Source organism: Hydrogenophaga sp. L310 (genome assembly GCF_055703065.1).
In genome coordinates this window covers 229324-285990 of sequence record NZ_JBVPZA010000005.1, presented here as the reverse complement: position 1 = coordinate 285990, position 56667 = coordinate 229324, and the positions used below count along the sequence as shown (strand labels likewise).

Sequence of the window (56667 nt, the reverse complement as noted above, 5' to 3'; positions counted from 1 at the left end):
ATCCGAGAAACTGCAGAATGGGCCCGGTCTGGTTCATGTCGCCTCCCTGTTGGCTGTTCTTGTGGCTGGTTGCGCGGCCATTGTGGCGCGGTGCGGCGTGGGTCGTAAACCTGAAGTTTGCAGGCGTTGGCGAACCAAAAGGCCCGAACCGTGATCCAGACCATGCCGCCATTTGCGGCTTCGGCGGCTTCGTTGTCCCACTTCAACCCAGGAGATACCTATGTTCAATACCGATCTGATCACCGACAGCCAGGCCTTGCTCGATGCCCGTGATGCGAACAGCCAGCCCTCGCGCCGGACGGCCCTCAAGGCCGCCCTGGGCGTGGGCTACGCCGCTGCCGCGCTGCCCATCATGGCGCAGACGGCGATCAAGACGCCGGCCGATGGCCTGACGGCGGGTGAGGTGATGATCGATGTGAATGGCTTCAAGATGCCGGCCTACCGCGCCGCACCCGCGGGCAAGACGGGCTTGCCGGTGGTGCTGGTGCTGTCGGAGATTTTTGGTGTGCACGAGTACATCGCCGACACCGCACGGCGCTTCGCGAAGGCCGGGTACCTGGCGATTGCACCCGAGCTGTTCGTGCGCCAGGGCGATGCGCAGAGTTATGGCGAGATGGCCAAGCTGATCGCCGAGGTGGTGTCCAAGGTACCCGATGCCCAGGTCATGGGCGATCTGGATGCGGCGGTGAAATGGGCCGCGGCCAACGGCGGCGACACCAGCAAGCTGGGCGTGACGGGTTTTTGCTGGGGCGGGCGCCATACCTGGCTCTATGCGGCACACAACCCTCAGGTGAAGGCGGCGGTGGCCTGGTACGGCCGCCTGGTCGGACAGGCCAGTGAGCTGAATCCGAAGCACCCGGTGGACGTGGCGGCCGGGCTGCACGGGCCGGTGCTGGGCCTCTACGGTGGTGCCGACACGGGCATCCCCCTTGACACGATTGATAAGATGAAGAGCGTTCTGGCCACGGGCAATGCGGCGGCCAAGGCTTCGACTTTTGTGGTGTACCCGGATGCGCCCCATGCGTTCCACGCCGACTACCGGCCGAGTTTCCGCAAGGAGCCGGCCGAAGACGGCTGGAAGCGGGCGACGGACTGGTTCAAGCAGCACGGCGTGGCCTGAAGCCGGGCCGGCTTTTCCGAACGAGGGGGCCGCTGTTGCGGCCCTTTTTTTGTGACTTCTGATTCAAGATGACCCTGATTGCAATCCTGTTGGGAACCGTGGCTGCCGGTGTGGGCAGCGTCTGGCTGGCGGCCGCGCTGAGCTTCGCCATGCTGGCGCGCTACACCCAGCACATGCTGAGCCTGGCGGCCGGCGCACTGATGGCCACGGCCTTCATGCACCTGCTGCCCGAAGCGTTCGAGAGCGAGGCGGGTGCGCAGGAGCTGTTTGCGGTGCTGCTGGCGGGTCTGGTGTTTTTCTTCCTGCTGGACAAGGCGGAGCTCTGGCACCACGGCCACGAGCACCACCACGACGCGGGGCACGAGGGTCACGACCATGCGCACCACGGGCACGCCCACGGCCACGATCACCACGGCCCGCGCTCCGGCGGCTGGGCGGTGCTGGCCGGGGACAGCGTGCACGCCTTTGGCGACGGCATTCTGATCGCGTCGGCCTTCATGGCCGACATGCGTCTGGGCGTGGTCACGGCGGTGGCGGTGCTGGCGCACGAGGTGCCGCACCACATGGGCGACCTGGTGGTGCTGCGCCACACATCGGGCACGCAACGCGCGGCGCTGGTCAAGGTGTCGCTGGCGGGCACGGTGACCGCGCTGGGCGGCGTGGTGGGGTATTTCCTGCTGGCGCAGCTGGAAGATTACCTGCCGTATTTCCTGGTGGCGGCGTCGAGCAGCTTTGTCTATGTGGCGCTGGCCGATCTGATTCCCCAGCTGCAAAAACGCCTGGGCCTGCGCGAGACGGCGGCGCAGGTGGCCTGGCTGCTGGCGGGCATTGCGCTGGTGACGCTGGTCAGCGGGCTGGCCCACGCCCGCTGAACGAAGCGCGCCCAGTCGGTCCGGAGGTCGGCGGTGCCTTGCGGCCCGGATCGGGTCAAGACATGGCGTGAGGGGGTGGTGCAGCAGGCGGAGGTGGCGCAGGCGGCGGTGCCGGTGGCGCGGACAGGGTAAACACGAACAGGGCCCCTTGACCTTCGACCGACTCGCCGCGGATGCTGCCGCCGTGGCGTTCGACGATGCGCCGCACGGTGGCCAGGCCGATGCCCGTGCCATCGAACTGGCTGGGCGTGTGCAGGCGCTGAAAGGGTTTGAAGAGTTTGTCGGCGTAGTGCATGTTGAAGCCCACGCCGTTGTCCCGAACGAAAAAGGCGCCGGGCGGGTGGCCGTCGCTGCCCAGCCGGCCGAACTCGATCAGCGGAGCCATCTGGTCGCGGGTGTATTTCACGGCGTTGCCGAGCAGGTTCTCCAGCACGATGCGGGCGAGGGGCGCGTCGCACTGGCAGACCAGGTCGGGTGTGATGTGCCAGCGCAGATGCCGCTCGGGGTGCCGTCCGTGTTCGGCCCGCATCACCCGTTCGGCCAGGGCGCTCAGGTCGGTCTCGTCCCGGGACAGCTTGCCCTGGCTGACCCGGGCCAGCGCCAGCAGGTCGGCGATCAGCAGGCTCATGCGGCGGGTGGCGGCGAGCACGCGGTCGAACAGTTGTTGCTCGTCGGCCTGCAGGCGCCCTTGCAACTGCTCGGTCAGCAGTTGGGTGAAGCCGTCGATGGCGCGCAAGGGCGATTTGAGGTCGTGTGACACCGAGTAGGCGAACGAGTCGAGCTCGGCGTTGAGCTTTTCCAGCTCGGCCGTGCGCTCACGCACGCGCTGTTCCAGCGAGGCATTCAGGCGCAGGATTTCGCGGTCGCGCCGCAACCGGATGAGCTCGGCCGTGGCACGGCTGGCAAAAATGGCGATCAGCGCACGGGTGTCGGGCTGCAGCTGGATCGGCCGGCGCCAGAGTGCGTTGAGCAGGCCGATGGCCGTGCCGTCTTCGTCGCGCAGCGACTGGCCCACATAGGCCTGGAAGCCTTGATCGGTCAGCGCCTGATCGTGCGGGTACCGCTCGGCCACGCCTTCCAGGTGCACGCACAGGTCGGTCTGTTGCATCGCTTCGCCGCAGGGGGCACCGTCAAGCGGGAAGGTGAAGTTGGGGCTGGTGGCGCCGTCTTTCCACACCGACAGGGTGCGCACACGCCGATCCTGGTGCTGTTCGCCGACGGTGACCATGTCGGCGCCGATGGCCTGGGCCATGTGCATCGTGAGCGCCTGGAACAGGGCGTCACCGCTGGGCACCGAGAGGCCTCGCGTGAGCGACAGCAGCTGCGTCTGGCGACGGCGTTCTTCACTGATGTCGATGACGGTGCTGATCACCAGCCGGTCTTCGGGGTCTTCACCCATTTCACTCGAGATCAGGGCGTCAAAGGTGCTGCCATCCGCGCGCAGTCCGACCACGGACTCCTGCAGGGAGCGGCGGTTGACGAACAGGCGTTCCAGGTAGTCGGTCCGCTGTTCGGGATCGAGCCATAGGAAGTTGTCGACCCGCCCCAGGACCTGGGCGCGGGAGTGGCCGTAGCAGCGTTCAAAGGCGGGATTGACGTCGAGGATCAAGCCCGAGTGTGCTGACTGGGCGAGCATGGCGCTGGGGCTGGTGTGGAAGATGCGCGCGAACCGCTCCATGCTGCGGTCGCGCTCCTGTTCGGTGCGCTTGCGCCGTTCGAGCTCTTCCATCTGCCTCGTCAGCGCCTGTTGGGCCCGGATGCGGCTGTAGTACACCATGATCGCGACGACGAGCAGGGTGGCGGCGTGGGTGAGCCACACGGTGATGCCTACGCCGAAGTCCGGCGTGTGCAGCCAGCCGCGTTGTTCGGCGATGTTCAGGCCGCCGAGCGCGGCCAGGCAGAACACCACGGTGGCGATCAGAGCGGTGCGTCCGAGGAAAATGCCGGCCCAGGCAACGGCCGCAACAAACAGGAAACCGGCCGCGGTGCGCACCGAGCCGTACGCCAGCACGGCCAGAATGGCCGACAGCACCACGGCAAACACCAGCGTGTGGGGCACGAAGCGGACGTAGCCCCTGCGCAGCAGGATCAGCGAGCCCCAGCTGGTGAGCGCGATCAGCGCCGGTGCCAGCACCTCCGGCGGGTTGCTCGTGGTGAGGTACACCAGCAGTGTGAGCGCTGTGGCCACCACACCGACCAGCAGCGAGATCGTCTGCAATGTGACCAGTCGGATCTTCCCATCCGCGCTCAAGTCGGGCGCTGGTGGAGGTTGGGGTGTGTTGAGAGGGGCCACGGGCGCGGGCTGGTTGGGCGTGATTCGGGTGGGGTGCCGGTCGATCGGCCTCAGCCCCGGGTTGTGTCGGCCGCTGGCGGAGCGACTTGACTCTGCGCGCAAGGCAAACCCGGCGTGTTGCACCACTCGCTCCAGCTGCCCGCATAGAGCGCACTGCGGCCCAGCCCGGCGACCTCCATGCCCAGCAGGTTGGGAATCGCGCTCACGCCGCTGCCACAGTGGTGGATGACGGTGGACGGGGCGCGCCCGGCCAGCAGTTGCTCGAACTCGGCGCGCAGCTGAGCAGCGGGTTTGAAGCAACCGTCGGCACCGATGTTGTCGACAAAGGGCCGATTGAGCGCGCCGGGAATGTGCCCGGCCACCGGGTCCAGGGGCTCCACCTCGCCGCGGAACCGGGCGGCGGAGCGGGCATCGACCAGGGTGAGCGCCGGGTCGCCCAGCCGGCTGGCGATGGTCGGGGTGTCGACCAGCCGGGCGAGCGGATCGCGCAGGACGAAACCGCCTGGGGTCGCCTTTTTAGGGGGCGCAGCGGGCCCGGTTTCAGCGGCGCCGCCTGAGACGAGCCAGGCTTGCAGGCCGCCGTCGAGCACGGCGACGGCTTCGTGTCCGCACCACTTCAGCATCCACCAGAGGCGGCCGCTGTAGTTGGCGCCCTGGCGGTCGTAGACGACGGCTTGCGTGTCGGCCGTCAGGCCGATCCGGTCCAGCCAGGTAGCCAAGGTTTCGCGCGAGGGCAGGGGATGGCGCCCGCCGCTGGCGCGGTCGTCTGCGGAATGGCTGCTCAGGTGGTGGTCCAGGTGGGCGTGGAGGGCGCCCGGGATGTGTGCCTCGTTGAACTGGGCCTCGCCGGCGTCCGGGTTGGCGAGTTCGAAGCTGCAGTCAAACAGCTGGAGCGGCGCCGCCTGGTTCTGGAGCGCACGCAGCTCGGTGGGGGTGATGAGGGTGGTGTACATGCAACCCATTGTGCGGGATTGCGCCGGCCGACGGCTTCTGCGCTTGAACGCGAACCCGTATCAGTGGTCTTCGGCGGGTGCGTTGGGAATCGCGCGTGCGCGCAGCGCTGTGGCCGTGATGCCGCTGACCACGATCAGGCCCATGCCCAGCCAGCCGATCAGTGGCAACTGGTCGCCAAAGATGGTGATGCTGTAGATGCCGGCAAAGACGATGCCCGAATACTGCAGGTTGGCCACCACCAGGGTGGCGCCGCTGGCATAGGCGCGTGTCATGCACAGCTGACCAAACACCGCCAGCAGCCCGATGGGCAGCAGCCACAGCGCGCTCGGCCAGTGCCAAGGGCTCGCGCCCGCGAACAGCATGCCCGCCAGCCCGGCCACCACCGCGCCCACGGAGAAATAGAACACGGTGCGGCTCTCCGGCTCGCCAGCCCGGCTGAGCGCGGCCACCTGCAGGTAGGCCAAGGCGGCAAAGATGCCAGAAAACAGGCCAACCACCGCACCGAGAACCTGCTCGGGCTGCAGCGTCGGGCGCAGCATCATGGCCACGCCGGCAAACCCCGCCAGCACTGCCATGAAAAGGGGCGCCTGGTTTTTCATGGGGGCATTGCGCCCCTGCGTCAGCAAAGCGCCGCCGAGCAAAAAGGCTGCGATCCAGACACTGCTCATGTAGTTGAGTGTCATGGCGGTGGCCAGCGGCAGCACGGCGATGGCAAAGAACCATGTCGTCAGCGAGATGGTGCCGACGACGGTGCGCCAGAAGTGCATCATGGGCAGCTGGGTGCGCAGGGAAACCCCCCGCACCCGCGTCATGCCGATGATGAACACCACGCCCACCATGCCCCGGTAGGCCACGATTTCAAACGGGTTGAAGTGATCCGACGCGAACTTGATGCAGACGCCCATGGTGGCGAACAGCAGCGCGGCAAGCAGCATCCATAACATGTCAGCCCTCCTGCGCCGCCTGCGGCGTCACCCCCCCAGGGGGGCGGCACTGGCGGCCCGGCAAAGCCGGTTCCGCGGTGCCCTGGCATGAATGCACGCGGATGCTCACTCCGTTCGCATCCTGCTTCTGTACCACTCGTGGAAATGCTGCATGCCGTCTTCCATCGGGCTCTGGTAGGGGCCGACCTCGTTGTCGCCGCGCGCCAGCAGGGCCTTGCGCCCGGCGTCCATGCGCTCGCCGATCTCGTCGTCCTCGATGCAGGTTTCCATGTAGGCCGCACGCTGTGCTTCGACGAAGCCGCGTTCGAAGGCGGCGATTTCTTCGGGGTAGTAGAACTCCACCATGTTCAGCGTCTTGTCCACGCCGAGCGGGTACAGGGTCGAGACGGTGAGCACGTGCGGATACCACTCGACCATGATGTGCGGGTAGTAGGTCAGCCAGATCGCACCGTGCGAGGGCGCTTCGCCCTGGCGGTACTGCATCAGCTGCTCGTGCCAGCGCTGGTAGACCGGGCTGCCGGCTTTGCCCAGCAGGTTCTGCGCACCCACGGTCTGCACCGAGAACTCGGGCTTGAACTCCCAGCGCAGGTCGTCGCAGGTGACGAAGCCACCCAGGCCGGGGTGGAAGGGCACGACGTGGTAGTCCTCCAGATAGACCTCGATGAAGGTCTTCCAGTTGTAGTTGCAGGTGTGCAGCTCCACATGGTCGAGCACCATGCCGTCGAAATTCAGCGCGGCGCGCGGCCCCATGCCCGCCAGATCGGCTTCGATGTCACGGCCGTTGTCTTCAAACAGCAGGCCGTTCCACTCGCGCAGCGGATACCGCTTGAGATCCAGGCAGGGGTCCTGGGCAAAGTGCGGTGCACCCAGCAGCGAGCCGAGCGGGCTGTTCTGGCCACCGCTGTAGGTCCAGCGGTGCAGCGGGCACACGATGTGGCCACCGGCGTGGCCGCTGCGGTTCTCGCCCAGGTTGCCGCGGCCCTTGAGCATGACGGCCTGGCGGTGGCGGCAGATGTTGGACACCAGTTCCACGCCGGTGGGCGTGCGCACCAGGGCGCGGCCTTCGCCCTCCTGAGGCAGGGCGTAGTAGTCGCCGACGTTCGGCACCGCGTTGGCATGCCCCACGTAGCGAGGACCCCGCTGGAAGAGGGTTTCCAGTTCGCGCTGGTACAGCGCCTGGTCGAAATAGCTGGAAACCGGGAGTTGGCTTCTGGCCTGCTGGAGTTGAAGACTTAAATCAGACATGTGTCTTGACCTAGAGACTCCCCCTATGAAGGGGCAGGGTAAGCGCTGTGCTCGTCAGACGAATTCGCGCGGGATGGGTGGAGTGGTGCGTCCCTCCGGGCGGATGAGGCCCGTCAGTGGAGAAAAGGAGGGCGGATTGTACCCCGGGCATGCCATCCGGGACGGCATCGCCGGTGAGCCGGGGCGGGCCGTCAGGAGGGGCTTTGCCTCACTTGGTGTCCCGGTCTGCCGGGGGGATAAAATCCCCGCTTGCTGCGGAGCACCCGTCGGTCGGCGGTTGTCCTGCTTGCCCACTGTCAGGGATGCCCGATCCGGGCCATTCGAGCTCTGGCCGCAGCCGATCCTTTTTTCGCTCGCATGACCACATCCACCACCACCAAGTCACCCCGCTCCGCTGGCCGTGCAGCCGCGTCTGCCGACGTGGCCGCCAGCTACGAAGCTGCCCTGGAAGAGCTGGAGCAACTGGTGTCCCAGCTGGACGCGGGCCAGTTGCCGCTGGACCAGTTGCTCACGCGTTACCAGCGCGGTGCCGAGTTGCTGGCGTACTGCCGCAGCCGGCTGGAAGCGGTGGAAAACCAGATCCAGCTGCTCGAAGGCGGCGAACTCAAACCCTGGAGCGCCACTTGAGTACCGCGATGTCCGATGGGGTGGGGTTCGTGGCCTGGCGCGCGGCGCAGCAGGCGCTGATTGAGCGGGCGCTGAGCGACTGGGTGTCGCCCGACGCGCCGGCGGGCCTAGGGCTGGCCATGCGCTACGCGGTGCTTGATGGCGGCAAGCGCCTGCGCCCGCTGCTGGTGCTCGCCGCCTGCGAAGCGGTGCAGGGGCATGCCGGCACCGCCCTGCGGGCCGCCTGCGCGGTTGAACTGATCCACGCTTATTCGCTGGTGCACGACGACATGCCCTGCATGGACAACGACGTGTTGCGCCGGGGCAAGCCCACGGTGCACGTGCAGTTTGGCGAGGCCCAGGCCTTGCTGGCGGGCGACGCCTTGCAGGCCCTGGCCTTTGAGCTGCTGGTGCCCGACGACGGGTCCACCGATCCCGCGCTCTCGGCCACGCTGTGCCGGCAGCTCGCTCAGGCTGCGGGTGCCGCCGGCATGGCCGGTGGGCAGGCGATCGATCTGGCCAGCGTGGGCTCGGCGCTGGACCGGCCGGCGCTGGAGGCCATGCACCGCTGCAAGACTGGTGCGCTGCTGCAGGCCAGCGTGATGATGGGGGCCGCCACCGGGCGCCCGAGCGGACACGCGCTCGCCTGCCTGCGTCGCTACGGCGACCGCCTGGGTCTGGCTTTTCAGGTGGTGGACGACATCCTTGATGTCACCACCGACTCGGTCACGCTGGGCAAGACTGCGGGCAAGGACGCCGCCAGCGACAAGCCGACCTTTGTCTCTCTGATGGGTCTGGAGCCGGCCCAGGCCTGCGCTGATCGTCTGCTCGACGAATCCCACGAGGCACTGCGTGACAGCGGCCTCGCCCACACCGACACTTTGCATGCACTGGCCGACTGGGTTGGCCGGCGCGTCAGCTGAGCCCCGCAACAACAAGCGCCACACGCCACGATGGTCATGAGCTCACTTCTGTCTTCCATAGAATCGCCGGCCGACCTGCGCCGGCTGTCCCGCGCCCAACTGCATCCGCTGGCCGATGAACTGCGGGCCTTCGTGATTGACAGCGTGTCCAAGACCGGCGGCCACCTCAGCTCCAACCTCGGCACGGTGGAACTCACCGTCGCGCTGCACTACGTTTTCAACACCCCCGAAGACCGCCTGGTCTGGGACGTGGGCCACCAGACCTACCCGCACAAGATCCTCACCGGCCGGCGCGACCGCATGGGCACGCTGAGGCAGCTCGGTGGTATCAGCGGTTTCCCGCGCCGCGACGAAAGCGAATACGACACCTTCGGCACCGCGCACTCGTCCACCAGCATTTCCGCTGCGCTGGGCATGGCGATGGCCGCCAAGATGAAGGGCGAGAGTCGCCATTCCGTGGCCATCATCGGCGACGGTGCCATGACCGCGGGCATGGCGTTTGAAGCGCTGAACAACGCGGGCGTGGCCGACGGCCGCCTGCTCGTGGTGCTCAACGACAACGACATGTCGATCTCGCCGCCGGTGGGTGCGCTCAACCGTTACCTGGCCCAGCTCCTGAGCGGGCAGTTCTACGCCGCGGCGAAAAACGTGGGCAAGCAGGTGCTCAAGGGCGCGCCGCCGCTGTTCGAACTGGCCAAGCGTCTCGAAGAACACGCCAAGAGCATGGTGGTGCCGGCCACGCTGTTCGAGAAGTTCGGCTTCAACTACATCGGACCCATCGATGGTCACGACCTCGACTCGCTGATCCCCACGCTGGAGAACATCCGCCACCTGCTCGACAAGGACAGTGGCCCGCAGTTCCTGCATGTGGTCACGAAGAAGGGCCAGGGCTACAAGCTCGCCGAGGCCGACCCGGTGGCCTACCACGGCCCCGGCAAGTTCGACCCGGCCGTGGGCCTGACCGCGCCGGCCACACCGCCCAAATCCACCTTCACACAGGTGTTCGGCCAGTGGCTGTGCGACATGGCCGAAGCCGATCCCAAGCTGGTGGGCATCACGCCCGCGATGCGCGAAGGTTCGGGCATGGTCGAGTTCGAGCGCCGCTTCCCGGGTCGCTATTTCGACGTTGGCATTGCCGAACAACACGCCGTGACCTTCGCCGCCGGCCTGGCCTGCGAGGGGCTGAAGCCGGTGGTGGCAATCTATTCGACCTTCCTGCAGCGCGCCTACGACCAGCTCATCCACGACGTGGCGTTGCAGAACCTGCCCATGGTCTTCGCGCTCGACCGCGCCGGCCTGGTGGGCGCCGATGGCGCCACGCACGCAGGGGCTTACGACATCGCCTTTCTGCGCTGCATCCCCAACATGGGAATAGCCTGCCCGGCCGACGAAGCCGAATGCCGGCAACTGCTCAGCACCGCGCACGCCCAGAACCACCCGGTGGCGGTGCGTTATCCGCGCGGCGCGGGAGTGGGTACGAAGGTGCTGGCCGGCCTCGAAGGCCTGCCCTACGGCAAGGGCGAGATGCGCCGCACGGGCCGCAACGTGGCCATCCTGGCGTTCGGCACGCTGCTTTACCCGGCGCTGGAAGCGGCTGAACAGCTGGGTGCCAGCGTGGCCAACATGCGCTGGGCCAAACCGCTGGATCTGGAGCTGCTGCGTGAACTCGCCACCCACCACCACGCCTTGGTCACGGTCGAAGAAGGCTGCACCATGGGTGGCGCGGGCAGTACGGTGCTGGAGGCGCTGCAGGCCGAGGGTTTTGCCATGCCGGTGCTGCAGCTGGGCCTGTCCGATGTGTTCACCGAACACGGTGATCCGGCGAAATTGCTGGCCGCAGAGGGGCTTGACGCCGTGGGGATCGAGCGCTCGGTGCGGGCACGTTTTGCCAGCCTCCTGGACGCCGTGCCGGGTCTGAAAGTGGCGGCCTGATGTCCGTTGCCCTGACCGGCGTGCGCGCCACCATGCCCGATGTGCAAGGCCGGCACGATGTGCGAGCCATGCCGATTGCCCGCGTGGGCGTGAAGAACCTGCGCTACCCCCTGGTTCTGCAGATCGCTGGACGCGCGCAGCACAGCGTCGGGCTCTGGGACCTGCACGTGGGGCTGAAGGCCGAGCAGAAGGGCGCCCACATGTCGCGCTTGCTGGCCTGGCTCGACGCGTTCACGCTCGATGGCGAGGCGGTCGACTTCGATCGGCTGCAGCGAGCCCTGCCCGAGCTGATGGCCTTGCTGGAGACCGACAGCGCTGGCCTGGCGGTGAGTTTCCCTTTTTTCATCCGCAAGACAGCCCCGGTCTCGGGTCAGCAAAGCCTGCTGGAGTACGAGGGCGGCTGGCTGGCGCGCTGCGAGGGCGGAAGCACCGAGGTACGCATGGTGGCCACGGTGCCGGTGAAGTCGCTCTGCCCGTGTTCCAAAGAGGTCAGCGAAGACGGAGCGCACAACCAGCGTTCGCACATCCGGCTGGAGGTCCTGCTGGACGAGGCCGTGCCCTGGACCGAGCTGGTGCGTTTTGCCGAAGACCATGCGTCGTGCGAACTCTGGGGACTGCTCAAGCGCAGCGACGAGAAGTGGGTCACCGAGCAGGCTTATGCTCATCCCAAATTCGTCGAAGACCTGGTGCGCGACGTGGCGCTGGCGCTGAGCGACGATCCACGCGTGCGGGCTTACACCGTGGATGTCACCAACTTCGAGTCGATCCACGCGCACGACGTGCATGCCCGGATCGCTCACGACAAAAAAACCACCATCCAGGACAACTGAAGCATTCTTTTTCGTGAGCATTTTTCACGCGAGGTTTGAAGTGTTTTTCATTCCCCCCTCAAGCGTGTGAAAAGCAGCTCACGAAGCGGGTTTTGTGCTTTTCCCCGAGGGAAAACCCGTGAAGACCGCGTCCGTGCGGTTCATACAATTCACAGGCCAAAGCGCCTTGGCCAAACACCACAACCGTGTGTGCTGGTCGAGTAAAAATCACCTAAATGGAGTTGTAACTATGGATCGTCGTTCCATCATCAAGCATGCCGGCATTGCCGGGGTGCTGGCCGCAGGCGCCGCGCCTGCGGTGCATGCCCAGGCCACCATCCGCTGGCGACTCGCTTCCAGCTTTCCGAAAGCCCTGGACACCATCTACGGCGCAGCCGATGTGTTCGCCAAGAAGGTGGGCGAGATGTCGGGTGGCAAGTTCAGCGTTTCGGTGCACCCCGGTGGCGAACTGATGCCGGCGTTCGGCGTGGTGGACGGTGTGCAGCAAGGCACCGTGGAAGCGGCCCACACCGCTCCCTACTACTTCTTCGGCAAGGACGACACCTTCGCCATGGGCACGGCGATCCCCTTCGGCCTGAACAGCCGCCAGCTGACCGCCTGGTACTACGACGGCAACGGCCTGAAGCTGTTCCGCGAGTTCTACGACAAATACAACATCGTGAACTTCCCCGGCGGCAACACCGGTGCCCAGATGGGCGGCTGGTACCGCAAGGAAATCAAGAGCGGTGCCGACATCAAGGGCTTGAAGATGCGCATCGGCGGTTTCGCCGGCAAGGTGCTGACCCGCATGGGCGGCGTGCCGCAGAACATCCCTGGTGGCGAGATCTACCAGGCGCTGGAAAAAGGCACCATCGACGCCACCGAGTGGGTGGGACCGTACGATGACGAAAAACTGGGTTTCCAGAAGGTTGCCAAGAACTACTACTACCCAGGCTGGTGGGAAGGCGGCGCACAGCTCGACTTCTACATCAACAAGGCAGCCTTCAACGGCCTGTCTGCCGAGTACAAGGTCATCGTCGAGTGTGCGGCCTCCCATGCGCACACCACCATGCAGGCCATGTACGACGCACGCAACCCTGGCGCACTGAAGCGCCTGGTCGCTGGTGGCGCCAAGGTGCAGGCGTTCCCGAAGGCGGTGATGGACCTGGCGTACAAGGAATCCATGTCCCTCTATGCCGAGTTGAACGACACCAACCCGGCCTGGAAGAAGATCTACGCCGACTATTCGGCCTTCCGCAAGGACCAGAACCTCTGGTTCCGCTTCACCGAAGCCCAGTTCGACCGCTACATGCAGTCGGCCAAGCTGTAACGGCTGACTACGCCTGGCAAAAAACCCCGCCCCTGCGGGGTTTTTTGTGCAGGTTGGCCATGTTTGACCGTGACCCGGCCCTGCATCGCCTCTCCTCCCTGTCTCTCTTTTATCAGAGGCCCCGCTTTCGCTAAACTGGCGGGCTTGCCACGAGCAACCCAACCCATCGGGGATTCCCATGTCGTTCCTACTCCAGATATCCCGGCTCATCGATGCCATCAGTGAGCTCATTGGCAAGATGGCCATGTGGCTCATCCTGGCTGCCACGCTCATCAGCACGGGCAATGCCCTCATCCGCAAAATCTTCGGCACCAGCTCGAACGCCTGGCTGGAAATCCAGTGGTACCTGTTCGCCGCGGTGTTCATGCTCGGCGGCGGTTACGCCTTCCTGCGCAATGCGCACGTGCGCATCGACTTCATTTCCAGCAGGTTCAGCGACCGCACCCGCAACTGGATCGATATCGGCGGCATCCTGATTTTCCTGTTCCCGCTGTGCTACATGATGGCCACGATGGGCTGGCCCTTGTTCGTCAACGCCTACGTATCGGGCGAAATGTCGTCCAACTCCGGTGGACTGATCCGCTGGCCCGTGTACGCCCTGATCCCGCTGGGCTTTGCGCTGCTGTTCCTTCAGGGCCTCTCCGAACTGATCAAACGTTTCGCTTTCCTCACTGGCCGGGGGCCGGATGTCCTGAGCCATTCCGGCCCCAGTGAGGCCGAAATGCTCGCGCAAGAGATCGCCGAACAGGAAAAAGCCCGCCAGGCGGGAGCATCAGCATGATCGAATTTCTGACCGCCAATTTCGTTCCGGTGATGTTCACCGGCCTGCTGGTGTTCCTGTTGATCGGATTCCCGGTTTCGTTCTCCCTGGCCGCGACCGGCCTGTTCTTCGGCCTCATCGGCATGGAACTGGAGCTGTTTCCCTCCAACCTGTTTCAGGCCTTGCCGCTGCGGGTGTTCGGCATCATGCAGAACGACACGCTGCTGGCCATCCCGTTCTTCACGCTCATGGGCATCATCCTGGAGCGCAGCCGCATGGCTGAAGACCTGCTGGAAACGGTGGGCCAGGTGTTCGGCCCGCTGCGCGGCGGCGTCGGTATTGCCGTGGTGCTGGTGGGCGCACTGCTCGCGGCCACCACTGGCGTGGTCGCGGCTTCGGTGATCTCGATGGGCCTGATCGCCATGCCCATCATGCTGCGCTACGGCTACAACCGCACCATCGCCACCGGCACCATCACCGCTTCGGGCACGCTGGCGCAGGCGCTGCCACCTTCGCTGGTGCTGATCGTGCTGGCCGACCAGCTGGGTCGTTCGGTGGGTGACATGTATGCCGGGGCCTTGATTCCCGGCCTGGCGCTGGTCGGTCTGTATCTGGCTTTCATCATCGTGGTGGCGCTGGTCAAGCCCGCGTGGGTGCCGGCCCTGCCGGCCGAGGCACGCATCTACAACGAGCCCGATGGTTCCAGTGGCCACCGCTCGCTGGTGGCCTTGCTGGTGCTGTGTGCTGCGGCTGGCTACGCCTGGTCCCAGGTGCACGAGTCGATCATGAATCCCTGGCTGGAGCGCGAAATGCCCGCGCCCGGTGATGAAATCTTCATCCTGTCGATGACCATCAGCGCCTTCCTGGCGCTGGCGCTGGCGCTGGTCAACAAGCTGTTCGGCATCGGCCTGCTCTCGCGACTGACCGAGCGCGTCACCTTTGTGCTGATACCGCCGCTGGTGCTGATCTTCCTGGTGCTGGGTACGATTTTCCTGGGCGTGGCCACACCCACCGAAGGCGGTGCCATGGGCGCCATCGGCGCGCTGATCATGGCGGGCGCTCGCCGCACGCTGTCGTTCGGTCTGCTCCAGCAGGCGCTGGAAAACACCACCAAGCTCGCCATCTTCGTGCTGTTCATCCTGATCGGTTCGACCGTCTTCAGCTTCACCTTCAACGCGGCCGACGGACACATCTGGGTGGAGCACCTGTTCGACAAGCTGCCTGGTGGACAGATGGGATTCCTGCTGTTCGTTAACGCGCTGGTGTTCGTGCTGGGCATGTTCATCGACTTCTTCGAGATTGCCTTCATCGTCGTGCCCCTGCTGGCGCCGGTTGCCGAGAAACTGGACATCAACCTGATCTGGTTCGGCATCATCCTGGCGATGAACCTGCAGACCTCGTTCCTCACGCCGCCGTTCGGCTTTGCGCTGTTCTACCTGCGCAGCGTGGCTGCCCGCAACGACTACGACGATGTGGTGACCGGAAAACGCATTCCGGCGGTGACCACGGCCCAGATTTACAAGGGGTCCATCGCCTTCATCATCCTGCAGCTGATCATGGTGGCGGTGATCGTGTTCAACCCGGGCATCGTGACCGGCAACCTGGACAAAGCCGTGAAGGTCGACGACGCGGAGGTTCTGGACATGCTCAACAACATGCAGGACCTGCAGTCTGCCGATCCTTACGGTTCCGATGAGGCGCCCACCGTCGAGGAGCCGGCCGCCGATGGGCCGGCGCCCGAAGCCGAAGAAGGAGCGCCAGAAGCAGAGGAGGATCCCACCAAAGCGCTCGAAGACGCATTGAAGAAAGCCGAGTGATGCAGATCGACGTCAAGGTGCTCGATCCGCGCATGGTCAGCCAGCTGCCGGCTTACGCGACCTCCGGGAGTGCGGGGCTGGACCTGCGGGCCTGCCTCGATGCCCCGCTCACCCTCGCGCCCAACGCCTGGCAGTTGGTGCCCACGGGGCTGGCCATCCACCTGGCCGACCCTGGCTATGCGGCCATGATCCTGCCGCGCTCGGGTCTGGGTCACAAGCACGGCATCGTGCTGGGCAATCTGGTGGGCCTGATCGACAGCGACTACCAGGGCCAGCTCATGGTGAGCGCCTGGAACCGCAGCGACGTGGCTTTCACGATCGAGCCCATGGAGCGCATCGCGCAAATGGTGATCGTGCCTGTGGTGCAGGCGCATTTCAATCTGGTGGACGACTTCGACGTGGCCAGCGAACGCGGGTCGGGCGGTTACGGTTCAACGGGTCGAGGCTGACCTGTCAGCGCTGACGCGCTGAAAAAAACAAGAGGGCTGCGCTGGCAGCCCTCTTGCGTTTTGGGCGTCTGCCCATCAATGCAGTGTGGGCTTGCCCGAGGGCGCATCGGGGTCCGACGGGGTATCGCCGCTCTCGACCTGCATGCGGAAGAAGCCCGCGCCCAGCGTGCCACGACCGACTTCACTGATTTGCGCTTCGCGCACAGCGTGCACCTTGAGGTGGATGCGCAAGGCAATGCCCGCCAGGGGATGGTTGCCATCCAGCACCACATGGTCGGGGTAAATGTCGCTCACGAAGTACAGGCGGTCGTGCGGTGCAGAGGAGGTGCAGCCCGCGGGCAGGCCCTCGAAACCCATGCCTTCCTCGATGTTGTCCGGAAACAGGTGTCGGGGCTCCAGAAAGAGCAGGCGATCGTCGTAATCGCCAAACGCGTGCTGGGGTTCGAGCTGCAGTTCCACCGTATCGCCCGCCACATGGCCCTGCAGCGCCTCCTCGAGCCCGGCCAGCAGGTCGTTGCCACCCACCAGGAACTCGATCGGTTCGTCCAGCACGTCCAGCTCTTCGCCCAGGGTGTCCTTGAGTGTCCACGTCAGCGCGACGACGCACTGAGGGGTGATTTTCATCGTCGTTTTCATCGGACAATTGTCCCATGACCCAAGCCAACCCCTCCAGCCCCAAAACCTTTGGCCCCGACATGCCCCGCGAAATGCTCGGCGGTCTTTCGCCCGCGCAATTCATGCGCCGTTATTGGCAGAAAAAGCCTTTGCTGATTCGCAATGCCTTTCCGGACTTCAAACCGTTTGTGAATCGCCAGGCGCTGTTTGCCATGGCCGCCGATGAAGCGGTCGAGTCGCGTTTGATCGTGCACAAATCCGCGGGCTGGCAGCTCAGACACGGACCTTTTGCCCGCACGGCTTTTCCACCGCTGAAGCAGAAGCGCTGGAGCTTGCTGGTGCAGGGTGTGGATCTGCACCTGGACGTGGCTCACGAGTTGCTGCAGCGCTTCCGCTTCGTGCCCGATGCGCGCCTGGACGACCTGATGATTTCCTGGGCCAGCGATGGCGGTGGCGTGGGCCCGCACTTTGACAGCTACGACGTGTTCCTGCTGCAGGCCAGCGGTCAACGTCACTGGCGCATCGGACGCCAGAAAGACCTTTCGCTGGAGCCGAACGTGCCGCTCAAGATCCTGAGCAACTTCGAGCCTGAAGAGGAGCACCTGCTCAACCCCGGCGACATGCTGTACCTGCCACCGCGCTGGGCGCACGACGGTGTGGCCGTGGGTGACGACTGCATGACCTACTCGGTGGGCTTCCGCGTGCCGCAGCGCGGAGGACTGGCTGGTGAATTGCTGCAGCGCATGGCCGATGAGTTCGACGACGCCACGCTGTACCGCGACCCGGCGCAGCCCGCCACCGCCACGCCAGCGGCCATGCCGCCCGCGCTTGAGGCCTTTGCGGCCGATGGCCTGCAGCGTCTGCTGGCCGAGCGCGAGTCGCTCGCCTGTGCGCTGGGCGAGGTGATGACCGAGCCCAAGCCCCGCGTCTGGTTCGAAGAACCCGAGTCAGACTGGACGCCTGGCCCCTTGGCGCTGGATCGCCGCACGCGCATGATGTACGACGACCGCCACGTGTTCATCAATGGCGAGAGTTTCCGCGCCGGCGGTGCGGATGCACGCCTGATGCGCACGCTGGCCGACCAGCGCTGCCTGGATGCCCGCCAGGCGGGACGCGCCAGCACCGATGCGCAGGCGTTGCTGCAGGACTGGTTTGAAGCCGGCTGGCTGCACCGTGTGGTGGCCAGCTGATCCGTTCTGTCGTTCCGAATACGGAGGTGAGGTCATGAGTCAAGAATCCGAATCAGAGTCCGAATCAGGCATGGGAACACCCGCGCAGGCGCTGCCGCTGGGGCGAATGGAGGGCCGCCAGGTCTTTGCCGATCTGGTTCGACAGGCCATGGTCTGCGCTGCCAGGGAGGGCTGGTCGCACATTGTCTTGAGCGATTCGGACTTCGCGGACTGGCCATTGGGCGAACGGGTGGTGGTCGATGCCCTGCAGGCCTGGGCCGGTCGCGGGCGCCACATCCAGTTCATGGCGCGGGACTTCGGGCCGCTGCGCCAGCTGCACCCCCGCCTGGTGCAGTGGCGCGTCACGTGGTCGCATCTGGTGCAGGCCCACGCTTGCACCAGTTTGGTGGGGACCGAGTTGCCCAGTGCGATCTGGTCACCCGGCTGGACCCTGGAGCGGCTCGATTCCCTGCGCTGCACGTTGGTGGCCAGCGTGGATGCCCGACGGCGTTTGGCCCTGAAAGAGCGGCTGGACACCTGTTGGGCCATGGGCAGCCCATCGTTTGCGGCTACCACGCTGGGTTTGTGAGCTTTCGTAGTGGAGTTTTCTGCTTTCGCAACACTTTCTTGTGAGAAAAAGAAAAAGATGCCGAGGGTAAATGCGGATTCATTTTTCCAGCTATGATTTCAATCCAGTCTGGAAGCCGGGTCTCAATAGGTTGTCTGACTGGGTCAACCGAGCTCGAATCCTTGATTCGGGTTTTTTTTTTTGGTTGATTCAAAATCATTATTTGAAGTTTGTTCATCCTCATCCATAGGAACACTGTCATGAAAAAATCTATCCTCCTCGCCAGCCTGCTCGCCGCCGTGGCCCTGACCGCTTGCGGCAAAAAGGAAGAAGCCGCCATCACGATCCCCGAGCCTGCAGCCGCGGTTGATGCCGCCAAGGACGCAGCTGCTGCCACCACCGACGCTGCTGCCGCTGCGGGCGCCGCCACTGTTGACGCCGCTGCCGCTGCTGGCGCTGCCACTGTTGATGCCGCCAAGGATGCAGCTGCTGCCACCACCGACGCCGCCGCTGCCGCTGCAGACGCTACCAAGGACGCCGCCGCTGCCGCCGCTGATGCAGCCACCGCCGCTGCCGAAGCGGCCAAGGCTGCTGCAAAGCCCGCTCAGTGATCTGATGGGTCTGTCGGGCTTTTGGCCCGGCCATGAAGAAAGCCGCCCGAAGGCGGCTTTCTTCGTTGGGTGCCCAGGCCGGGCACTGAGGACGGTGACGCCTACTTGAGGTCGTCGGCAAGCAGCTGGACGATGCGCTGGGCGGTGGCGGATGCTTCAGGCTGGCCCTGTTCGTTGAGCACGGAGACCGTGCTGCTGTTGCCACTGCTCTGCACCTTCACGCGGTACTTGGCCGGTGTGGCCTGGGGTGCTGAGCTCGAAAAGAGGCGGCCGAAGAAACCGGGTTTCCGGGCGTCGGCCGCGGTCGTGGGCACGTAACGCACGAAGTAGACACCCTGGGTGCGATCGCGGTCTTCGACCGTGAAACCGGTGCGGTCCAGCGTCAGGCCGACACGGCGCCAGGCCCGGTCAAAGTCGTCATCGAGCTGGACCACAGGTTGCTGGCCCAGCAAGGTCACCTTGGCGGCGGCCTGGACGGGCGTTGCGGCCGCAATGGCCTGGGCCTGTGCTTCGCTCACGCCGAGCTTGACCATCAGGCGGCGCAGGAACTCGGTTTCCAGCTCGGGATCGGTGGGCCGGGGCTGCCACACGGTCTGGTCTTTCTGGCTGCTGGTGTAGACCTCGGCCATGCCGCGGTGGCTGATGAATATCTCGGTTCCGCCGGCGGCGTTGCGTTCCAGCCGGGTGCGGAACTTGTCGCGTTCTCCGGTGGAATACAGGTTCTCGAACACCCGGCCAATCGTGCTGCGGATGAAGTCTTGCGGAATCTTGGCGCGGTTCTCGGCCCAGTCGGTTTCCATGATGCCGAGTTTTTCTTGGTCCAGTTCCAGCAGGAAGCCGTTTTCCTTCCAGAAGTCGGTCACCGGTGTCCACAGTTGTTCGGCCGGACGGTTCACCACCAGCCAGCGCTGGTTGCCCGCGCGTTCAATGCGCACGTCGCCCACCGAGGAGACCGCCGTGGCGCCGGGCGTGACCGCCGCCTGGGCCGCCTGCTGGCCGCTCGCGGTCACCGCAGCGCCCGGGACGTTGTAGCGCGAGTCGCGGCTGAGCTGCGTCAGATCGGGCGGCACATCCAGGGTGCTGCCACGCTGGGCACTCTTGTAGTCGATCTTGTCTTCCTGCAGTATGGTGCAGCCACTCGCCAGCAGGGCGGCCACGGCGATCAAGCCAATGCGGCCCAGAGGGCGCGAGGCGAGGGGCGATGCCGTGAGGGGTGTCGGGCGTTTTGAAGTGACTTGCATGAGCGGACTCGGGGTTCGGAAGAAATGGGGAAGTCGGGCGGGCAACGTTCAATCGATCAGGCCACTGTCTTTGAGCGCCCCTTCGACCAGGGGTTCCAGGGCGCGGGACATCGGCGTGAGCGGCAGGCGCATGGTTTCCGAGCACAGACCCATGCGGGCCATGGCCCACTTGAGCGGGATCGGGTTGGCTTCAACAAACAGGTTCTTGTGCACCGGCATCAGGCGCAGCTGGATGTCCATGGCCTTGCGCGTGTTGCCCGCGATGGCGGCCACGCAGAGCTCGTGCATGAGGCGCGGCGCGATGTTGGCCGTCACGCTCACATTGCCCTGGCCGCCGCAGAGCATCAGCGCCACGGCGGTCGGATCGTCACCGGAGTAGATCGCAAAGCCTTCGGGCGCTTCGCGGATCAGCCACTGGGCGCGCTCGATGTTGCCGGTGGCTTCCTTGATGCCGACGATGCCCGGCACCTGCGCCAGGCGCAGGGCGGTTTCAACCGACATGTCCGCCACGCTGCGGCCGGGCACGTTGTACAGCACGATGGGCAGGTCGCCGGTGGCTTCGGCGATGGCCTTGAAATGCTGGTACTGGCCTTCTTGCGTGGGCTTGTTGTAGTAGGGCACGACCTGCAACTGGCAGTCGGCGCCGACACTGCGCGCGAATTTCGCCAGTTCGATCGCCTCGGCGGTCGAATTGGCGCCGCAGCCGGCCATGATGGGCACGCGCTTCTCACCGTGGGTCTTGGCCTGCTCCACCGAGACTCGGATGATCTCGCAGTGCTCTTCGACCGTGACCGTGGGCGACTCGCCGGTGGTGCCGACCACGCCAATGCAGTCCGTGCCCTCGGCGATGTGCCAGTCGATCAGCTTGCGCAGGGTGGGGTAGTCCACGCTGCCGTCGGTGTTCATGGGCGTGACCAAGGCCACGATGCTGCCGGTAATGGGTTTCATAAGCGATGGGCTCAAGAGGTGGGCACCTGCCTGTTGGCCTCTGTGCAGAGGCCGCCATCAGCGGGCGCGCGAATCTGACATTCTACCCAGAGGCATCCAGCGGATACCGCGCGGGCAGGGCGGACGGATCCGGGTGTTTTCGCACCGCCGCGATACGTTGAACGAAGCGCTCGGGCCGGTCGGTGAAGCCGTCTTCATAGGCCACGATGTGCAGACCAGCGCAGGCACGCAGCAACTCGCCGGGCTGCAACAGGAAATCGGGCCGCGAGGGCTTGCCCACGGTTTCATTGCCGGCGGCAAAGGTTTCATAGAGCAGCACGCCACCCGGCGCCACGCTGTCCACGATTTGAGGCAGCAGGGGGCGCCAGAGGTAGTTGGTTACCACCACCGCGTCGAACTGTTCGTCCGCAAAGGGCCAGGGGCCGCTCTCGATGTCGGCTTCGACGGCACGACCGAGCCTTGCCACCGCCGCAATGGCCTCGGCAGAGCGGTCGACACCGGTGACCGTGTGGCCCCGCTCCGCAAACCAGCGCAGGTGGCGCCCATGCCCGCAGGCCACGTCTAGCACCCTGCCGCCGGGCGGCACGAGATGCGACCAGCGGCTGATCCAGGCAGAAGGCGCTTCGGTGCCGTGCATCAGAAACAGCTCCAGAGCTGGTCCGCCAGGTTCACCAGGAAATCCGGCCGGTTGTAGAGCGCGAGCGTGGCCAGCAGGGCCAGCGCCACGCCGGCCCATACAAATGCCTTGACCACCAAGGGCTTCACGCGGCCGCTCCCACGCGCTGCGGACCGCGGGTGATGGGCGACTCGCGCACGGGCAGATTGACCAGCGCGGCGAACACGCCCAGCGCGATCGAGATGTACCAGACGATGTTGTAACTCCCGGTCCGGTCGTACAGCACGCCGCCCAGCCAGACGCCCATGAAACTGCCGATCTGGTGGCTGAAGAACACGAAACCGCCGAGCATGGAGAGGTGTGCCACACCGAAAATCTGCGCCACCACCGCGTTGGTCGGCGGAATGGTGGACAGCCAGAGTACGCCCATGACGGCGGAAAACACATACACGCTGGCGGGCGACAGCGGCACGATCAGGAAGACGCTGATCGCCACCGCACGCGCCAGGTAAATGAAGGCCAGGATATGGCGCTTGGGCATGTGCTGGCCCAGGGCACCTGCGGCGTAGGTGCCGATCACGTTGAACAGGCCGATCAGCGCCAGCGCATAGCTCGCCACCTGGGGCGACAGACCGTTGTCTTTCAGGTAGCTCGGCATGTGCACACCGATGAACACCACCTGGAAGCCGCAGACGAAATAGCCCGCCATCAGCAGCTGGAAGCTGCGGTATTTGAAGGCCTCGCGCAGCGCCTGGAGAATGGTCTGTTCGCGCTTGGGCGCCACGCCACCCACAAAACCCGGCTCGCGCAAAAACAGCGCCAGCGGCATGATCAGCAGCACCGCTGCGCCCAGGAACAGCAGCGCCTCCTGCCAGCCGAACGCGCTGATGAGCCAGCCTTCGACCGGCACCATGAGGAACTGGCCGAACGAGCCGGCCGCGGCCGCCACGCCCATGGCCCAGGAGCGCTTTTCGGCCGGGATCTGGCGCCCGATCACGCCGTAGATCACGGCGTAGGTGGTGCCGGCCTGGGCCGCACCGATCAGCACACCCGCGGTGAGCGCAAAGGTCAGCGGTGTGGGCGAGAGCGCCATGCCCGCCAGACCCAGCGCGTAAAGCACCGCGCCCACCAGCAGCACGCGGAAGGCGCCAAAGCGGTCGGCCGCCATGCCGGCAAAAATGCCGAACAGGCCCCAGGAGAGGTTCTGGATGGCCAGCGCAAAGGCGAAGTTCTCACGCGTCCAGCCCATTTCCTGGGTGATCGGCAGCAGCCAGAGGCCGAAACCGTGGCGCACGCCCATGGACAGGGTGACGATGGCAGCGCCGCAGGCCAGCACCTGGAACGCAGAAAGACGGGGGGGCGACGCGGCGGCCGGGGAAGAAGTCATCCCGAGACTGTAGCGAATCCGGCCTTTCGGTGGGTGTCACCCCGGCGCGTGGGGTCATGAAATCGGCGGCCATGATTGATGCGCAGCGCGAATCGGTAGAGGTGGCAGGTGTTTGGTCTGTAATTGCATCCAGTGTTTTTGGACGGGGCGCATACAATCCGCCCCCATGGCGACCCAATCCACGAACGAATATTCAGAAGGCTCCATCCGTGTCCTCAAGGGACTGGAGCCGGTGAAACAGCGTCCGGGCATGTACACCCGGACCGACAACCCGCTGCACATCATCCAGGAAGTGCTGGACAACGCGGCCGACGAAGCGCTCGCCGGACACGGCAAAAAGATCAAGGTCACGCTGCACACCGACCACTCGGTGAGCGTGGAAGACGACGGCCGTGGTATCCCCTTCGGCCTGCACCCGGAAGAAAAAGCCCCGGTGGTCGAGCTGGTCTTCACCCGCCTGCACGCCGGGGGCAAGTTCGACAAGGGCAAGGGCGGTGCCTACAGCTTCTCCGGCGGCCTGCACGGCGTGGGTGTGAGCGTGACCAACGCGCTCTCGACACGGCTCGAAGTCACCAGCTACCGCGAAGGCCAGGTGGCCAGGCTCGCGTTTTCCGCGGGCGACGTGATCGAACAGCTGGTGATGACGCCCAAAGGCGAGGGCGACCGCAGGCAGGGCACCACGGTGCGCGCCTGGCCCGATCCGAAGTACTTCGAATCCGCCGCTTTGCCCATGACCGAACTCACCCACCTGCTGCGCAGCAAGGCGGTGCTGATGCCGGGCGTGACGGTGACCCTGGTCAACGAAAAGACCAAGGACACGCAGACCTGGCTCTACAAGGGCGGCCTGCGCGACTACCTGCAGCAGACGCTCAACGGTGACCCGGTGATCCCGCTGTTCGAAGGCGACGGTTTCGCCGATGCCAAAGACGACAACTTCGCCGATGGCGAGGGCGCCTCGTGGTGCGTGGCCTTCACCGAAGACGGCCAGGCCGTGCGCGAAAGTTACGTCAACCTGATCCCCACCAGCGCCGGCGGCACGCACGAAAGCGGTCTGCGCGACGGTCTGTTCCAGGCGGTCAAGGGCTTCATCGAGCTGCACGCGCTCTTGCCCAAAGGCGTGAAGCTGCTGCCCGAAGACGTGTTCGCCCGCGCTTCGTATGTGTTGAGCGCCAAGGTGCTGGACCCGCAGTTCCAGGGCCAGATCAAGGAGCGCCTGAACTCACGCGACGCCGTGCGCCTGGTCGGCAGCTTCGTGCGCCCGGCGCTCGAACTCTGGCTCAACCAGCACGTGGACTACGGCAAGAAACTCGCCGAACTCGCCATCAAGGCCGCGCAGTTCCGCCAGAAAGCCGGCCAGAAGGTCGAAAAACGCAAGGGATCGGGCGTGGCTGTGCTGCCCGGCAAGCTGACCGACTGCGAAAGCAGGGACCTGGCGCACAACGAGGTGTTCCTGGTCGAGGGCGACTCGGCCGGCGGAAGTGCCAAGATGGGCCGCGACAAGGAAAGCCAGGCCATCCTGCCACTGCGCGGCAAGGTGCTCAACACCTGGGAGGTCGAGCGCGACCGCCTGTTCGCCAACAACGAAATCCACGACATTTCGGTCGCCATCGGCATCGACCCGCATGGCCCGCTGGACACGCCCGACATGAGTGGTCTGCGCTACGGCAAGGTCTGCATCCTGAGCGACGCCGACGTCGACGGCTCGCACATCCAGGTGCTGCTGCTCACGCTGTTCTTCCGCCACTTCCCCAAGCTCATCGAGGCCGGCCATGTCTACGTGGCGCGCCCGCCGCTGTTCCGTGTGGACGTGCCCGCGCGCGGCAAGAAGCCTGCGGTCAAGCAGTACGCGCTCGACGAGGGCGAACTGCACGCCATCCTGGACAAGGCCGAAAAAGACGGCGTGGCGCGCGACAAGTGCCAGATCAGCCGCTTCAAAGGCCTGGGCGAGATGAACGCCGAGCAGCTCTGGGACACCACGCTCAACCCGGACACCCGCCGCCTCATGCAGGTCAACCTGGGCACGCTGGACTTCGCCGGCACCGAAGCGCTCATCACCAAGCTCATGGGCAAGGGCGAGGCCGCTTCGCGCCGCGAGCTGATGGAGCTGCACGGCGATTCGGTCGAGGTGGACGTGTGAGACAAAGCCCCCAAGCGTCTCTCCACCTTCGGTGCAGAGCCGGGGCTCCGCCGCTGCGTGGGTCGCTGCGCCGCTGGCTGCAGGGCACCGCCATGGCGGTGGTGCTCTCGCTGTCTGCACCCGCCTGGGCCGAGATCTGGGGCTATGTGGACCGGCACGGTGAGTCCCACTTTGCCGACCACCAGGTCGATCGCCGCTACGAACTGTTTTACCGGGGTGGCCAGCGCCCGGGCAAGAAGTCGTCCAGCATCACACCGGGCGCCGCCTATGCGCCGCGGCTGCAGGCCCGGTTCGCGGTGTCCACGTCTTACAAGGCGGTGCGCCACCTGATCCGCGAGGCCGCCACGGCGCACGGGCTCGAATACGAGTTGCTCAAAGCCGTGATCGCCACCGAGTCGGGCTTCAATGCCCGCGCGGTCAGTCCCAAAGGCGCGGTCGGCCTGATGCAGCTCATGCCCGACACCGCCAAGCGCTTTGGCGTCAGGCCCAGTCGTGCCGAAACCCTGCAGGAGCGGCTCACCGATCCGCGCACCAACATCCTCGCCGGTGCCAGCTACCTGGCCTGGCTGTTCAAGCACTTCGATGGCAACACCGAGCTCGCGCTCGCCGCCTACAACGCGGGCGAAGGCGCGGTGCTGCGCGCCGGCCGCCGCATCCCGAACTACCGCGAAACCCGTGACTACGTGCGCAAGGTGACGCAGTTGCACCAGAATCTCCTTCCGCCGCGTGCCTTGTTGCGCCAGCGAACGGCCACCACTTCAACCGTCAACGCGCCGTTGCAGAGCCCGCTGAAAACGGCCCAACTGTGAACCGGCGTTGAATCAATTTCTCCATGGACATCCTCACTCCCGAACTCCCGCTGGGCCTGCCCGGCGAGCCTGAAGCCGACAACCTCGCCACCTACGCGCAACGCGCCTACCTCGAATACGCCCTTTCTGTCGTCAAGGGCCGTGCCCTGCCCGACGTGTGCGATGGCCAGAAGCCGGTGCAGCGCCGCATCCTCTACGCCATGGACCGCATGGGGCTGGGCTACAGCGGCAACACCGCCGCCAAGCCGGTCAAGAGCGCGCGCGTGGTCGGCGACGTGCTCGGCAAATACCACCCGCACGGCGACAGCGCCGCGTATGACGCGCTGGTGCGCATGGCGCAGGACTTCTCGCAGCGCTACCCCCTGATCGACGGCCAGGGCAACTTCGGCAGCCGCGACGGCGACGGCGCCGCCGCCATGCGCTACACCGAAGCGCGCCTGGCCAGGATCACCGGCCTGCTGCTCGACGAGATCGACCAGGGCACGGTGGACTTCATCCCCACCTACGACGGCTCGTTCGAAGAGCCGAAGCAACTGCCCGCGCGCCTGCCGTTCAACCTGCTCAATGGCGCCAGCGGCATTGCCGTGGGCCTGGCCACCGAAATCCCCAGCCACAACCTGCGCGAGGTGGCCGACGCCTGCGTGGCGTTGATCAAGACGCCCAAGCTCAGCGACGAGGAGCTGTTCGCCATCATCCCCGGCCCTGACTACCCCGGCGGCGGCCAGATCATCAGCCCGGCCGGTGACATCGCCGACGCCTACCGCAGTGGCCGCGGCAGCCTGAAAGTGCGCGCGCGCTGGAAGATCGAAGACCTCGCGCGCGGCCAGTGGCAACTCGTGGTGAACGAGCTGCCGCCCGGCGTGAGCACCCAGCGCGTGCTGGAAGAGATCGAAGAGATCACCAACCCCAAGGTGAAGGCCGGCAAGAAGGCGCTGAGCCAGGACCAGACGCAGCTGAAAGCCAGCATGCTCATGGTGCTGGACGTGGTGCGCGACGAATCGAGCAAAGACGCACCCGTGCGCCTGGTGTTCGAGCCCAAGAGCAGCCGCATCGAACAGCAGGAACTCATCACCGCATTGCTGGCCCACACCAGCCTGGAAAGTTCGTCGCCGATCAACCTGACCATGATCGGCCTGGACGGGCGGCCGACGCAGAAGAGCCTGCGGCTCATGCTGAGCGAGTGGATCGAGTTCCGCCAGTCCACCATCGTGCGCCGCACGCAGCACCGCCTGAACAAGGTGCTCGACCGCATCCACATCCTCGAAGGCCGGCAGCTCGTGCTGCTGAACATCGACGAGGTGATCCGCATCATCCGCCACAGCGACGAGCCCAAGCCCGCGCTGATCGCGGCCTTCAAGCTCAGCGACCGGCAGGCCGAAGACATCCTTGAAATCCGTCTGCGCCAGCTGGCCCGGCTGGAATCCATCAAGATCGAACAGGAGCTCAAGGACCTGCGCGAAGAGCAGGGCAAGCTGGAAGACATCCTGGGCAACCCGGCCAGCTTGAAGCGCCTGATGGTCAAGGAGATCGAGGCCGATGCCAAGACCTTTGCGGACGCGCGCCGCACGCTGATCCAGACCGAAAAAAAGGCCGTGGCCGAAATCAAGGTGGTGGACGAGCCTGTCACGGTCGTCATCTCCAGCAAGGGCTGGGTGCGTGCGCGCACCGGCCACGGCCACGAGGCCGGCAGCTTCGCGTTCAAGGCGGGCGATGGCCTGTACGGCACGTTCGAGTGCCGTACGGTGGACCTGCTCATTGTCTTTGGCAGCAACGGCCGTGTGTACTCGGTGCCCGTGGCCAGCCTGCCCGGCGCACGGGGCGACGGCCAGCCCATCACCACGCTGATCGAACTCGAAAGCGGCACACAACCGCTGCACTACTTCGCCGGCACGGCCAGTGCCACGCTGCTGCTCAGCGGCACCGGTGGCTACGGCTTCCTGGCGACGGTGGAAAACCTGGTGTCGCGCCAGCGAGCCGGCAAAGCCTTCATCAGCGTAGGGGAGGGCGAGACCATCTGCGCGCCTTCGCACGTGGCCAACACCTCGGGCAGTCAGCCGCTGCTGCCGGCGACGCACGTGGCCTGCGCCTCCACCGGTGGCCGCATCCTCACCTTTGAAATCTCGGAACTCAAGGCCATGGAAAAGGGCGGTCGCGGGCTCATGTTGATCGACCTCGAAGCCAAGGACACGCTCGCCGGCGCAGCGGCCTACACCCGCAGCGTGAAGATCGAAGGCATTGGCCGCGGCGGCAAGGATCGCGACGAAACGCTGGAGATCCGCAGCCTCAACAACGCCCGTGCTGCCCGCGCCCGCAAGGGCAAGGCGGCCGATCTGGGCTTCAAGCCCAACCGCGTCACACGGGTGGAGTGATGGACCTCAGCGTTTCCGGGGTGGTGGTGGCGGCGGTCAGCTTCGCCATCGCCTTCGGCATCGCCCGGGTGATCGCGGCGGTGTTGAGAAAGCGCCGCCAGGCCCGCGACGAGGCCACCGCTCAGGCCTCGCAAAGCCGTCAGGTGCGGCGCGCGCAGGCGCGCAAGAACAAGGGCTGATGGGCTCCCGCCGGGCGCAGCGCTGATGAAAGCCGTCACCATGCACAACCAACGCCCCTTCGGTCCCCACCTCAAGAGCTTCCCCATTGGGAGCGCGCCGCTCATGCGCGGGCAGGTGGCAGAACAGGACTGGCAGCTGCTGCGCGGTGACCTGGCCCTGCCGCTGGCGGTGATCAAGCAGAGCGCCTTGCAGCACAACCTGCACTGGATGCGCGACTTCTGCGCGCAGCGCGGCCTGTCCATCGCGCCGCACGGCAAGACCAGCATGTCGCCCGAACTGTGGCAGATGCAGCTGGACGCCGGCGCCTGGGGCATCAGCTTTGCCACTGTGTTCCAGGCCGCGGTGGGCGCGCGGCACGGCGTGCCGGTGCTGCTGATCGCGAACCAGGTGATCCAGCGCGCCGAGCTGGACGCGCTGGTGGTGTTGCACGCCGAGCGCCCGGCGCTGCGCTCCATGTTCCTCGTCGATTCGGTCGGGCAGGTGGACGCCATCGAAGCCTGGGCCACGGCACGCGGTTTCGCAGGCCGGTTCGAGGTGCTGCTGGAGCTGGGCATCGCTGGCCAGCGCACCGGCTGCCGCACGGCCGAAGAAGCCCGGCAGATCGCGCGGCGCATCGCTGCCAGCCCGGTGCTCCGGCTCGCCGGCATCGAGTGCTACGAAGGCACCACCGCGACCTGCGACCACACCCAGGACCGCGCCACTGTGCACGACTTGATGGACCGGGTGGACGCCGTCGCCCGCGAAGCCCTCGGGCAGGGCTGGTTCGCCCATGAAGAAATCATCCTCAGCGCCGGTGGCTCCGCCATCTTCGATCTGGTGGCCGAGCGGCTCACGCCAGACCTGGGCCGGCCGGTGCGTGGCGTGCTGCGTTCGGGCTGCTACCTCACACACGACCACCAGCGCTACACCCGTTACCTCTGCTGTGTGGCCGAGCGCCTGAACCTGCGTGAAACCCTGAAGCCCGCGCTGGAGGTGCTGGCCTGCGTGCAGAGCTGCCCCGAGCCCGGCCTGGCCCTGCTCAGCATGGGTCGGCGCGACGTGTCTCACGACCTCGATCTGCCCCTGCCGATCTGGCGCTCTGACGGGCAGGTTGGCGCGCCTCGCGGCGTGCCCACCCACTGGCGCATCGACGCGCTCAACGACCAGCACGCCTACCTGCGCTACGACGCCTCGGCCCCTGAGGAGGAATGGCCCGTGCTCGGCGAAACCGTGGCCTCCGGCATTTCGCACCCCTGCACCACGTTTGACAAATGGCGCTGGATGCCGGTGGTGGACGACGCCTACCGCGTGGTGGACGCGGTCACGACCTGGTTCTGAGCACGAGCGTCCGGCGACCTGCGATCGCCAGCGAACCCCCTGCTTTTGGGGAATGCCTCTAACATTGCTGCACTGCAGCAAAAAACGCTTGCCATCCCCGGGATTACCCGTAGAATCGCGTTCATGCTGCACTGCAACATAACTCGGTGATCCGGGACATGTTCAAGAGCGGCTCCTTCAACCCTCCACCTCAAGGAACCCGAAATGAACAACCCCGCTGAACAGATCATCGCCGCCAACAAAGCCAACATGGACGCCTTCGAAGGCGCCGCCAAGAAGGCTTACGCTGGCGTGGAAAAGCTGGTCGAGCTCAACATGGCCGCTTCCAAAGCCGCCCTGGGCGAGTCCTTCAACCACGCCAAGGCCGTGATGTCCGTCAAGACGCCCCAGGAATTCATGAGCCTGCAAGCCGCCTTCTTCCAGCCCCTGGCTGAAAAGTCGACCGCTTACTTCCAGCACGTGCAGAGCATCGCCACCGAAGGCAGTGCCGATTTCACCAAGCAGTTCGAAGCCACCGTGGCTGACGCACAGAAGGCCATCGGCGCCTCCGTGGACCAACTGGTGAAGAACGCACCGGCCGGCTCCGAAGCCGCCGTCGCCGCTCTGCAGAGCGCGCTGAGCCAGGGCCAGAAGGCTGTTGAAACGGCTCAGGCCACCATCAAGAAAGCCTCGGCCACCGCCCAGGCCAACTTCGCCGTCGCTTCCAAGCAGGCCACCGACCTGGCCAAGAAGGCTTCCAAGGTCTGATCCCGGTGTGAACGGCCTTCGGGCCGCTCCTTCCCCTAAAAAAGAGGCACTTCGGTGCCTCTTTTTTTTTTGAGCGCCCGGCATGGGCACACACCTGCGGGTGCAAGTCCCGCTGCGATCTGGTCACCGTGAGCAAAGTGAAGGGCAACGGTGAAGGGCAACTGTGTCAGGGTGACCGATCGTGGGAAGGAAACGTGGAGCGAACATCGCGCTTCGATGAACAAGAACCGCAGACAGGGTGTTGCCATGCAGGGCGAGCAGGCAAAGGACTGCAACGGGCTATGATCAATATCAGGTTGTGTAGATGCGGCGGATGTGTGATGAAGGTGGGCGCTTCTTGTCTGGATCTCTCGCCTGTACCCGCTGCTCAGTACCGCTTTCCCACTGCCGCGCCTGTCGGCTTGTCCATGACTCCGGCGCGTCGACTATTCCTCCTGTCCATGAGACTCCCGTGAGTACCGGTCATGACCTTGATCAGCATCGCCTGTGGGCAACGGGCGCTACCGAATTTCTATGTACTTCATCACCTGACCAAACGCTGGGAAGCGCGAGGCATCGTGTCAACATCAGGCCCCGTCTATGACCCCGGAGCCGATGCCTGCGTGCTTCATGTCGACAAAACCCGTCTGAACGACGCCGATGCTCCCACACCTCCTGCGGGACGGGCTGTGATCAATGGAGCGGTACGGGATATCTCCAAGAGCCTGTACTCGACCCTGCGACTTTCCCGGGATGGCGACTGGGACGGCCCGGTCATTGTGAAAACCGATCTCAACCATTTTGGTTTGCCCGAAGGTCTGGCTTGTCTTCCGCCAGAACACCACATGCCGTCCCCGCGGGTCAGGCTCACTGCCAGGCCGTGGCAACTGGCCGGCCAGTTGCCGGACCGGCACTACCCCGTGGTGCCCTCCATCCGTGATGTTCCAGGGTGGGTCTGGCGCAACCCGGCCTACATCGTTGAGCGGTTCATGCCTGAGCGTGACGGTGATCTCTACTGCATCCGGGGATGGATGTTCCTGGGCTCCTTCAGCTACGGCTGGCGGCTGCTGGGCACCGACCACATGGTCAAGGCCGGTAACCTGGTGCGGCACGAGTTCATTGACGACGTACCGGACGAACTGATCGACTTGAAGCAACGCGCGGGTTTCGATTTTGGAAAATTCGATTACGTCATGCATGAAGGCAAACCGATCGTGCTGGACCTGAACAAGACACCCGCCTACGCTGGCGACCCTGACTCTCCCAGGCTGACACACCTGTCCCGGGGCATCGAGGAATTCCTGCCATGACAAAGCCGTTGAGCTGGCTGATCGATCTGGACGCCTGGCTGCCACCGGACGCGGTCTTCATGGCCAGAACCGATTTGCACCAGACGCGCTTGCTCGGATTCCAGCCTGTCAACCTGGAAGCTGTCACTGGCATCGGACTGGGGATGTTCGGACGGCGTGCTGCAGTGCGACACCGTTCCTGTGCCACGGTGGCGTTTCTGGACCTCATGACGCTGGCCGGCCTTCGCATCGAGGAAACCACGCTGCGCTACGACACGGGCGAGGAAGCCCACGCACTGGCGCGACAGCTTGTGCAGGAGGGCCACCGGATCCTGTCCGCGTACCCCATGCCACCAGCCTTGTACGACGACAGCGCACTGCTGGTTCCGAATTCCCTGTGGCACGATCTCAACGCCAAGAGCCGGCTGCATCTTCTGGTACCGCCTCAAAACCTGGCACCCCGGCACTTGGTCAACCATGCGCAAGCCCGGCCAATGACGTTCACGTTTCCGGTCTGGCTGAAGGTGGCCGGTGATGCAGCCACGGGATGGGGCTATGCGGTCAGGTACTGTGCCGACAGCTCCAGCTACCAGGCCGCTCTTGATGAGCTGGAGGCACTCGACCCGAAAGGCACCCTGGTCATGGAGTCCCATATCAAGGTGCGCCGCAGTTGGTGCGCTTGCATTCTCGTGAGCCCCGACCAAGTGATTTACGCTGGCTGCGCCGAGCAGATCTTCGATCTACCCGGCAAGCAATCGGGTAGCTTGATCGATGCCAACGACGCGCCATCATCGAAAATGGAGGCGTTGATGACAACAATCGGAGAACGGGCACGTCAGGCCGGTTTCATTGGGATCGCCGGCTGCGATGTCGGCGAAACGGATGAAGGTCAACTCGTGGCGTTTGACCCCAACTTCCGTCTCAATGCCTCCAGCGCTCAGGTGCTGTTGCACGCCTCGGCCACCGCACGCGCCGGAGGCCACGTCACCCAATCTGTCACCTTGCGTTCTCAGCGGCGTTTGCCGGAGATGACCGCCCGGCTCGAGCGTTGGGTTGCATGTGGTCGTTTTGTGCCAACCCGGGGTCTTGATGCCCACCACCTGGCCGCGGCCCAAGGGATTTCGACCATCGCCGGTTTCGTCGTCGAACACTCCAGAGCGTCGGCAACCGATACCATGAACGAGCTGCAATCGCTGATGGTGACCTGAAAGGGACGAAACCCTGTTCGATTGAAACGAAGTGACAAACCCCAGCGATTCATTCACTTGCAGCGACCAACGGAATCAGGGCCGACCTCAAGACGGTGTGGTCAGCTTTGTCTTTTTCACCCCAGTTCGGCGATCAGCTCGATTTCCACGCATGCACCCATCGGAATCTGCGCCACGCCAAACGCGCTGCGGGCGTGGGCGCCAGCTTGGGGGCCGAAGACTTCACCCAGCAGTTCGCTGCAGCCGTTGGTGACCAGGTGCTGTTCGGTGAAGGTGCCGGTGCTGTTGACCAGGCTCATGACCTTGACGATGCGCTTCACGTCGTCCAGTGTCTTGCCGCTGACCAGGCAAGCGGCGGCGAGCGTGCCCATGAGGTCGATGGCGATGGCGCGGGCGGCGAGCTTGCCTTCTTCGGTGGTGGTGGTCAGGCCGAGCTGACCGACCCAGGGTTTGCCGTCTTTCTTGGCAATGTGGCCGCTCAGAAAGATGAGATTGCCGGTCTGCACGAAGGGCACGTAGGCGGCGGCCGGGATGGCCACGGGCGGCAGTTCGATGCCGAGTTGGGAAAGCTTGTCGTAGACGCTCATGGGGGGCTCCTGAAAATGGGATCGGGTCATTCTATAGAGCGCCCGGACGTGCCCGGGCCTCGCCGATAATCGTTCGCATGTTTGAAGCCGTGTCGTTCTGGATGGTTTTGGGTTTGCTGTTGCAGGGGTTGATCCTGCTGCTGTTGCTGTGGCTGTTGTTGCGGCGCCGTCCGGTGGACGCCGCTGAGCTGGCTCACCGCCAGTTGCTGCTGGGCTCGCTGCAAAACCAGGTGCAGCGCATGGAACACATCGAGAGCGAGCTGCGCCGCGAGATCAGCGACAGCTCGCGCGGCGGACGGCAGGAGATCCAGCAGACCCTGGCCACCTTCCAGGAAACCCTCACGCGCCAGGACGCCGAGGCCACGCGCACGCAGAACACCCAGCTCGATGCCTTTGCCCAGCAGTTGCTGCAGCTGCGCGGCACGCTGGGCGATACGCTGACGCAGCAGTTGCAGGCGATCAGCCTGGGCATGGGGCAGCAGGCGGCCGAGGCCACGCGCACGCAGAACGCGCAGATCGACGCTTTTGCCCAGCAACTGGTGCAACTGCGTGGCACCTTGGGCGACACGCTCACGCGCCAGCTGCAGGACATGAGCGAGGGCAATGCGCGCCGTCTGGCCGAGATCCGCACCACGCTGGACGGCCAGCTCGCGCAACTGCAGCAGAGCAACGCCGCCAAACTGGACGAGATGCGCGCGACCGTGGACGAGAAGCTGCAGAGCACGCTGCAGGCGCGGCTGGGCGAGAGCTTCAAGCAGGTGGCCGACCGGCTGGAGCAGGTGCACAAGGGCCTGGGCGAGATGCAGACGCTGGCGCAGGGCGTGGGCGACCTGAAACACCTGCTGACCAACGTGAAAACCCGCGGCATGTTCGGCGAAGCCCAGCTCGGCGCCCTGCTGGAGCAGGTGTTCGCGCCCGACCAGTACGCCACCCAGGTCGCCACGCGCCCGGGAAGCCGCAACGTGGTGGACTTCGCCATCAAGCTGCCGGGGCGCGGCGACGACGGTGCACCCTGCTGGCTGCCGATCGACGCCAAGTTTCCGAACGAAGACTACGAACGCCTGCTCGACGCACAGCAGCGCGCCGACGTGGACGGTGCCGAAGCGGCCGCGCGCGGGCTGGAGCAGCGCATCAGGTTCGAAGCCAAAAGCATGGCCGACAAGTACCTGGAGCCGCCGCACACCACGGACTTCGCCATCCTGTTCCTGCCCACCGAAGGGCTTTACGCCGAGGTGCTGCGTCGCCCGGGGCTGATGGAGGTGCTGCAGCGCGAATACCGTGTCACGCTGGCGGGCCCGACCACGCTGATGGCCATGCTCAATTCGCTGCAGATGGGTTTTCGCACGCTGGCGCTGGAAAAGCGCAGCAGCGAGGTCTGGCAGGTGCTGGGCGCGGTCAAGACCGAGTTCGGCAAGTTCGGCGATGTGCTGGCCAAGGTCAAGAGCCAGACGCAGACCGTGCTCAACACGCTGGACAACGCCGAGACGCGCAGTCGCGCCATGAGCCGCGCGCTCAAGACGGTGGAGGCGCTGCCGCAGGAACAGGCCAGCGCGCTGCTGCCGCTGGACCCCAACGACCGCGGGGAGGTTTGAGCACGCGCCTGCGAGTCGGGCTGGCGCGCCTGATCGTGGCGCAAGTCAGCCTGCACGCCTGCATGACCGGCTTTCGCATGGCCGCGCCGCTGATGGCGCTGCGCGAAGGTCATAGCGCTGCGGCGGTGGGCATGCTGCTGGCGCTGTTTGCGCTGGCCCAGGTGTTCCTGGCGCTGCCCGCCGGGCGCTACGCCGACCGGCGCGGGCTCAAAAAACCGTTTGCCCTGTCCATCGGCACGGCCACGCTGGGCGCAGCGGCTGCGGTGGCCTGGCCGGTGTTCCCCGTGTTGTGCCTGACGGCGCTGGCCTGCGGCGCGGCCACGGGCCTGGCCATGATCGCGCTGCAGCGCCACGTGGGCCGGATGGCCACGAACGCCACCGAACTCAAGCAGGTGTTCAGCTGGATGGCGATCGGGCCATCCATCTCCAACTTCCTTGGGCCGTTCGCGGCCGGCTTGATGATCGACGCCTGGGGTTTCAGGGCGGCCTACCTGCTGCTGGCTCTGCTGCCGTCGCTGGCCTGGTTCTGGGTGCGCAGCGTGGTGGAGCACGAGCCGTTGGCGCCCGCCCAGCGCGGCGCCAGCGGTTCTTCGTGGAACCTGCTGCGCCAGCCCGACTTCCGGCGCCTCATGCTGATCAACTGGCTGTTGTCCTCGTGCTGGGATGTGCACACTTTTCTGGTGCCGGTGATCGGCCACGAGCGCGATCTCAGCGCTACGGTGATCGGCTCGATCCTCGGTGCGTTCGCGCTGGCGGCCACGGCGATCCGGCTGGCCATGCCCTGGCTGGCGGCCCATCTGCGCGAGTCGGTGGTGATCGGCACGGCCATGGTGGTGACGGCGCTCCTGTTTTCGGTCTACCCGCTGGTCCATGCGGCCTGGGCCATGGGCGCCCTGTCCATCGGCCTGGGACTGGCGCTGGGGTCGGTGCAACCCATGATCATGAGCACGCTGCACCAGATCACACCCCACCATCGCCATGGCGAGGCCCTGGGCCTGCGGGCCATGGCCATCAATGGCTCCAGTGTGGTGATGCCGCTGCTGTTCGGATCGGCCGGTGTGGTGGTCGGCGTGGCCGGTGTGTTCTGGGCGGTGGGCGTGGTGGTGGGACTGGGTTCGCGTCTGGCCTGGACCTTGCGGCCGACGCTGAGCGAACCTGAGAGGCACTGAGTTTGCGCCCGCGCAAAAGCGGATCGACGGCCTGTCGGGAGGCTCGGCGCGTGAGCCTTTTAGAATCGCAGGCCAACCTGAAAGAAGAGCCGTGCTGTTATTGATCGTGTTGTTGCCACTTTTACTGGGCACCGCAGCCACATTCTGGCTCGGCCCGAGGTCCCGTCTGTTGACCGCCCTGGCGGCCGGCGCGGTCACCGCTGCCAGCCTGGCCGTGCTGCTGAGCCATGCGCCTGCGGTGATGGCGGGCGAGACGGTGCGCAACGCCTGGACCTGGGTGCCCGAGATCGGGCTGAACCTGACGTTCCGGCTGGACGGCCTCTCTCTGCTGTTTGCTGGGCTGATCCTGTTCATCGGCCTGCTGATCGTGCTCTACGCGCACTTCTACCTGAGCCCGAAGGATTCGGCGGGCAAGTTCTTCAGCGAGATGATGCTGTTCATGGCGGCCATGCTGGGTGTGGCGCTGTCGGACAACCTGCTGTTGCTGGTGGTGTTCTGGGAGCTCACCAGCCTGTCGTCTTTCCTGCTGATCGGCTTCTGGAGCCACCGCGCCGATGCGCGGGCCGGAGCGCGCCAGGCGCTGGCCGTGACCGGCGGCGGTGGTCTGGCGATGCTGGGCGGCTTCGTGTTGCTGGGTCAGATCGCGGGCACCTACGAGTTGAGCGAGATGGTGGGCCGTGTGGCCATGATCCAGGCCGATCCGATGTTTGTGCCGGCGCTGCTGCTGATCCTGCTCGGCGCCTTCACCAAGAGCGCGCAATTCCCGTTTCACTTCTGGCTGCCCGACGCCATGGCCGCCCCCACGCCGGTGTCGGCCTACCTGCATTCGGCCACCATGGTGAAGGCGGGCGTGTTCCTGCTGATGCGCATGTACCCGGTGCTGGCGGGTTCGGGCTGGTTCGAGGTGATCGTCACCGTGGCAGGTCTGGCCACGGTGCTGTTCGCGGCCTTCATCGCCCTTTTCAAGCACGACCTCAAGGGACTGCTGGCATATTCGACCGTGAGCCACCTGGGCCTGATCGTCTTCCTGATCGGGCTGGGTTCACCGCTGGCCGCCGTGGCCGCGGTGTTCCACGTGCTCAACCACGCCACCTTCAAGGCCTCGCTGTTCATGATCGCGGGCATCGTCGACCACGAAACGCATTCGCGCGACATGCGCCAGCTCGGCGGCCTCTACAAGCTCATGCCCTGGACGGCCACGCTCTCGATGGTGGCGGCCGCGTCGATGGCGGGCGTGCCGCTGACCAACGGTTTCCTGTCCAAGGAAATGTTCTTCACCGAAGCAGTGGTGGGCACGGCGGGCATCTGGAGCTGGGTGGTGCCGGCGCTGGTGACGCTGGCGGGCGTGTTCAGCGTGGCCTATTCGCTGCGCTTCGTTCACGACACGTATTTCAACGGGCCGCTGGGCGACGTGCCGAACACGCACCCGCACGAGCCGCCGCTGGGCATGAAGCTGCCAGCAATGCTGCTGGTGTCGATGTGCATCGTGGTGGGCCTGTTGCCGGCCATCACCTTCGGGCCGCTGGTGCACGTGGCGGCCACGGCCCTGGTGGGCCAGCCGCTGCCCGAGTACCACCTGGCGATCTGGCACGGCTTCAACCTGCCGCTGCTGATGAGCGCGATCGCGCTGGCCGCGGGCATCGGTTTGTACCTGCTGCTGGCACGCGGCAAGCGCATGCACCGCATCGAGTCCGAGGCCTGGTTCGGACCGGCCACCGGGCGGCAGATCTTCGACGGTGTGATCGACGGGTTGTTTTCGCTCGCCGGGCGCATTTCCATCCGCCTGGAGACCGGCTCACTGCAGCGCTACCTGGTCTGGCTGATCGGTGCGGCGGTGGTGGCCGCGGCGACGCAGCTGGTGGGCCGGGGCATCGGTGCCGGCACGCGCGAACTGCTGCCCGCCTCGCCGCTGGCCATTGCCGTGTGGTTGCTGCTGTTCGCCGCTTGTGCGGCGATCGCGCTCACGCACCACCAGCGTTTTCAGGCCGTGGTGCTGGTCGGCGTGGTCGGGCTGGTGACTTCGCTCACCTTCGTGAGCCTGTCGGCGCCCGATCTGGCGCTGACGCAGCTCTCCGTCGAGGTGGTGTCCACCGTGCTGCTGCTGATGGGACTGGCCTTGTTGCCGCAACACTCGCCGCGCGAATCGTCGGCGCTGCGCCGTGCGCGCGATGGCGTGCTGGCGCTGGCCGGCGGCGCGGGCATGGCCTGGGTGGCCTGGGTGCTGCTCACGCGCAACCACGATTCCATCTCCTGGTACTTTCTGGAAAAATCGCTGCCCGTGGGCGGCGGCACCAACGTGGTCAACGTGATCCTGGTGGACTTCCGGGGCTACGACACCTTTGGCGAGATCACCGTGCTGGGCATCGCGGCCATCGGTGTGCTCGCGCTCATGGACGGCATGCGCAGCCGCAGGCCACTGGCCGACCCGCAAGGCCTGGCCTGGACCTTTGCGGCCCAGCCGCTGATGCTGCGCGTGGCGGCTTCGGTGGTGTTGCCGCTGGCGCTGGTGTTCACGCTCTACATCTTCATGCGCGGCCACAACCTGCCCGGTGGGGGGTTCATTGCCGGCCTGATCACCGCGGTGGCGCTGGTGCTGCAGTTCATGGCGCTGGGCCAGGCCAGGGCGGAGGCGATGTTGCGCGCGCAGGCCGGGCGCCGCTTCGTGCGCTGGATCGGCGCCGGCCTGTCCATCGCCGGGCTGACCGGTGCAGGCGCCTTCCTGTGGAGCCGACCTTTCCTCACCAGCGCCCACGGGCATCCGCATGTGCCGCTGCTGGGTGAACTCCCGCTGGCCTCGGCTGCTCTGTTCGATCTCGGGGTCTATCTCACGGTGGTGGGTGCGACCCTGCTGACCATCTCGGTGCTGGGCTCGGTGAGCCGGGAAGGCACACCCACCCACACCGCTTCGGCCGGAGGCCAGTCATGAGCATGGAATTTTTGCTGGCCACGGGCATCGGTTTTGTCACCGCCTGCGCCATCTACCTGATGTTGCGCGGGCGCAGTTTCCCGGTGGTGCTGGGGCTTTCGCTGTTCGGTTACGCGGTCAACGTGTTCATCTTCGTGATGGGTCGGCTGTGGACCAATGCCCAGCCGATCCTCGTGGGCGAAGGGCTGGTGGCCGACCCGCTGCCTCAGGCACTGGTGCTCACGGCCATCGTGATCGGCTTTGCCACCACCGGCTTCGTGATCGAGCTGGCGCTGCGCAACCGCCATGAAAGCGGCAGCGACCACGTGGACGGCCATGAACCTGGACACGCCACGGGCTACCAGCCGGCGGCCCGATCGGCCCGCAACGGGGAGCGCAGCTGATGACGGATGCGATCCTGGCTTTCTGGCTGCAACACGCACCGGTGCTCTCGGTCCTGCTGCCGTCGTTCACCGCGATGGGTCTGCTGCTGCTGGGTGACTTCGGTGGCATGGCGGGACAGGGCGGCGGGCACGGCAGCGCCCGGGTGCGCTGGCGTCGCCGCCTGAGCCTGGCGTCGGTGCTGCTCGGCACGGTGATGGCGGCCGGGCTGGTCTGGCGCGCGGCCAGCGGCGAGCTGCTGGTGTACCAGTTGGGTGAATGGTCGGCGCCGTTCGGCATCGTGCTGGTGCTCGACCGGCTCTCGGCCCTGATGGTGTTTCTGACCTACCTGGTGGCAGCGCCTGTGCTCTGGTACGCCACCGGCGGCTGGGACATGCGCGGACGCCACTTTCACGCCATCTTCCACTTCCAGTTGATGGGTCTGAGCGGCGCGTTCCTGACCGGTGACCTGTTCAACCTGTTCGTGTTTTTTGAAGTGCTGCTGATCGCTTCCTACGTGCTGCTGCTACACGGCCAGGGCCGGGAGCGGATGCGCATGGGTGTGCACTACGTGGTGCTCAACCTCGCGGGTTCGGGCCTGTTCCTGATCGGGCTGGCGATGATCTACGCCGTGACGGGCACGCTGAACATGGCCGATCTGGCCTTGCGCGTGGCACAGCTCACAGGTGACTCTGCACTGATCGCGCGGGCGGCCGCGCTGGTGCTGCTGGTGGTGTTCGGCCTCAAGGCCGCGCTGGTGCCGCTGTACTTCTGGCTGCCCGGCACCTACGCCTCGGCCAGTGCGCCGGTGGCGGCGCTGTTTGCCATCATGACCAAGGTCGGTGTCTACAGCATCATCCGCACGCACTGGGGCATCTTCGGTGTCGAGGCGGGCGAGGCCAGTCTGGCGGCGCAGGCCTGGCTGCTGCCGCTGGCGCTGAGCACCAGCGTGCTCGGTGCGCTGGGTGCACTGGCGGCGCACACCATGGGCCGCATGGTCGCCTACCTCACCGTGTCATCGGTCGGCACCATCCTCGCCGGTGTGGGTCTGTTCACGCCCGAGACGCTGTCGGCTGCGCTGTATTACACGCTGCACAGCACCATCGTGATCGCGGGCCTGTTCCTGCTGGTCGAGCTGGTGGCCGCACAGCGCGGCGAGGCGGGCGACAAGCTGCGCCCGGCGGTGGCCGTGCGCGAACCGGTGCTGCTGGGCATGATGATGCTGTTCGGTGCCGCATCGGCTTCCGGGCTGCCGCCGCTGCCGGGCTTTCTGGGCAAGCTGATGATCCTGCAGAGCGCTTCGGGACTGGCGGCGCAGGCCTGGGTCTGGAGCGTGGTGCTGGTGGTGGGCTTCTTCACCATCGTGGGCCTGGCGCGCGCCGGGGTGATCGTGTTCTGGCACATTCAGCCCGACGGCGAGCTGCCGAGTGTCGCGTCGGGTTCCAGCGCCAAGCTGCTCTCGGCCGCCTGGGCCTTCATGGCCATCACGGTGGCGTTGGCGGTGCTGGCATCGCCGGTCAAGCGCTACACCGATGAGGCGGCCTTGCAACTGGCCGATACCGCCGCCTACGCCGAAGCGGTGCTGGGCTCGCAAGGCGGTGCGCGTGCCAACACAGCGCGGCCTTACGACGGCTCCCGCAACGCCACCCCCGCCCAGCCTGCCGCCGAGTCGGTGCCCGCGAAGGTCCTGCCATGAACCCGAATTCACCCAACGTCAACAACAGCGGCAAGCGCTACCCGTCGACCGGCTGGTTCGCCCACCCGGTGCTGTCGGTGCTGCTGGGGGTGAGCTGGCTCGCGCTCTCGCACAGCCTGGAGCCGGTGCACCTGCTCTCGGCCGTGTTGATCGGGCTGGTCATTCCGCGCCTGCTGCAGCCGTTCCTGACGCAGGCCAGCGTGATCCACTGGCCGACCGCCATCCGCCTGCTGGGCGTGGTGTTGTGGGACATCGTGGTTTCCAACATCGTGGTGGCCAAGCTGGTGCTCGGGCCACTGAACCGCATGCAACCCGGCTGGATTCCGGTTCCGCTGGCCTGCAACCACCACCGCGTCAACGTCCTGTTTGCCAGCATCATCACGACCACACCGGGCACCGTGTCGGCGGTGATCAACGAGGAACAGGGCGTGATTCTGGTGCATGCGCTCAATTGCGACGATCCGGCCGCGATGGCCGCCGACATGAAGAACCGCTACGAAGCGCCGCTGTTGCGCGCCTTCCACCTCCAACCGGGGAGCCAAACATGAATGTGCTCGATATTGCGCTGAACATCGGCATCGGTGCGGTGACACTGGCGGTGTTGTTGTGCGCCGTGCGCCTGACGCGCGGTCCCACCATCACCGACCGCGTGCTCGCGCTGGACACGCTCTACATGAACGCGGTGGCGCTGATCGTGCTGCTGGGTATCCGCTGGAACACGGCGCTGCTGTTTGAAGGCGCGCTGCTGGTGGCCATGCTGGGCTTTGCCTCGACGGTGGGACTGGCGCGCTACCTCAGCCGTGGCGACGTGGTGGAATGAACGGCAAGGAGCCCTGAACATGAACCCCTTCATCGAATGGACCGCGGCCGCCGTGATCGTGATCGCGGCGTTCTTTCTGCTGGTGGGTGCCATCGGCCTGGCGCGCCTGCCCGACTTCTATATGCGCCTGCACGCGCCAACCAAGGCCTCCACGCTGGGCGTGGGCGGTGTGTTGATTGCGTCGATGCTGATCGCAGCAGGGCAGGGGCGCCCGGGTTTCGCCGAGCTGCTGATCACGCTGTTTGTGTTTGTGACGGCGCCCGTCTCGGCGAACCTGCTGGCGCAGGCAGCGCTGCATCTGAAACTGCCGTCCCGCGCGCCGGTGCCGGCCGACGCGGTGCCCGAGCGTCAGGCTGACTGAAACCCAGTCCGGTCAGGTAGGTGTTCAACACCTGTCTACCGCAACGCCGGAGGTCGAATGCGTGGGTGTCGAGCAGCCAGTTCTGGATCAGGCCGTCGATCATCACGTGCAGACCCAGGGCTGCGCACTGCAGTGGGACGTCGAGCGTCAGGCCCTGGTGGTCAGCGGCCGAACGCAAGATCTTGGCGGTCTGTTGCACACAGTCGTTGCGGCCCTGGAGGTGGCGGGCGCGCACCGCGTGCATTTCGTCGTTGTATTCCACTTGCAGGGTCGCGATCTCGAACACGCGCCGTGTCTGCTCGTCGGTGGCGGCCTTGTGCAGCGCGTGCGCGATGGCGTCGCGCAGCGGCTGCAGCGGGTTGTCGAGCGCTGAGGCCTTTTTCCCTATGCCTGCCAGGGTTTCTTCCAGCGGTAAAGTGACGCGCTCCATCATCGCGTTGAATAGGTCGGCCTTGTCCTTGAAATGCCAGTAGATGGCGCCTCGGGTGGTGCCGGCGGCCACGGCAATGTCGTTGAGCGAGGTGCGTGAAACACCGCGCTGCTGAAACAGGTGCTCGGCTGCGTCGAGCAGGCTGTGGCGTGTGGCCTCGGCGTCGGCTTTGGTGCGGCGAACCATGTCATGTCTCCTGTCAAATGTCCTCATATGAATACGGGGACTTGTGTTTGTTTGACTATACATACATTCAAGGATGTATGTATACTTCAACCCCTCGCCTTCGTTGGGTATGCCCGCGACGGCCATACCGGCCGCTTCATCAGACGGCTCTCCCGATGTCATGCCTCCAAGGATTCCCATGCCTGCCCAGAGTCCCCAGCCTCCCGTCCTGTTCAACCCCTCGCTGGCGACTCCCGGTCGCTCGGCGTCGTGGGCCCGCCGCCTGTCGGTGATCTCAGTGGCCGTGCTGCTGGTCGCCTGCGGCAAGGCCGAGGCGCCCGCCGCGGCGCCGCCGGGTGGCGGCATGCCGGCGCCCGAAGTCGGCGTGGTCACGGTGGCGCCGGGTGACGTGGGCCTGCAGACGGAGTTGCCGGGTCGTCTGGAAGCATCGCGCGTGGCGCAGGTGCGGGCGCGGGCGGCGGGCATTCTGCAGCAGCGGCTGTTCCGCGAAGGCAGCGATGTGAAGGCGGGTCAGGCGCTGTTCCGTATCGATGCGGCGCCTTACCAGGCCACGCTGCAGAGTGCGCGGGCCGGTCTGGCGCGGGCCGAGGCCAACCTCGCACAGGCGTCGGCATTGGCCGCACGCTACAAGCCGCTGGTGGCGGAAAACGCCATCAGCCAGCAGGAATACGCGAACGCCGAAGCCGCCCAGAAAGCGGCCGAGGCCGATGTGGCGGCGGCCAAGGCCACGCTGCAGACCGCGGGCATCAACCTGGGTTATGCCAACGTGACGGCGCCGATTGCCGGCCGCATCGGTCGTGCGCTGGTGACCGAAGGCGCGCTGGTGGGGCAGGGTGAGGCGACTCCGCTGGCCGTGATCCAGCAGGTGGACCCGCTGTTTGTGAACTTCACGCAGTCGGCCTCGGAAGCCATGCGCCTGAAGCGTGCCATGGAAAGCGGGCAACTCAAGGACGCTGGCCAGGGCTCCGCGGCGGTGCGCGTGGTGCTGGAAGATGGCAGCGAATACGCCAGGCCGGGGCGCCTGCTGTTCTCGGACCTCACGGTCGATCCCACCACCGGCCAGGTGACGTTGCGCGCCGAGGTGCCCAACCCGGGTGGCGCGCTGCTGCCGGGCCTGTACGTGCGCGTGCGTCTGGAGCAGGCGACTGCCCGCGACGCCATCACGCTGCCGCAGCAGTCGGTGACGCGTTCGGCCCAGGGCGACACGGTGTCGGTGGTTGGCGCCGACGGCAAGATCGAGAAACGCACGGTGAAGATCGGTGGCCAGCAAGGGGGGCAGTGGGTCGTCCTGGACGGACTGAAGGCCGGCGAGCAGGTCATGGTGGACGGTTTCCAGAAGCTGCAGATGATGCCGCCAGGCACCCCCGTGAAGGCCGTGCCCTGGCAGGCGCGGGGTACGGCCCCTGCCGTTCCGGCTTCGGCACCGGCTCCGGCCGCGTCGAAGTAAGGAGCGCCCCGAATGACACGACCCCCACGTTCACTGTGTTCACTGCCCCCCACGGGGGCTTCAGCCTCCTTGAGGCGGCTCGGCGGAAACTGATATGGCGAAATTCTTCATCGACCGGCCCATCTTTGCGTGGGTGATCGCGCTCTTCATCATGGTGATGGGCGCGGTGTCCATCACGCAGTTGCCGATTGCGCAGTACCCGCCGGTGGCGCCGCCGTCCATCGTCATCAACGCGTCGTATCCCGGCGCCTCGGCCAAGACGCTGGAAGACAGCGTGTTGTCGGTCATCGAGCAGGAGATGAACGGCTCGCCTGGCCTGATCTACATGGAAGCCGTGGCCCAGGCCAACGGCACCGGCAGCATCACGCTGAGCTTCGAGCCGGGCACCAACGCCGATCTGGCACAGGTGGACGTGCAGAACCGGCTTGCGCGCGCCACGCCGCGCCTGCCGTCGGCGGTGACGCAGCAGGGCGTTCGGGTGGACAAATCGCGCAACAACTTCCTGCTGTTCGCGATCCTCTCCAGCGAAGACCCGGCCTGGGATCCGGTGGCGCTGGGCGACTACGCGTCGCGCAGCGTCGTGCCCGAACTGCAGCGCCTGCCCGGTGTGGGCCAGGCCCAGCTGTTCGGCACCGAGCGCGCCATGCGGGTCTGGATCGATCCGGCCAAGCTGCTGGGCTTCAACCTGAGCGCGGCCGACGTGACCAACGCCATCCGCGCTCAGAACGCGCAGGTGTCGGCCGGTGAAATCGGTGCCCTGCCCAACGTGGCGGGCCAGAGCATCTCCGCCACCGTGGTGGTCAACGGCCAGCTCGGCAGCGTGGAGCAGTTCGGCAACATCGTGCTGCGCGCCAGCAGCGACGGTGCCACCGTGCGCCTGAAAGACGTGGCCCGCATCGAGCTCGGTGCCCAGGCCTACGCCACCTCGGCGCGACTGAACGGCAAGCCGTCCACGGGTATTGGTGTGCAACTATCGCCAAGCGGCAACGCCCTGGCCACGGCCGAAGCGGTGCGCACCAAGATGGCGGATCTGGAAAAATTCTTCCCCAAGGGCATGACCTGGGCCATTCCCTACGACAGCTCGCGCTTCGTCAAGATCTCCATCGAACAGGTGGCGGTGACGCTGGCGGAGGCCGTGGCGCTGGTGTTCCTGGTGATGTTCCTGTTCCTGCAGAACTGGCGCTACACGCTGATCCCGACGCTGGTGGTGCCGGTGGCCTTGCTGGGGACCTTCGCCGGACTGATGGCCCTGGGCTTCTCGATCAATGTGCTGACCATGTTCGGCATGGTGCTGGTGATCGGCATCGTGGTGGACGACGCCATCGTGGTGGTGGAGAACGTCGAACGCATCATGAGCGAAGAAGGCCTGCCACCGCTGCAGGCCACGCGCAAGGCCATGGGCCAGATTTCGGGTGCCATCATCGGCGTGACCGTGGTGCTGATCTCGGTGTTCGTGCCGTTGGCGTTTTTCAGTGGCTCGGTGGGCAACATCTACCGCCAGTTTGCGGCGGTGATGGGCATGTCCATCGGCTTCTCGGCCTTCATGGCCCTGTCGCTCACGCCGGCCCTCTGCGCCACCCTGCTCAAACCGGTGGAAGCGGGCCACGCGCACGCCAAGACCGGCTTTTTCGGCTGGTTCAACCGCGGCTTCGCGCGCACCGCCAAAGGCTACGAAGGTGGCGTGGCCAAGCTGCTGCCGCGCGCCGGCCGCACGCTGGTGATCTACGCAGCCATCGTGGCGGCGGTGGCGGTGGTCTACCAGCGCCTGCCCACGTCCTTCCTGCCCAACGAAGACCAGGGCACGCTGCTGGTCAACGTGCAATTGCCACCGGGCGCCACGCAGGAGCGCACGCTGGACGTGATGAAGCAGGTGGAGGGCTTCATGCTCCAGCAGCCGGAGGTGGAGGGCATGGTCGGGGTGCTGGGCTTCAGCTTCTCGGGCCAGGGCCAGAACGCCGCGCTCGCGTTTGTGACGCTCAAGGATTGGTCCGAACGCACCGGCCCGGGCAGTTCTGCGCAGGCTTTGGCCGGCCGTGCCTTCGGTGCCTTTTCGGGCATCCGGGACGCTTTCGTCTTCCCGCTGAGTCCGCCGCCGATTCCCGAACTGGGTGCCTCCTCCGGGTTCAGCTTCCGCTTGCAGGACCGGGCGGGTCTGGGGGGCGAAGCGCTGCTGGCGGCACGCAACCAGATGCTGGGCATGGCCTCGCAGAGCAAAGTGCTCACGCAGGTGCGGCCCGACGGTCTGGAAGATGCGCCGCAGTTGCAGATCGACATCGACCGCGACAAGGCCAATGCACTGGGTGTTGGCTTTGACAGCATCAGTGGCGCCATCGGCACGGCACTCGGTTCCACCTACGCCAACGACTTCCCGAACGCCGGGCGTCTGCAGCGCGTGATGGTGCAGGCCGATGCCACGGCACGCATGCAGCCGGAAGACCTGTTGCGCATCAACGTGATCAACAGCAAAGGCCAGGCGGTGCCGCTGTCGGCCTTCGCCACGACGCACTGGATCACCGGCCCGATGCAGACCGTGCGCTACAACGGCTACCCGTCCATGCGCATCAGTGGCAGCGCTGCGCCCGGTGTGAGCACGGGCCAGGCCATGGCCGAGATGGAGGCGCTGGCCGCCAGGCTGCCGCAAGGCTTCGGCTTCGAGTGGACGGGCCAGTCCCGTGAGGAAAAGCTCGCCGGCTCGCAGGCCATGATCCTCTACGCTTTTGCAATCCTGGCGGTGTTTCTCTGCCTGGCTGCGCTGTACGAGAGCTGGACCATCCCGCTGTCGGTCATTCTGGTGGTGCCACTGGGTGTGCTGGGTGTGCTGCTGGCCACGATGCTGCGAGGTTATTCGAACGACGTGTACTTCCAGGTGGGCCTGATCACCATCATCGGGCTCTCGGCGAAAAACGCGATCTTGATCATCGAGTTCGCGAAAGATCTGCAGGCGCAGGGCAAGGGCGTGATCGAAGCGGCGCTGGCCGCCGCCCACCTGCGCTTCCGGCCCATCATCATGACCTCGCTGGCGTTCACGCTGGGCGTGTTGCCGCTGTTCCTGGCTTCGGGCGCCGGATCGGCCAGCCAGCGCGCGATCGGCACCGGTGTGATCGGCGGCATGCTGACCGGCACCGTGCTGGCGGTGGTGTTCGTGCCGATCTTTTTTGTGGTGGTGCGCACCCTGTTCAAGGGCAGCGATCGCCAGCACCGCCGGGAGGCCGAAGAGGCCGAACACCATGGCGTGCATTGAGATGAAACACCCCCGCCGCGCACCGCGCGACCCCCTCAAGGGGGCTGAGGGCCGCGGCTCCGAGCCTGCCTGCGCAGGCTTGGACGACCCGAAGAAGCCTCGCCTCTGGCGAGGCTGCGGCCTGCAAGGTGCACTGGCCGTCCGGCGAAGCCGGCGCGGCGGTGCCCTGGGTTGCGCCGTTTCATTCGTTGCGGGTCATAGCCGGTTCTGCGGTGTGTGCTGGCCCGAGTCCCTTCGTTCGCTGCGTCGTGTCTTTCCCGATACGCGCTGGAGCCACTGACATGATTTTTTCTCTCAATTTGCGTCGCAGCGCACTGGCCCTGGCGGTTCTGACGCTGTCCGGCTGCTCCTTCATCCCGACCTACGAGCGGCCGGCCGCGCCGGTTGCCGCAGAGTGGTCCGGCGTGACACCGGTGGCCGCGGCGACGCCGGCTGCCGACATTGCGTGGGCGGACTTCGTGAGCGATGCGCGCCTGCGTGAGCTCATCGGTCTGGCGATCCGGAACAACCGCGACCTGCGCGTGGCCACGCTCAACATCGAGCAGGTGCGTGCCCAGTACCAGATCCGCCGTGCCGACCAGTTCCCCACGCTGAACCTGGCCGCCGCGGGGAACCGCCAGAGCAGCGGCGATGACAGCATCACCAGCCTCTACACGGCGGGTCTCGCCATGAGTGGCTGGGAGATCGATTTCTTTGGCCGCGTGGCGAGCCTGAAGGAAGTGGCCCTGGCCCAGTACCTGGCCAGCGAAGAGGCGCGCAACGCGGCGCAGACCAGCCTGGTCGCCTCGGTGGCCAGCACCTGGCTCAGCCTGCAGGCCAGCGACGAACTGCTGGCGCTGACGCAGCGAACGCTCGCCACGCGCCAGGATTCGTTGCGCCTGACGAAGCTGCGCTTTGACAATGGTGCTACGTCAGCGCTGGACCTGCGCCAGGCCGAGTCACTGACCGCCGCGGCTGAGTCCGCACTGGCCCAGCAGCAGCGCCAGCGTGCGCAGGACCTCAACGCCCTCACCTTGCTCGTGGGGCAGCCTCTGCCAGCGACGCTCACCGATCCCGCGAGCGACGTGGTCACCGCGCGGTCGCTGTTCCGCGATCTGCCCGCCGGCCTGCCGTCCGAACTGCTCACCCGCCGGGCGGACATCCGCCAGGCCGAGCAGACGCTGATCGCAGCGAACGCCAACATCGGCGCGGCGCGTGCGGCTTTCTTCCCGCGCATCTCGCTCACCGGCAGCGTGGGATCGGCCAGCAGCGAACTCTCGGGTCTGTTCAAGGGCGGCTCCTGGGGTTTCACGCTGGCGCCGCAGGCGCTGCTGCCGATCTTTGACGCGGGTCGCAACCGGGCTGGTCTGGAGTCGGCCAACGCCGCGCGCAGCATCGCCGTGGCGCAGTACGAAAAGGCGATCCAAAGCGCGTTCCGCGAGGTGGCCGATGCACTCGCCGGCCGCGCCACGCTGGGCGAGCAGCTGCGTGCCCAGCAGGTCCAGGCCACGGCCGAGGCCGAGCGCTTCCGCCTGGCGGAGCTGCGCTACCGCAACGGCGTGGCCAGCTTCCTGGATGTGCTGGATGCGCAGCGCTCGTTGTTCAGCACCCAGCAGGCCCTGACGCAGACACGACTGGCCCAGCAGCAGAACCAGGTCGCTCTCTACAAGGCGCTCGGCGGCGGGTACTGACGCCCCCTGCGCCGCTTATGAGCGCTTGGGCCGTCCCAGTGCTCAGACTTGCGGTAAATCGTAGAACTTCACGATGTAGTCCCACGCTGCCTGGGGATCGTCCACGTATTCGAACAGCTTCAGGTCTTCGGCTGCAATCATGCCTTCTTCTACCAGCACCTCCAGGTTGATCAGGCGTTTCCAGTGGGCGCTGCCAAACAGCACGATCGGCACCGGCTTGGCCTTCTTGCACTGCACCAGCGTGATCACCTCGAACAGCTCGTCGAGCGTACCGAAACCGCCGGGGAACGCCACCAGCGCTTTGGCGCGCATCATGAAATGCATCTTGCGCAGCGCGAAGTAGTGGAACTTGAAGCTCAGCTCGGGTGACACATAGGGGTTGCCGGCCTGCTCGTGGGGCAGGGCGATGTTCAGACCGACGTTGAACGCCCCCTCGTCGTGGGCGCCGCGGTTGGCCGCCTCCATGATGCCGGGACCGCCACCGGTGCAGATGAAAAGCTGGTCTTCGCGCGGACAGGCTTTGCTGTAGCGCGCCACGATGCGACCGAACTCGCGGGCCTGTTCGTAGTGCTGGGCGTTGCGCTGCATGGCCCGTGCACGCGCGATCTCATCGGCCTTGCCGCTGGTCTCGGCGCGTGCAAGGTGTTCCTGGGCTATGGCGGGTTCGCGCACGCGCGCACTGCCAAAGACCACGACGGTGTTTTCAATGCCGAGGTCGCGCTGTGCGAGATCAGGCTTGAGCATCTCCAGCTGGAAACGGATGCCGCGCGTCTCGCGGCGCAGCAGGAACTCGGGGTCGGCGAAAGCCAGTCGGTAGGCGTCGGCCTTCAGCGGGCGTCCTTCGTTGGAATGCGACTGCAGCTCGGCCCAGGCGTCGGCCAGGCGGCGTTCGTTCAGGTCTTGGGTGGCTTCCATGCGGGGCTCCTTCGGTTGTTCGTTGAGTGATTGTGTCCTGCAGCCTTGATCGCTCAGGCGCTCAGAGGCCCAGGGCCAGTGCCAGCGGCACGAAGACCACGGCCAGCGCATTGCCCAGCATGATCATGGCCGCCACCTTGTCGGGTTCCTGGTGGTAACGGTCGGCCAGCATGAACTGCATCACGGCCGGTGGCAAGGCCGCAAACAGCAGCAACTGGCCGCGCGCGGCACCTTCGATGCCCAGCACCCAGGCGAGCGGAATGGCGATGACCAGGCCGATCAGCGGACGGGCCAGCGCACCCAGCAAGCCCAGTGCCAGACCGGCGCGGGTGAGCGAGGTCAGGCGCACGCCGAGCGCGAACAGCATCATCGGAAGCAAAGCGTCACCGAGCAGCTTGAGGCCCGAGAGCAACACGTCGGGCGGGCGCACATCGGTCAGCGCGCTCAGAAAGCCCAGCGCGGTGCCGATCATCAGCGGGCTGGTGAGCAGGTCGCGGGTGCGGGCCTGGCTGCTCGTGATGCGCGCACCGAGGGAAAAGTGGAACAGGTTGCTGACCGAGAAAAGCGCCACCGCGGCGCCGAAGTTCGCCGGGCCAAACGCCAGCAGGGCCAGCGGCAGGCCCATGTTGCCGCAGTTGTTGAACATCACCACCGGCACCAGGGTGCGCGGCTGGGCACCAAACGCGCGGGCCAGCGGCCAGGCCAGCAGGCCGCCACCCAGGATCAGCACCGTGCCACCGATCAGCAGCGGCACATGGTCGGCGAGGTGAAAGTCCTTGGCCGCGAGCGCCGAATACACCAGCACGGGCGCCAGCACGTCGAGCGCAATGCGGTTGAACACCGTCAGGTCGGGCGGCTGGCGGCGCGCGTAACCGTAGCCGATGGCCACGATCAGGAACACCGGGATGATGACGTCGGCGATGCGGGTGATGAGGTCCATGTGGGCCTTGATGAAAGCGAAAAGGCTCCCGCAGGAGCCTTTTCAATGAACCGGGGTTTCGGCGCCGGGCCGCCCCAAGCTGAAACGCGCCCCCTTGGGGGCAGCGACCCGCTCAGCGGCGGAGCGTGGGGGCTCAAATCCTCAGACGCGCTTGCGGTATTCACCGGTGCGGGTGTCGATCTCGATCTTGTCGTCTTGCGCCACGAACAACGGCACGGCGACTTCAAAGCCGGTCGCGATCTTGGCGGGCTTGAGCACCTTGCCGGACGTGTCACCCTTGACGGCGGGCTCGGTCCAGGTGATCACGCGCTCGACGCTGGTCGGCAGTTCGACCGAAATGGCCTTGCCGTCGTAGAACACCACTTCAACGGTCATGCCGTCTTCGAGGTAGTTCAGGGCGTCGCCCATGTTTTCGGCTTCGACTTCGTACTGGTTGTATTCGCTGTCCATGCAGACGTACATGGGGTCGGCGAAGTAGGAGTAGGTGCACTCCTTCTTGTCCAGAATGATCTGGTCCATCTTGTCGTCGGCGCGGCAGACCACTTCGGTGGCCATGTTGTTCAGCAGGGCCTTGAGCTTCAGGCGCACGGTGGCTGCACCGCGGCCGCCACGGGCGTATTCGGTTTTCAGGACGATCATCGGGTCCTTGCCGTGCATGATGACGTTGCCGGCGCGGAGTTCTTGAGCGATTTTCATAAGGTTTCCAACAGTTGGGCCGCGTGTTCCGTGCATGGGTGCAAACCCGGGAACTGTGCTGATAGGGGCGATCTGTGCGGCTAAGCAGATGGCGCTCAGGAAACGGCCGCCGGGGTCTGGTGGTCCAGTTTTCTGCAAAGCCTTGAATTTTATCGCTTTTCGGCAATGAAATCGAGCAGCTGGCTGACCAGGTCGGGTTGGGCCAGCAGGCGCTCGCGTGCGGCCAGCAGACAGGGGCGCCAGCTGGCCACCACGCTCCAGCCTGGCCAGACGCGTTGGGCGCTGGTCATGCCGTTCCAGAGGCGGTGAAACGCGCGCAACGAATCGGGCGCCTGCAGCCAGTCCAGAAAGGCTTCCAGCTTGGCGTGGTGTGCGTTGTCGTGCTGCGGGTAGATGTGCCACACCAGCGGTCGTCCGGCCCACAGCGCGCGCACCAGCGAGTCTTCGCCGCGCACGAAATTGAGGTCACAGGCCCAGAGCAGGTGGTCGTAGTCGCGCTGGGTCAGGCGCGCCAGGCGGTGCAGGGTGGCTTGCCCTGTGCGCAGGCCTTGAGCCTGGGCGGCGCTCACTGCATCGGCCGCGCGCCCGGCGGTGACCAGCCAGTCGCTGGCGCCGTCTTGCCCGGCCTGTTGCAGCAGCGCGGGCAGGGCGGCGGGCTCGTAGCAGAAAAGGCTGGCGCGTGGCTGGTTGCTGTGGGGCAGGTCGTGCGCAGCGAGCCATGCGCCGGCGTTGAAGGTGGCTTGCCGCTCGGGCAGGTCCTGCTCCCGCAGCAGGCCGCCGGTGGCGGCGGTGAAACCGGGGTAGAAAAACCACTTGCCCACGCCGCGCAGCGGCCCGTCAGACACCAGCGAGGGCAGCCGGTGCGAGCGCTCCACGTAGGGCTCGGCACTCAGGTATTCGAGGTTGATCCACACCGGCGCCGCTGCGCCAGCGGCGATGGCAGCCGCCCGGTGTTCCAGGGCTTCGGGCGGCGGGCGGCAGCCGAAGGTTTCGATCCAGACGTCGGACGGCGCCAGCCCGTCCAGCAGGCCCGGCGCCAGCGGCTCGGTCCACGGCAGCACCCGCACGCCCTCGATGCGGCCTTCCAGCGCACCGGGGACCATCCAGCGCAGATCCTCCGGCGCGTCAATCCACAGCCGCACGGTGTGCCCGCGCGCGGCCAGGCCGGCGCAGAAGCGCCAGCAGACGCCGATGTCGCCGAGGTTGTCGATGACCTGGCAGAACACGTCCCAGGTCAGTGGGTGGTCGCGGTGCGGTGCGGTGGTGGCGGGCATGCGTTGCGGGGCAGGAGTGGGCGCGTTAATATAACAACCGTTAAAACATCGGGGGTTCGCCATGACCACACTCAAACTCACCCAGATCGGCAATTCCGTGGGCCTGATCCTTCCCAAGGAGCTGTTGGCGCGGCTCAAGCTGGAGAAGGGCGACACGGTGTTTGTCACCGAGTCGGCCCATGGCGTCAACCTCTCGCCGTACAACCCGTCGCTCGACGAAGAGCTGGCGCTGGGACGCGAGTTCATGCACGACTACCGGGACACCTTTCACCAACTGGCCAAATGAGCGGGCGCTGGCGTTTCATCAGCCGCAAGGCGCTGGAGCTGTTGCACGACGAGAGTCTGGCCGAACACGGTGGTCGTCCTGGCTTGCGCGATGAAGGGTTGCTGGAGTCAGCGCTGGCGCGTCCTCACCAACTGCTGGCCTATGGCGAGCCTGACCTGGCGGCGCTGGCGGCGGCCTACGGATTCGGTATGGCCCGCAATCATCCTTTTGTCGATGGCAACAAGCGGGCGGCCTTTCTGGCCACGGGTTTGTTCCTCGCGCTCAACGGGCAGCGCCTGGTCACCACACAGGCCGAGGCCACGCTGACCATACTCGCCCTGGCCGCCGGCGACCTGCCCGAAGACGCCTTTGCCCAATGGTTGCGCGAACGCCTGCAGCCGCGCCCGACCTGAACCCCGCCGCATGACCAAAGATACCTCGCCCACCGCGCCTGACGCGGCGCCGGGCGGCACCCCGTCCCCGCACAGCGAACAACTGCTCAGCGAAGTCGCTGCCCTGCCGGGCCTGCCTGGCGTCTACCGCTATTTCGATGCCCAGGGCCAGCTGCTCTACGTGGGCAAGGCGCGCAACCTGAAGAAGCGCGTCAGCAGCTATTTCCAGAAGACCCACGGCGGCACGCGCATCGGCCACATGGTGGGCAAGATCGTGCGCATGGAGACCACGGTGGTGCGCTCCGAGGCCGAGGCGCTGCTGCTGGAAAACAACCTCATCAAGACGCTGGCGCCGAAGTTCAACATCCTGTTCCGGGACGACAAGAGCTACCCCTACCTCAAGATCACCGGCACGCGCGAGACCTTCCGCACCGCGGGCGCCCGGCCGGTGCCGTCGATCGCGTTCCCGCGCATGGCCTACTACCGCGGCGTGGTGGACAAGCGCCACAGCTACTACGGGCCGTACCCCAGCGCCTGGGCGGTGAAGGAGTCGATCACGCTGCTGCAGAAGGTGTTCCGGCTGCGCACCTGCGAAGACACCGTGTTCGCCAACCGCACGCGGCCCTGCCTGCTGTACCAGATCAAGCGCTGCAGCGGGCCCTGCGTGGACCTGGTGGACATTGAGGCCTACGGCCGCGACGTGGCCGCGGCGGAGCGTTTCCTGCGCGGGGAAACCCAGGCCATGCTGGACGAGCTGGAGGCGCGCATGATGGCGCACGCCGAAAAGCTCGAATTCGAGCAGGCGGCCGAGATCCGCAACCAGATGGGTGCGCTCTCCAAGGTGTTGCACCAGCAGGCGGTGGACAACGTGTCCGACAAGGACGTGGACGTGCTCGCCGTGAAGGTCCAGGGCGGGCGCGCCTGCGTGAACCTGGCCATGATCCGCGGCGGCCGCCACCTCGGCGACCGGCCGTACTTCCCGGCCCATGTGGAAGACGCCACCCAGATCGACAGCCTGATGGCGGAAGAGGGCAGCAGTCACAGCGCCGACCCGGTCGAGCGCGTGGCGGTGCAGGTGCTGGAAGCCTTCATCGCCCAGCACTACCTGGGCATTGCGATGCCGCACACCCTGGTGACGAGCCACGCGGTGGGCAAGCCGCTGCTGGACGCGCTGACCGAGCAGATCGGCGCCAAGATCAACGCCGTGCACCAGCCGCGCGAGCACCGCCGCATCTGGCTGGAGATGGCACAGAAGAACGCCGACATCGCGCTCGCCCGCCTGCTCGCCGAAGAGGGCTCGCAGCAGGCCCGCACACGCGCGCTGGCCGAAGCGCTGGCGCTGCCGGACGACAACCTGGACGAGCTGCGCATCGAGTGTTTCGACATCTCGCACACGGCGGGTGAATCCACCCAGGCGTCCTGCGTGGTGTTCGAGGGCCACAAGATGCAGAACGCGCAGTACCGCCGCTACAACATCGACGGCATCACGCCCGGCGACGACTACGCCGCCATGCGGCAGGTGCTGCTGCGCCGCTACGGCAAGATCGCCGAGGCGCTGCGTGCGGAATCCGGAGAAACGGCTGCGCCCGCCGAGACGACGGACGCTTCAGAACCCGCAGCCGAAGGCGCCACCGACGCCACCTCCGGCCTGCCCACCGGGCCGCGTTTGCCCGATCTGGTGCTGATCGATGGCGGCAAGGGCCAGGTCAGCATGGCGCGCGAAGTGTTCCAGCAGCTCGGCCTGGACCTCTCGCTCATCGTCGGTGTGGAAAAAGGCGAAGGTCGCAAGGTGGGACTCGAAGAGCTGGTGTTTGCCGATGGCCGCGAAAAGGTCTACCTGGGCCACGATTCGGCGGCGCTGATGCTGGTCGCCCAGATCCGCGACGAAGCGCACCGTTTCGCCATCACCGGCATGCGCGCCCAGCGCGCCAAGGTGCGCACCGGCGGCAGCCGGCTCGAAGACATCCCGGGCGTGGGTCCGAAGAAGCGGGCGCGCCTGCTGCAACGCTTTGGCGGTGTGCGCGGCGTGGCCTCGGCCAGCGTGGACGACCTCTGCACGGTCGAAGGCATTTCCACCGAACTGGCCGATGCCATTTACCGGGCATTGCACTGAACCGGGTGGCGGAGATGGCCTGCCAGGCGGCAAAACCCCCGTGACGATTCGCGCGCGTGGCGCTCCGCCATAATCGCGCCATGTTTTTCAACCTCCCCACCCTGCTGACCTGGGCGCGCATCGTCGCCATCCCGCTGATCATCGGGGTGTTCTACCTGGAAGGCATGAGTGCGAAAGAGCAGAACCTGATCGCGACGGTGCTGTTTGTGGTGTTTGCCGCGACCGACTGGGCCGACGGCTACCTGGCCCGCCGGCTGAACCAGACCTCGGCCTTCGGCGCCTTCCTGGACCCGGTGGCGGACAAATTTCTCGTCTGCGCCAGTCTCCTGGTGCTGGTGCATCT

52 protein-coding genes and 1 pseudogene (2 of these 53 cut by a window edge) are annotated in these 56667 nt (G+C 66.0%); 36 read left to right on the top strand and 17 right to left on the bottom strand.

The features are described from left to right. Positions 1-37, bottom strand: partial view of an alkaline phosphatase D family protein gene (locus AC0GNO_RS11565; RefSeq protein WP_472889123.1) — the 5' end (the start) only. The gene continues 1523 nt to the left of window position 1, outside the view; the window shows 37 of its 1560 coding nt (coding positions 1-37); the start codon lies at positions 35-37; its stop codon lies off the left edge, out of view. A 183-nt stretch (positions 38-220) separates the two neighbouring features. Here AC0GNO_RS11565 and AC0GNO_RS11560 point away from each other — a divergent pair, with 183 nt between their 5' ends. Next, complete coding sequence (locus AC0GNO_RS11560; protein ID WP_472889122.1) at positions 221-1120, top strand: dienelactone hydrolase family protein; 900 nt, start codon at positions 221-223, stop codon at positions 1118-1120. A 68-nt stretch (positions 1121-1188) separates the two neighbouring features. After that, positions 1189-1992, top strand: a complete 804-nt coding sequence (locus tag AC0GNO_RS11555) for a ZIP family metal transporter (protein WP_472903995.1) — start codon at positions 1189-1191, stop codon at positions 1990-1992. A gap of 55 nt (positions 1993-2047) precedes the next feature. Here the strand turns inward: AC0GNO_RS11555 and AC0GNO_RS11550 are convergent, their stop codons facing one another. The 4 genes from AC0GNO_RS11550 to AC0GNO_RS11535 all read right to left on the bottom strand — a co-directional run bounded on the left by AC0GNO_RS11550 (position 2048) and on the right by AC0GNO_RS11535 (position 7428). After that, a complete protein-coding gene (locus AC0GNO_RS11550) occupies positions 2048-4243 on the bottom strand; it encodes an ATP-binding protein (protein WP_472903994.1) in 2196 nt (731 codons plus the stop codon). A gap of 92 nt (positions 4244-4335) precedes the next feature. After that, the gene (locus tag AC0GNO_RS11545; protein WP_472903993.1) at positions 4336-5238 is read right to left on the bottom strand and encodes a sulfurtransferase; all 903 of its coding nucleotides are present in this window, start codon (positions 5236-5238) and stop codon (positions 4336-4338) included. A 60-nt stretch (positions 5239-5298) separates the two neighbouring features. Then, entirely contained in the window at positions 5299-6183 is an 885-nt protein-coding gene (locus AC0GNO_RS11540; protein ID WP_472889118.1) for a DMT family transporter, read from the bottom strand. 105 nt (positions 6184-6288) lie between these two features. Next, on the bottom strand, positions 6289-7428 hold the full coding sequence (locus AC0GNO_RS11535) for an aromatic ring-hydroxylating oxygenase subunit alpha (protein WP_472903992.1): 1140 nt from the start codon (positions 7426-7428) through the stop codon (positions 6289-6291). Between the two features lie 357 nt (positions 7429-7785). On the opposite strand from AC0GNO_RS11535, the gene xseB reads away from it, so the two are divergent. The 8 genes from xseB to dut all read left to right on the top strand — a co-directional run bounded on the left by xseB (position 7786) and on the right by dut (position 16054). Then, on the top strand, positions 7786-8055 hold the full coding sequence (gene xseB, locus AC0GNO_RS11530; RefSeq protein WP_472903991.1) for an exodeoxyribonuclease VII small subunit: 270 nt from the start codon (positions 7786-7788) through the stop codon (positions 8053-8055). Positions 8056-8063: 8 nt separating this feature from the next. After that, the gene (locus tag AC0GNO_RS11525; RefSeq protein ID WP_472904017.1) at positions 8064-8957 is read left to right on the top strand and encodes a polyprenyl synthetase family protein; all 894 of its coding nucleotides are present in this window, start codon (positions 8064-8066) and stop codon (positions 8955-8957) included. A 36-nt stretch (positions 8958-8993) separates the two neighbouring features. Beyond that, positions 8994-10889, top strand: a complete 1896-nt coding sequence (dxs, locus tag AC0GNO_RS11520) for a 1-deoxy-D-xylulose-5-phosphate synthase (protein WP_472903990.1) — start codon at positions 8994-8996, stop codon at positions 10887-10889. After that, on the top strand, positions 10889-11719 hold the full coding sequence (folE2, locus tag AC0GNO_RS11515) for a GTP cyclohydrolase FolE2 (RefSeq protein ID WP_472903989.1): 831 nt from the start codon (positions 10889-10891) through the stop codon (positions 11717-11719). Before dxs ends, folE2 begins: the two co-directional genes overlap by 1 nt. Positions 11720-11948: 229 nt before the next feature. Continuing rightward, positions 11949-13028 carry a TRAP transporter substrate-binding protein gene (locus tag AC0GNO_RS11510; protein WP_472889113.1) on the top strand — a complete coding sequence of 360 codons (1080 nt, stop codon included), beginning with the start codon at positions 11949-11951 and terminating at the stop codon, positions 13026-13028. Positions 13029-13206: 178 nt separating this feature from the next. Further along, positions 13207-13809 (top strand): TRAP transporter small permease subunit, encoded by a 603-nt coding sequence (locus AC0GNO_RS11505; protein ID WP_472889112.1) that lies wholly within the window; start codon positions 13207-13209, stop codon positions 13807-13809. Then, complete coding sequence (locus AC0GNO_RS11500) at positions 13806-15605, top strand: TRAP transporter large permease (RefSeq protein WP_472889111.1); 1800 nt, start codon at positions 13806-13808, stop codon at positions 15603-15605. Before AC0GNO_RS11505 ends, AC0GNO_RS11500 begins: the two co-directional genes overlap by 4 nt. After that, entirely contained in the window at positions 15605-16054 is a 450-nt protein-coding gene (gene dut / locus AC0GNO_RS11495) for a dUTP diphosphatase (protein ID WP_472889110.1), read from the top strand. Before AC0GNO_RS11500 ends, dut begins: the two co-directional genes overlap by 1 nt. 75 nt (positions 16055-16129) lie before the next feature. On the opposite strand, the gene AC0GNO_RS11490 is transcribed toward dut, so the two are convergent. Further along, positions 16130-16678 (bottom strand): FKBP-type peptidyl-prolyl cis-trans isomerase, encoded by a 549-nt coding sequence (locus AC0GNO_RS11490; RefSeq protein WP_472889109.1) that lies wholly within the window; start codon positions 16676-16678, stop codon positions 16130-16132. Positions 16679-16704: 26 nt separating this feature from the next. Here AC0GNO_RS11490 and AC0GNO_RS11485 point away from each other — a divergent pair, with 26 nt between their 5' ends. From AC0GNO_RS11485 to AC0GNO_RS11475, 3 genes are all read left to right on the top strand, one after another. Beyond that, a complete protein-coding gene (locus tag AC0GNO_RS11485; RefSeq protein ID WP_472903988.1) occupies positions 16705-17859 on the top strand; it encodes a JmjC domain-containing protein in 1155 nt (384 codons plus the stop codon). A gap of 34 nt (positions 17860-17893) precedes the next feature. Then, entirely contained in the window at positions 17894-18427 is a 534-nt protein-coding gene (locus AC0GNO_RS11480; RefSeq protein WP_472903987.1) for a hypothetical protein, read from the top strand. A gap of 239 nt (positions 18428-18666) precedes the next feature. After that, positions 18667-19017, top strand: a complete 351-nt coding sequence (locus AC0GNO_RS11475; RefSeq protein ID WP_472889106.1) for a hypothetical protein — start codon at positions 18667-18669, stop codon at positions 19015-19017. A gap of 101 nt (positions 19018-19118) precedes the next feature. Here AC0GNO_RS11475 and bamC read toward each other — a convergent pair whose 3' ends face one another. The 5 genes from bamC to AC0GNO_RS11450 form a co-directional block, all read right to left on the bottom strand. Then, positions 19119-20258, bottom strand: a complete 1140-nt coding sequence (gene bamC / locus AC0GNO_RS11470; RefSeq protein ID WP_472903986.1) for an outer membrane protein assembly factor BamC — start codon at positions 20256-20258, stop codon at positions 19119-19121. A 48-nt stretch (positions 20259-20306) separates the two neighbouring features. Beyond that, on the bottom strand, positions 20307-21206 hold the full coding sequence (dapA, locus tag AC0GNO_RS11465) for a 4-hydroxy-tetrahydrodipicolinate synthase (RefSeq protein WP_472903985.1): 900 nt from the start codon (positions 21204-21206) through the stop codon (positions 20307-20309). 82 nt (positions 21207-21288) lie between these two features. Next, positions 21289-21843 carry a class I SAM-dependent methyltransferase gene (locus tag AC0GNO_RS11460; RefSeq protein WP_472889103.1) on the bottom strand — a complete coding sequence of 185 codons (555 nt, stop codon included), beginning with the start codon at positions 21841-21843 and terminating at the stop codon, positions 21289-21291. Further along, the gene (locus tag AC0GNO_RS11455; protein WP_472889102.1) at positions 21843-21971 is read right to left on the bottom strand and encodes a hypothetical protein; all 129 of its coding nucleotides are present in this window, start codon (positions 21969-21971) and stop codon (positions 21843-21845) included. The genes AC0GNO_RS11460 and AC0GNO_RS11455 overlap by 1 nt, the downstream gene beginning before the upstream one ends. After that, positions 21968-23209: an MFS transporter gene (locus AC0GNO_RS11450; RefSeq protein WP_472889101.1), complete on the bottom strand. Its 1242-nt coding sequence runs from the start codon at positions 23207-23209 to the stop codon at positions 21968-21970. The genes AC0GNO_RS11455 and AC0GNO_RS11450 overlap by 4 nt, the downstream gene beginning before the upstream one ends. A gap of 166 nt (positions 23210-23375) precedes the next feature. Between AC0GNO_RS11450 and AC0GNO_RS11445 the strand changes: the two genes are divergently transcribed. From AC0GNO_RS11445 to AC0GNO_RS11410, 8 genes are all read left to right on the top strand, one after another. Beyond that, a complete protein-coding gene (locus tag AC0GNO_RS11445) occupies positions 23376-25346 on the top strand; it encodes a DNA topoisomerase IV subunit B (RefSeq protein ID WP_472889100.1) in 1971 nt (656 codons plus the stop codon). Positions 25347-25438: 92 nt separating this feature from the next. Beyond that, positions 25439-26155 (top strand): lytic transglycosylase domain-containing protein, encoded by a 717-nt coding sequence (locus AC0GNO_RS11440; RefSeq protein WP_472903984.1) that lies wholly within the window; start codon positions 25439-25441, stop codon positions 26153-26155. 23 nt (positions 26156-26178) lie between these two features. Beyond that, entirely contained in the window at positions 26179-28524 is a 2346-nt protein-coding gene (gene parC / locus AC0GNO_RS11435) for a DNA topoisomerase IV subunit A (RefSeq protein ID WP_472903983.1), read from the top strand. Next, positions 28524-28703: a hypothetical protein gene (locus AC0GNO_RS11430; protein ID WP_472889097.1), complete on the top strand. Its 180-nt coding sequence runs from the start codon at positions 28524-28526 to the stop codon at positions 28701-28703. Before parC ends, AC0GNO_RS11430 begins: the two co-directional genes overlap by 1 nt. 40 nt (positions 28704-28743) lie before the next feature. Further along, entirely contained in the window at positions 28744-30021 is a 1278-nt protein-coding gene (locus tag AC0GNO_RS11425) for an alanine racemase (RefSeq protein WP_472903982.1), read from the top strand. 204 nt (positions 30022-30225) lie between these two features. Continuing rightward, a complete protein-coding gene (locus AC0GNO_RS11420; protein WP_472889095.1) occupies positions 30226-30768 on the top strand; it encodes a phasin family protein in 543 nt (180 codons plus the stop codon). A 464-nt stretch (positions 30769-31232) separates the two neighbouring features. Further along, on the top strand, positions 31233-32057 hold the full coding sequence (locus tag AC0GNO_RS11415) for a hypothetical protein (protein WP_472903981.1): 825 nt from the start codon (positions 31233-31235) through the stop codon (positions 32055-32057). Then, positions 32054-33244, top strand: coding sequence for a hypothetical protein (locus tag AC0GNO_RS11410; protein ID WP_472903980.1), 1191 nt, complete (start codon positions 32054-32056; stop codon positions 33242-33244). Before AC0GNO_RS11415 ends, AC0GNO_RS11410 begins: the two co-directional genes overlap by 4 nt. Before the next feature lie 116 nt (positions 33245-33360). Here the strand turns inward: AC0GNO_RS11410 and AC0GNO_RS11405 are convergent, their stop codons facing one another. Further along, positions 33361-33831 (bottom strand): RidA family protein, encoded by a 471-nt coding sequence (locus AC0GNO_RS11405; protein ID WP_472903979.1) that lies wholly within the window; start codon positions 33829-33831, stop codon positions 33361-33363. Between the two features lie 77 nt (positions 33832-33908). Here AC0GNO_RS11405 and AC0GNO_RS11400 point away from each other — a divergent pair, with 77 nt between their 5' ends. From AC0GNO_RS11400 to mnhG, 8 genes and pseudogenes are all read left to right on the top strand, one after another. Next, positions 33909-35423: a DNA recombination protein RmuC gene (locus tag AC0GNO_RS11400; RefSeq protein WP_472903978.1), complete on the top strand. Its 1515-nt coding sequence runs from the start codon at positions 33909-33911 to the stop codon at positions 35421-35423. Positions 35424-35431: 8 nt separating this feature from the next. Continuing rightward, a complete protein-coding gene (locus tag AC0GNO_RS11395; RefSeq protein ID WP_472904016.1) occupies positions 35432-36592 on the top strand; it encodes an MFS transporter in 1161 nt (386 codons plus the stop codon). Positions 36593-36683: 91 nt separating this feature from the next. After that, on the top strand, positions 36684-39518 hold the full coding sequence (locus AC0GNO_RS11390) for a monovalent cation/H+ antiporter subunit A (protein ID WP_472903977.1): 2835 nt from the start codon (positions 36684-36686) through the stop codon (positions 39516-39518). Beyond that, positions 39515-39901: a Na+/H+ antiporter subunit C gene (locus AC0GNO_RS11385; protein ID WP_472889089.1), complete on the top strand. Its 387-nt coding sequence runs from the start codon at positions 39515-39517 to the stop codon at positions 39899-39901. The genes AC0GNO_RS11390 and AC0GNO_RS11385 overlap by 4 nt, the downstream gene beginning before the upstream one ends. Next, positions 39901-41574 (top strand): monovalent cation/H+ antiporter subunit D, encoded by a 1674-nt coding sequence (locus AC0GNO_RS11380; protein WP_472889088.1) that lies wholly within the window; start codon positions 39901-39903, stop codon positions 41572-41574. Before AC0GNO_RS11385 ends, AC0GNO_RS11380 begins: the two co-directional genes overlap by 1 nt. Beyond that, positions 41571-42122 (top strand): Na+/H+ antiporter subunit E, encoded by a 552-nt coding sequence (locus AC0GNO_RS11375; RefSeq protein ID WP_472889087.1) that lies wholly within the window; start codon positions 41571-41573, stop codon positions 42120-42122. Before AC0GNO_RS11380 ends, AC0GNO_RS11375 begins: the two co-directional genes overlap by 4 nt. Beyond that, a complete protein-coding gene (locus AC0GNO_RS11370; RefSeq protein WP_305362505.1) occupies positions 42119-42394 on the top strand; it encodes a K+/H+ antiporter subunit F in 276 nt (91 codons plus the stop codon). Before AC0GNO_RS11375 ends, AC0GNO_RS11370 begins: the two co-directional genes overlap by 4 nt. 19 nt (positions 42395-42413) lie before the next feature. Then, a pseudogene (mnhG, locus tag AC0GNO_RS11365) lies at positions 42414-42671 on the top strand (monovalent cation/H(+) antiporter subunit G); the annotation flags it as partial. Here the strand turns inward: mnhG and AC0GNO_RS11360 are convergent. Further along, a complete protein-coding gene (locus AC0GNO_RS11360) occupies positions 42628-43371 on the bottom strand; it encodes a TetR family transcriptional regulator (protein ID WP_472903976.1) in 744 nt (247 codons plus the stop codon). The pseudogene mnhG and the gene AC0GNO_RS11360 sit on opposite strands and share 44 nt — an antisense overlap. 178 nt (positions 43372-43549) lie before the next feature. On the opposite strand from AC0GNO_RS11360, the gene AC0GNO_RS11355 reads away from it, so the two are divergent. The 3 genes from AC0GNO_RS11355 (at position 43550) to AC0GNO_RS11345 (ending at position 49729) form a co-directional block, all read left to right on the top strand. Next, positions 43550-44818, top strand: coding sequence for an efflux RND transporter periplasmic adaptor subunit (locus AC0GNO_RS11355; RefSeq protein ID WP_472903975.1), 1269 nt, complete (start codon positions 43550-43552; stop codon positions 44816-44818). A 94-nt stretch (positions 44819-44912) separates the two neighbouring features. Next, positions 44913-48059, top strand: coding sequence for an efflux RND transporter permease subunit (locus tag AC0GNO_RS11350; protein WP_472903974.1), 3147 nt, complete (start codon positions 44913-44915; stop codon positions 48057-48059). A 281-nt stretch (positions 48060-48340) separates the two neighbouring features. After that, positions 48341-49729 (top strand): efflux transporter outer membrane subunit, encoded by a 1389-nt coding sequence (locus tag AC0GNO_RS11345; protein WP_472903973.1) that lies wholly within the window; start codon positions 48341-48343, stop codon positions 49727-49729. 42 nt (positions 49730-49771) lie between these two features. Here the strand turns inward: AC0GNO_RS11345 and AC0GNO_RS11340 are convergent, their stop codons facing one another. From AC0GNO_RS11340 to earP, 4 genes are all read right to left on the bottom strand, one after another. Continuing rightward, a complete protein-coding gene (locus AC0GNO_RS11340) occupies positions 49772-50644 on the bottom strand; it encodes an LOG family protein (protein WP_472889082.1) in 873 nt (290 codons plus the stop codon). Between the two features lie 61 nt (positions 50645-50705). Beyond that, positions 50706-51584, bottom strand: coding sequence for an AEC family transporter (locus AC0GNO_RS11335; protein ID WP_472903972.1), 879 nt, complete (start codon positions 51582-51584; stop codon positions 50706-50708). Positions 51585-51725: 141 nt separating this feature from the next. Further along, on the bottom strand, positions 51726-52280 hold the full coding sequence (gene efp / locus AC0GNO_RS11330) for an elongation factor P (RefSeq protein WP_077330302.1): 555 nt from the start codon (positions 52278-52280) through the stop codon (positions 51726-51728). A gap of 149 nt (positions 52281-52429) precedes the next feature. Beyond that, complete coding sequence (gene earP / locus AC0GNO_RS11325; protein ID WP_472903971.1) at positions 52430-53554, bottom strand: elongation factor P maturation arginine rhamnosyltransferase EarP; 1125 nt, start codon at positions 53552-53554, stop codon at positions 52430-52432. Positions 53555-53615: 61 nt separating this feature from the next. Between earP and AC0GNO_RS11320 the strand changes: the two genes are divergently transcribed. The 4 genes from AC0GNO_RS11320 to pgsA all read left to right on the top strand — a co-directional run. Next, positions 53616-53840, top strand: coding sequence for an AbrB/MazE/SpoVT family DNA-binding domain-containing protein (locus AC0GNO_RS11320; RefSeq protein ID WP_472889079.1), 225 nt, complete (start codon positions 53616-53618; stop codon positions 53838-53840). Further along, positions 53837-54232 (top strand): type II toxin-antitoxin system death-on-curing family toxin, encoded by a 396-nt coding sequence (locus AC0GNO_RS11315; RefSeq protein ID WP_472903970.1) that lies wholly within the window; start codon positions 53837-53839, stop codon positions 54230-54232. Before AC0GNO_RS11320 ends, AC0GNO_RS11315 begins: the two co-directional genes overlap by 4 nt. Positions 54233-54242: 10 nt before the next feature. Beyond that, positions 54243-56324 (top strand): excinuclease ABC subunit UvrC, encoded by a 2082-nt coding sequence (uvrC, locus tag AC0GNO_RS11310; protein WP_472903969.1) that lies wholly within the window; start codon positions 54243-54245, stop codon positions 56322-56324. A gap of 80 nt (positions 56325-56404) precedes the next feature. Continuing rightward, positions 56405-56667: the start of a CDP-diacylglycerol--glycerol-3-phosphate 3-phosphatidyltransferase gene (gene pgsA, locus AC0GNO_RS11305; RefSeq protein ID WP_472903968.1), read on the top strand. The gene runs 307 nt beyond the window's last position; only the first 263 of its 570 coding nucleotides appear in the window; the start codon lies at positions 56405-56407; its stop codon lies off the right edge, out of view.

Bases quoted from the DNA above. Each gene is read 5' to 3' on its own strand.
- AC0GNO_RS11560 (WP_472889122.1), top strand. From the start codon at position 221: ATGTTCAATACCGATCTGATCACCGACAGCCAGGCCTTGCTCGATGCC.
- AC0GNO_RS11555 (WP_472903995.1), top strand. From the start codon at position 1,189: ATGACCCTGATTGCAATCCTGTTGGGAACCGTGGCTGCCGGTGTGGGC.
- AC0GNO_RS11545 (WP_472903993.1), bottom strand. From the start codon at position 5,238: ATGTACACCACCCTCATCACCCCCACCGAGCTGCGTGCGCTCCAGAAC.
- AC0GNO_RS11540 (WP_472889118.1), bottom strand. From the start codon at position 6,183: ATGTTATGGATGCTGCTTGCCGCGCTGCTGTTCGCCACCATGGGCGTC.
- AC0GNO_RS11535 (WP_472903992.1), bottom strand. From the start codon at position 7,428: ATGTCTGATTTAAGTCTTCAACTCCAGCAGGCCAGAAGCCAACTCCCG.
- xseB (WP_472903991.1), top strand. From the start codon at position 7,786: ATGACCACATCCACCACCACCAAGTCACCCCGCTCCGCTGGCCGTGCA.
- AC0GNO_RS11525 (WP_472904017.1), top strand. From the start codon at position 8,064: ATGTCCGATGGGGTGGGGTTCGTGGCCTGGCGCGCGGCGCAGCAGGCG.
- dxs (WP_472903990.1), top strand. From the start codon at position 8,994: ATGAGCTCACTTCTGTCTTCCATAGAATCGCCGGCCGACCTGCGCCGG.
- folE2 (WP_472903989.1), top strand. From the start codon at position 10,889: ATGTCCGTTGCCCTGACCGGCGTGCGCGCCACCATGCCCGATGTGCAA.
- AC0GNO_RS11510 (WP_472889113.1), top strand. From the start codon at position 11,949: ATGGATCGTCGTTCCATCATCAAGCATGCCGGCATTGCCGGGGTGCTG.
- AC0GNO_RS11505 (WP_472889112.1), top strand. From the start codon at position 13,207: ATGTCGTTCCTACTCCAGATATCCCGGCTCATCGATGCCATCAGTGAG.
- AC0GNO_RS11500 (WP_472889111.1), top strand. From the start codon at position 13,806: ATGATCGAATTTCTGACCGCCAATTTCGTTCCGGTGATGTTCACCGGC.
- dut (WP_472889110.1), top strand. From the start codon at position 15,605: ATGCAGATCGACGTCAAGGTGCTCGATCCGCGCATGGTCAGCCAGCTG.
- AC0GNO_RS11490 (WP_472889109.1), bottom strand. From the start codon at position 16,678: ATGAAAATCACCCCTCAGTGCGTCGTCGCGCTGACGTGGACACTCAAG.
- AC0GNO_RS11485 (WP_472903988.1), top strand. From the start codon at position 16,705: ATGACCCAAGCCAACCCCTCCAGCCCCAAAACCTTTGGCCCCGACATG.
- AC0GNO_RS11480 (WP_472903987.1), top strand. From the start codon at position 17,894: ATGAGTCAAGAATCCGAATCAGAGTCCGAATCAGGCATGGGAACACCC.
- AC0GNO_RS11475 (WP_472889106.1), top strand. From the start codon at position 18,667: ATGAAAAAATCTATCCTCCTCGCCAGCCTGCTCGCCGCCGTGGCCCTG.
- bamC (WP_472903986.1), bottom strand. From the start codon at position 20,258: ATGCAAGTCACTTCAAAACGCCCGACACCCCTCACGGCATCGCCCCTC.
- dapA (WP_472903985.1), bottom strand. From the start codon at position 21,206: ATGAAACCCATTACCGGCAGCATCGTGGCCTTGGTCACGCCCATGAAC.
- AC0GNO_RS11460 (WP_472889103.1), bottom strand. From the start codon at position 21,843: ATGCACGGCACCGAAGCGCCTTCTGCCTGGATCAGCCGCTGGTCGCAT.
- AC0GNO_RS11450 (WP_472889101.1), bottom strand. From the start codon at position 23,209: ATGACTTCTTCCCCGGCCGCCGCGTCGCCCCCCCGTCTTTCTGCGTTC.
- AC0GNO_RS11445 (WP_472889100.1), top strand. From the start codon at position 23,376: ATGGCGACCCAATCCACGAACGAATATTCAGAAGGCTCCATCCGTGTC.
- AC0GNO_RS11440 (WP_472903984.1), top strand. From the start codon at position 25,439: ATGGCGGTGGTGCTCTCGCTGTCTGCACCCGCCTGGGCCGAGATCTGG.
- parC (WP_472903983.1), top strand. From the start codon at position 26,179: ATGGACATCCTCACTCCCGAACTCCCGCTGGGCCTGCCCGGCGAGCCT.
- AC0GNO_RS11430 (WP_472889097.1), top strand. From the start codon at position 28,524: ATGGACCTCAGCGTTTCCGGGGTGGTGGTGGCGGCGGTCAGCTTCGCC.
- AC0GNO_RS11425 (WP_472903982.1), top strand. From the start codon at position 28,744: ATGCACAACCAACGCCCCTTCGGTCCCCACCTCAAGAGCTTCCCCATT.
- AC0GNO_RS11420 (WP_472889095.1), top strand. From the start codon at position 30,226: ATGAACAACCCCGCTGAACAGATCATCGCCGCCAACAAAGCCAACATG.
- AC0GNO_RS11415 (WP_472903981.1), top strand. From the start codon at position 31,233: ATGACCTTGATCAGCATCGCCTGTGGGCAACGGGCGCTACCGAATTTC.
- AC0GNO_RS11410 (WP_472903980.1), top strand. From the start codon at position 32,054: ATGACAAAGCCGTTGAGCTGGCTGATCGATCTGGACGCCTGGCTGCCA.
- AC0GNO_RS11405 (WP_472903979.1), bottom strand. From the start codon at position 33,831: ATGAGCGTCTACGACAAGCTTTCCCAACTCGGCATCGAACTGCCGCCC.
- AC0GNO_RS11400 (WP_472903978.1), top strand. From the start codon at position 33,909: ATGTTTGAAGCCGTGTCGTTCTGGATGGTTTTGGGTTTGCTGTTGCAG.
- AC0GNO_RS11385 (WP_472889089.1), top strand. From the start codon at position 39,515: ATGAGCATGGAATTTTTGCTGGCCACGGGCATCGGTTTTGTCACCGCC.
- AC0GNO_RS11380 (WP_472889088.1), top strand. From the start codon at position 39,901: ATGACGGATGCGATCCTGGCTTTCTGGCTGCAACACGCACCGGTGCTC.
- AC0GNO_RS11375 (WP_472889087.1), top strand. From the start codon at position 41,571: ATGAACCCGAATTCACCCAACGTCAACAACAGCGGCAAGCGCTACCCG.
- AC0GNO_RS11370 (WP_305362505.1), top strand. From the start codon at position 42,119: ATGAATGTGCTCGATATTGCGCTGAACATCGGCATCGGTGCGGTGACA.
- AC0GNO_RS11360 (WP_472903976.1), bottom strand. From the start codon at position 43,371: ATGGTTCGCCGCACCAAAGCCGACGCCGAGGCCACACGCCACAGCCTG.
- AC0GNO_RS11355 (WP_472903975.1), top strand. From the start codon at position 43,550: ATGCCTGCCCAGAGTCCCCAGCCTCCCGTCCTGTTCAACCCCTCGCTG.
- AC0GNO_RS11350 (WP_472903974.1), top strand. From the start codon at position 44,913: ATGGCGAAATTCTTCATCGACCGGCCCATCTTTGCGTGGGTGATCGCG.
- AC0GNO_RS11345 (WP_472903973.1), top strand. From the start codon at position 48,341: ATGATTTTTTCTCTCAATTTGCGTCGCAGCGCACTGGCCCTGGCGGTT.
- AC0GNO_RS11340 (WP_472889082.1), bottom strand. From the start codon at position 50,644: ATGGAAGCCACCCAAGACCTGAACGAACGCCGCCTGGCCGACGCCTGG.
- AC0GNO_RS11335 (WP_472903972.1), bottom strand. From the start codon at position 51,584: ATGGACCTCATCACCCGCATCGCCGACGTCATCATCCCGGTGTTCCTG.
- efp (WP_077330302.1), bottom strand. From the start codon at position 52,280: ATGAAAATCGCTCAAGAACTCCGCGCCGGCAACGTCATCATGCACGGC.
- earP (WP_472903971.1), bottom strand. From the start codon at position 53,554: ATGCCCGCCACCACCGCACCGCACCGCGACCACCCACTGACCTGGGAC.
- AC0GNO_RS11320 (WP_472889079.1), top strand. From the start codon at position 53,616: ATGACCACACTCAAACTCACCCAGATCGGCAATTCCGTGGGCCTGATC.
- AC0GNO_RS11315 (WP_472903970.1), top strand. From the start codon at position 53,837: ATGAGCGGGCGCTGGCGTTTCATCAGCCGCAAGGCGCTGGAGCTGTTG.
- uvrC (WP_472903969.1), top strand. From the start codon at position 54,243: ATGACCAAAGATACCTCGCCCACCGCGCCTGACGCGGCGCCGGGCGGC.